Here is a 43955-nt window from a genome sequence, read left to right as displayed (position 1 = left end):
TACGCCACGCACAAGACCCCCGAAGTCAAGGCATGGCTTGCGGCCCATCCCCGCTTCACCGTCCACTTCACTCCTACCTCGGGATCCTGGCTGAATCTCGTCGAAGTCTGGTTCGGCATCATCGACCGGCAGGCCATCCGGCGCGGCGTCTTCACAAGCGTCAAAGACCTCAACCAGAAAATCCGCCAGTTCATCACCGGCTGGAACGACCGATGCCACCCGTTCGTCTGGACCAAAACCCCCGAACAAATCCTCGCAAAAGCCAACCGCTTAACTACTTCAGAAACGCGACACTAGGATCCGGAAACACCGCACTGATTGGCGGAAGTCCGAACCGTGTTCGGCCAATTTCGGCGCATTACCCTCAACCACTTTGAAACTTTGGGATTCCCTTATTCGGGTTATTTCCCAGCGTCCGTTTGACGACGAACCGGCGCACCTAAAGCTCCTGGCGGGAGCGTCCTCGCAACCAACGCTCCCGCCGGGAAACCGGCTCTCCAATAGAGAATTGCGGTGGCGCAAACGGCGCGATTGGACCCGCCGGCCGGCCGCGAGCCAGGCACTCGTTGCATACTCCGAACTGCTCCTTCACGCCTCTGCCGTGCGCAAAGCAGTTGTGCTTTAGTAAAGCCATGGCTGCTTCCATCGAGGACTACGCGCTGTTGTCGGATCTCCAATCCGGGCCGCTCATCTCCCGATCCGGGAGCATTGACTGGCTTTGTTTCCCGCGATTCGACTCGCCGTCGTTGTTCAGCTCTTTGGTAGGGCTTGAAAACCATGGGCGTTGGCTGCTGGCCCCGGGGCATCCGGAAGCCGTGGTGGAAGACTGGCGCTATATCGATTCGACCTTCGTGCTCGAAACAATCTGGCGGACACCAACCGGAGTCGTCCAGGTCACCGATTTCATGCCGGTAGGGCATACCGGGTCATCCGTGCTTCGCCGGGTTACCGGGCTCGAAGGAGAAGTCGGGATGTACCAGGAGCTCATCATCCGGCTCGGGTACGGCACGGTGGTGCCTTGGACAAGGCGGATCCAAGACGGAACATCCCCCCAGGGGATGGTTCTTCTCGCCATGGCCGGCCCGGACGCAATCGCCCTGAGGGGGCCATATCTTCCGGAGGCACATTCGCACGGTCATTCAGGTGAATTTACTGTGATGGCAGGTGACGTCGTCGATTTTGAATTTACGTGGTTCCCGTCCCATCGGCCGGTTCCTCCCGCCGTCGATATTGACGCTGCGTTGGAACAGTCAATCGACTACTGGTCGCGATGGGCCAGCCACTGCCGCTCCGATGGTCCCTATGGAGGCGCGGTGAAGCGTTCCCTTCTGGTACTGCGTGCGCTGACGAATTATGAGACGGGCGGCATTGTCGCCGCCCCCACAACCTCGTTGCCTGAAGAGTTCGGCGGGCCTCGGAACTGGGATTACCGGTACTGCTGGCTTCGCGACGCGGCATTGACCCTGGAATCCATGCTTACCCATGGCTACGAGACCGAGGCCCTGCAGTGGCGCAACTGGCTGCTCCGGGCACTTGCAGGTGATCCGGAGGATCTACAGATCATGTACGGAATCGCGGGTGAACGCGAGCTGCCGGAACGGACCCTTGACCATCTGCCGGGTTACCTGGACTCACGGCCGGTCCGGGTGGGAAACGCGGCGGTCGCGCAGTTCCAGGCCGACGTCGTGGGCGAGGTGATGGTGGCGCTCGAGAGGCTGCGCCTCGCGGGAGGAAAAGAAGACCATTTCTCCTGGACGCTTCAACAGATCCTCCTGGGATTTGTCGAGAAGCACATTGATGACAAGGACTTCGGCCTGTGGGAAATGAGGGGAGAACCGCAATATTTCACCCACTCCAGGGTGATGATGTGGGCCGCTTTCGATTGCGGCATCCGAGCCGTCCGGGACCATGGCTTGGCCGGACCCGCAGATCATTGGGAACGCCTGCGTGAGCGGCTGCGTGCGGAAATCCTGAGCGAGGGATTCGATCCGAAGATCGGGTCGTTCACCCAAACCTACGGTGGCGGGCAGACCGACGCCGCCTTGCTCGTGATACCCCAGGTGGGCTTCCTCCCGTACAGAGACGAACGGATGCTCGGAACTGTTGCCCGGCTGGAGGAGGAACTCCTCACGTCGGACGGGCTCCTTTTGCGCTACCGCACCGAGACCGGGGTGGACGGGCTCACCCCCGGCGAGCATCCCTTCCTTGCGTGCTCCTTCTGGCTGGTTGAGCAGTATGCCCGCACGGGACGAATGGCAGATGCCAAGGAGTTGATGGACAAACTAGTGGGATTTGCCAACGAGCTCGGCCTGCTCAGTGAAGAGTACGCCACCAAAGAGGAACTCATGGCCGGGAATTTCCCCCAGGCGTTTTCGCACCTGGCGCTTGTGCGGGCCGCCGACGCAATGCACGGGATCGATCTTTTGAGCCTTGCTGCCGAAGAGCCGTCCTGATTTCCAGGGGCATCGTCAGTCGGCGGTACTCCCGAGTGCACTCACCAGTTCCGCCAAGTGTCGCCTGACCTCTTCACCGGCCGCAGCCGCGCCGGCGTGGTCAGTCTTGTCGAGCGCCGCCTCCAGCCGGGCACAGTGCTGCTCCATCCGAAGCGCCCCGACCATCGCGGAGCTGATCTTCAAGCTCAACACGGCGTCCATGGCTTGGTGCCCGTCGCCGTGTTCCAACGCCCGGACGATCCGTTCCACGCGGGCGGGAAGCATCCTCGCGTAACTCGTGGCGAAGCGGCGGGCTGCCTCGGAGTCGTGCAATTCGTGTGCCAGCCTTTGGATTGCCCCGTGGTCGAGGGCCGGCGGCAGGGCGTGCCTTGACGCGATACGGCGGCGGTAACGGGCGAGCCTGCCGACCCGGAACGAACCCAGGAACAGCCCCGACAGGGCGGCCGCCGTCCGCCAACTAAGCGCGTACGCGCGCATCGCGGCACGCAGGGGCCGGATTGCGGGCGCCAGGACGGAGCCGAATGTCTTCGTGTGGTCGGTGCTCCGTGTTGTACGCAAGGTCGGCGGCTTTCTTTCAGGTCCTTTGGGCGGAATCGGATGTTGCTTGGTTAGGCCGAGTGGTTTGGTTCGGTGGGCGTGTTTTCAGGCTTTTTGCGCCAGATGGAGACCAGGAGCATGACCACGAGGGCGGCGGGCGCGCCGTACATCAGGACCTTCAACGCGATGGGGTCGCGGAGGGCGCGGATGGCGTTGCCGAGGTGGGGGATGGTGAAGATTTCCCGGTCGACGGTGGGGGTGGCGAGGGTGGCGGTCCAGGGGTCGGGGCCGTTGTTGGCGTCGCCCTTGGTCTGGACGGTCGCGGTGCCTTGGCTGTTGAGGTCCAGTTTCACGATGCGGTGGGTTTCGACGCGTTGGTCCTGCACGGGGATGTGGTAGGTGATGATGTCCCCGATTTTGAGGTCGGAGACCGGAACGGGAACGGTGACGACGACGTCGCCGGGGTTGATGAGCGGGGACATGGAGCCGGTGAGCATGGTGGAGGTCTGGTAGCCCAGGACGCGGGGCCCGACCGCGAGAAACAAGAACCCCGCCACCGCCGCGACCATCACCACGGTCGCGATGACATTGACCACCGCCCGGAGCACCTTGGCTACGGGTCCACGCTGACGGGAACTGCCCGCGCCGGATTCCGGGGCTGCCGCGTCGGTGGTGATTGCGGAGCGGAGCAGTGTTGCGGTCATGGCTGCGGTCCTTGTCCTGTGGTGGCGTCAGGTGGAGGAGGTGGGGCCGCCCTCCGCCGTGAGGGGCATCGACGGCGGAGGGCGAGTAGGGGTTGTTACTGGTTGGTGGCGGTGCCGACGAGGGCCAGGGAGGCGATGACTTTGCCGGTGGTGGTTTTCAGGTTCAGGCCCATGATCGTCGTCCGTTCCGTGGTAGCTCTGGTGGCTGTGTTGCTGTTGATTCCACAGTGATGCAGCAGTTTTAGGACGGTGCAGGGATCCGGTCAGGGTTGGATCAAGTTTGCTTAAAGATCCGCTTAAGGCTCTCCCAAGGCCCCGATACGCGGGGGCGTCCGGCCCAGGACGGCCAGCCGTGAGCGAGGCCCGGGGCCTACTTGAGTTGTTCGCGCCGCCGGGTCAGGTGGGCGGTTTCCGCGTCGTTGCCGGGCAGGCGGATGGCTTCGCCGTAGGCGTCCCGGGATTCCTCTTTGCGGCCCAACCGGCGAAGCAGCTCGGCACGGGTTGCGTGGAAAGCGCGATACCCGGCCAAGCTCCCTTCCAACCGACGGACCGTTGCGAGGGCCACGTCCGGGCCATCCAGCTCAGCAATTGCCACGGCACGGTTGAGGGCAACGATCGGCGAGGAATCCCGAAGGACGAGTTGGTCATAGAGGGCCACCACCTGCGACCAATCCGTATCCCGTTCATCGCGGGCTGAAGTGTGCACGGCATTGATCGCCGCGAGGATTTGGTAGCGTCCCGGAGCCTCCCCGGAGGCCAATCGTGCACGGACCAACTTGTGACCCTCAGCGATGAGGGTAGTGTTCCAAACTTGGCGGTCCTGCTGATCGAGGGGGATGAGCTCGCCGTCGGCCGAGACCCTGGCGGTGCGGCGCGCTTCGATGAGGAGCATGAGTGCCAGGAGGCCAGCAACCTCGCCGTCTGAGGGCATGAGCGCGTGGAGGAGCCGGGTAAGGCGGATTGACTCGTCGGTGAGGCGGGGACGGAGGGGATCGGTGCCTGGGCCCGTTGCCAAATACCCCTCATTGAAGACGAGGAAGAGGACTGTGAGCACTCCGTCGACGCGGACGGGGAGATCCTCGGCAGTAGGCACGCGATAGGGAATGCGGGCGGCTGCGATCTTGGCCTTTGCCCGGGTGATCCGGCGTCCGATCGCACTCTCTTGCGCCAGGAACGCCCGGGCGATTTCGGCCACGGTCAGCCCGCCGAGCATGCGCAGCGTCAAGGCTACGCGGGCTTCCATGCCCAGTGCCGGGTGGCAGCACGTGAAAATCAGCCGGAGCCGGTCGTCGTCGATCGTCCCGGGCGGCGCGGGGACGTCGTCGTACAACATCTGTGCTTCCTTATGTTTGCCCTCGCGCTTGGCTTCGCGTCGCAGCCGGTCGAGGGCTTTGTGATTCGCCGTAGTGGTGAGCCAGGCGCCCGGGTTGGGCGGCACGCCGCCGGCAGGCCAACGCTCGACGGCGGTGGCGAACGCCTCGGCGGCGGCCTCTTCGGCAATATCGAGGTCACCAAAGCGCCGGGCCAGCGAGGCGACCACCCGCGCCCATTCCTTGCGATGGGCTTGGGCGATCGCCTCCCGTGCGTCCGTCATGGCTGCAGGACGGGGCGCACCTCGACCTTTCGGTTGCACGCTTTTGAGCCCTCGGCGGCCAACTTGAGCGCGGCGTCCAAATCGGGTGCTTCCATGATCCAGAAGCCCACGATGAACTCTTTCGTCTCCACGAATGGTCCGTCCGTGAACACGGGTCCTTCGCGCCGGTTGTCGACGACGGTGGAAGATTCCGGCGCGGCGAGTCCGGCGGCAAAGACCCAGTTGCCGTCGGCGATGAGCTGGTCGTTGAACAGGTCGATTGCGGCTTGTTCGCTGCCGGTGGCGAAGTCGGTGTTGTCGTTGACTACTGAAACCAGGTACTGCATTCGAATCATCTCCTTTGGCGGGCCGCCCCGGTTGGACGGCTTCCCGACTATCCGACGAACAGCATTGCCCCAATCCGACACTACGTCCGGAAATTTTTCCACGTTTTTCGGTGCCCGGTTCTCTGGACGGTCGTGGTGCCTGCCGCCATGATGGATGGAAGCGGGAGCCCTCGGTGCTGTCTGCATCGGGCGATGTCACCCCGCGGTGGAGGTGCGGTGGCATGGCTGACATCCCCTTTTCAGCGGAACGCGGCAAGTCGGCTATGCCCGGAGTGAGCGAGGCCTTCCTGGCGGGCTACTTCGCACAGCTTTCGGAGGAGGACCTGCACGGCTACGGCGCCGAGGCGCTTGATGCGTGGGCGCGCCACCACCTCGAGTTGGCGTCAGCGCGCGAACCCGGCCAGGCCGCCGTCGGGATCTTCAATGAACTGGACGCGAGCATCGTGGCGATAGTGGCGGACGACCTTCCCTATCTGGTCCATTCCATCACGGCGGAGCTGGGCCGGGACGACTCGCCGATCCGATTGCTGGTTCACCCGACGTTCCGCGTTTCCCGGGATGAAGTGACCCACGCCTTGGTCGAAGTTGATCCTGTTTCGTCTCCCGGGAACGGCGTGGCCGGGAAATACATTGCCAACGAGGTCTGGCTCGCGGCGGAAATCGGCTTGCTCGCGGACAGTGCAGCGGTGGCGGAAATGACGGACCGGCTGCACCGCGTTCTGAACGGTGTCGCGATGGTGGCCGCCGACGCCGCCGCCATCCACGGACGGTTGGGAGAAGTCATCGCTTCCGCGCCAAAACTTCCCCGCGGCGCTGTGCCGCCCGCGGAACACATCGCGGGATTGCTTCGGTGGCTCGACGACGGCAACTTCGTGTTCCTCGGTTTTGAGGAGCTCACGACGGCGGATGGCCGGGGGCCGCTTTCGTCTCGGCCGGGTACCGGGTTGGGATTGTTGAGGAACCCGGACCGTGACACTTCAATCGGCGGGCTTTCGACCCGCGAAGCATTGAAGGTCGCCACGTCCGGGCAGCGGTCCACGGTCCTGAGGCAGGCGTACCTCGATGAGGTGCGCTTGACCGAGTTCGATCCGGACGGGGAAGCCGTGGGCGCGCTGCGGTTCTTGGGCTTGTTTACGGCCGGCGCCGCGCACCAATCCGTGCTGAGGATCCCAATCATTCGTGAAAAGGTCCTTTCCGCATGCGAAACCCTTGGCGTAGCAGTGCGGTCCCACCGCGGTGAGGAACTGCTCGCCATCCTGGAGGCGTTTCCGCGCGAAGAACTGTTCCACACAGGCGTGGACGAGCTCACGCGGCTGGCGGGCGACATGCTTCGTGCGAGGGTGCAGCAGAAGCCGCGCGTCTTCCTCCGGATCGACGAGTCCCGCCGGGTGGTATCTGCCACGGTGATGATTCCACGCCGCCAGTACAGCACCGCCGTCCGCCTCTTGATGGAACAAGAGCTGCGGCTCGTTTTCAAGGCAGGTTCGGTGGAGTTCGATGTCCGCCTGACCGGCCTGCCGGTTGTCCTGGTTTTCTTCCGTCTTCGTACCGCCGTCGAGGCGCAGGCCTCGCTCGCCGGGATCTCCGACGAACAGGCACGAGCGCTAGAGCGGCGCCTCGTCTCCGCCGCCCGACCGTGGCCGGATGGACTCGAAGAAGCCATCCGCGAGCGCTTTTCCGCCAGTGAGGCGAGCCGATTGTCGGGGTCGTGGCTGGACGCGTTTCCCGCGAACTATCGCGCGGACCATGAGCCGGAGTCCGCCGTCGGGGACATCATCAATTTCGAGAGGTTCGACGGCGGTGGCCCGGAAGGGAGTCCCGCTGCGGATCCGCTGTTGACGGTTTACCTCAGGCCGGAACCGGTGCTCGACTCAAGCGGGGGAGTGGAACGAGCGGCGCGGATCCGCTTGTATTTGACCAGGCCAAGGAGCCTCACCGAGATCCTTCCTTTTCTGCACGACCTTGGCTTGGAGGTCCTGGACCAGAGGCCATACGAGGTGCGTCGCGCAAGCGGGAGGCACATGTTCCTCTATGACCTTGGGGTGACGTATCCAAGCGGGGTGGATCCGGAGGCCACGAGCGGGCTGGTGGCCGACGCGTTCGCCGCGGCAATGCAAGGCAGGATCGAGTCTGATCGGCTTGATGTGCTGGTCATTCGGGAACGCCTGGATTGGCGCCGCGTGGCAGTGCTGCGCAGCTATGCGAAGTACCTCCAGCAATTGGGTCCAAGCAATTCGTATGGCTTCATCGTTGACACCCTGGTGGGGAATGCCCGGGCTACCCGTGCGCTCCTGGAGCTGTTCGAGGCCAGGTTCGCGCCGGGACTGGATCCGGGTGTCCGGGCTGAGCGAACAGAGACGGCCCGGCAAGAGTTGCTGGCAGCCATTGACGACATTCCGGTCCTGGACGCGGACCGTTTGTTGCGTACGTTCATGGAGTTGGTCGAAGCGACGCTACGCACGAACTATTTCCTCGACAAGGGCCACATGAGTTTCAAGATCGACGTAGGCTCGGTTGCCGCGGCACCGCTGCCGCGTCCCGAGTTCGAGATCTGGGTGTATTCGCCGCGCGTCGAAGGCGTCCACCTCCGTTTCGGCGCCCTGGCACGGGGCGGGCTTCGCTGGTCCGATCGCCGCGAGGATTTCCGCACGGAGGTGCTTGGGCTCGTCAAAGCCCAGAACGTGAAGAATTCGGTGATCGTTCCTACAGGCGCCAAAGGAGGATTCTTCCCGAAGCACCTCGCCGACCCCCTCGTGAACCGCGAAGCGTGGTTCGCGGAGGGCCTTGAATGCTACCGGATCTTCGTCAGTGGCCTCCTGGACGTGACAGACAACCTGGTGGTCACGGACGACGGGGAAATGGTGGTGCCGCCGGAAGGCGTGGAGCGTTACGACGGCGACGATTTCTACCTTGTGGTGGCCGCGGACAAGGGAACCGCGACGTTCTCGGACACGGCCAATGAGCTGGCGCTCTCTTATGGCTTCTGGCTGAACGATGCCTTCGCTTCTGGTGGATCCGTCGGGTATGACCACAAACAGATGGGAATCACCGCCCGCGGAGCATGGGAATCCGTGAAGCACCATTTCAAGGAACTCGGGATCGATCCGCAGGAGCAGGGAATCACCGTGGCCGGGGTCGGCGACATGAGCGGCGACGTGTTTGGAAACGGCATGCTCCTCTCGCCGCACATCCGCCTGGTCGCGGCCTTCGACCATCGCCACATTTTCCTCGACCCCGCGCCGGACCCGGCAGTTTCCTTCCGCGAACGGGAGCGGCTTTTCCGGCTTCCACGATCATCCTGGGCCGACTACGACCCCTTGCTGATCAGTGCCGGCGGCGGTGTGCATTCCCGCGGATTGAAGGCGATAGATATCAGCGATGAGGTCAGGGATTGCCTTGGGTTGGATCCTGCTGTCCGTTCGCTCGCGCCGCAGTCGCTCCTGCAGGCGATCCTCAAGGCGCCCGTGGACCTGCTCTACAACGGAGGGATCGGGACCTATATCAAGGCATCCACCGAGACCAATGCCCAAGTGGGGGACAAAGCCAACGACTCCATCCGCATTGACGGCTCGCAGGTGCGCGCACGGGTTGTGGCAGAGGGCGGAAACCTTGGAGTGACCCAGCGCGGCCGGATCGAGGCGGCGTCGGCCGGCGTCCTGCTTAACACGGACGCGATAGACAATTCGGCCGGGGTGGATTGCTCGGACCATGAGGTCAATATCAAGATTTTCCTTGACCGGATGATTGCGGCACGGAGGATGGGCGCCGAGGAGCGGACTGGCTTGTTGCAGTCCATGACAGATGAGGTGGCGCGCCTTGTCCTTGCAAACAACGCGGACCAGAACGTGCTCCTATTCAACGACCGGCACATGTCCCCGGAACTTACGCCCGGATTTGAGCGCTTCATGGAGTGGCTGGAGGCCGCGGGCGGATTGGACCGTGATTTGGAGGCCTTGCCGAGCGACGAAGAACTGCAGGAGCGGCTGGCTGCGGGCAAGGGACTGACTGCGCCTGAAATGTCGGTGCTTGCTGCCTACGCGAAGATCCAGCTCGCCAAGGAGCTCACCGCGAGCGATTTCGCTGACGACCCTTGGTTCGGACGGGTACTGCGCACTTACTTTCCGGAGCAGCTTTCCGAACGTTTCGACGTCGAACTCGACTCCCACCCGCTGCGTCGCCAGATCATCTGCACCATAGTGGCGAACGACATGATCAACCTGGGCGGAATTACGTTCGCGTTCCGCGCGATCGAGGAAACCACCGCCAGCGCCGCTGCCCTCGCCCGGGCTTTCGTGGTTGTCCGCGAGGCCTACGCCTTGCAACAGTTCGTGGACGGGCTGGCCGAACTACCGCCCGGGATACCCGGTAGACATGCGGTGGAGGCGACTCGGCCGCTCCGGCGGCTCCTTGACAGGGCTACCCGCTGGTACGTGACCCACGACCACCGGGACCAGCCCGTCGAGGTAGCCATGAAGCGGATCATGCCCACCTTGGACCTTCTGCGGAACCGGACAACGGAATTCCTGCGAGGCTCGGACCGTGAGCGCGCCAACGCGCGGCTGGCCCACTGGAACGACGCCGGGATGCCGCCCGAGTTGGGGCGCCGCGCGTCCGATCTGTTGGAAAGCTTCTCCCTCCTCGATATTTCGCTCGTGTCCGAGCAAGTGGATGAACCCCTCACCACGATCGCCGAGATGTACCATACGGTGATTCACGCTTTTGGCGTCGGCGTCCTCCTGCTGCGGATCACGGACCTGCCGCGCGGAACCAGGTGGGAGGCCCTTGCACGGGCGTCCCTGAGGGACGACGCCTATTCCGCCGTGGTGGAAATTACCACTTCTGTCCTGCGGTCCACACCGGGAAGCGACATCTCCGGGGCTTCCGCCATGGAACGCATCGAAGCGTGGGAGCGCGGACGCGAGGAACACCTCGGCCGGATCAAGAGCACCTTCGCCGAGGTCACGCAACCGGGCCGGGTGGACATTGCGTCCATTGCGGTAGCATTGAAGCTTTTGCGGACGTTGGCCCAGCGGTGACAGTGCCAATACGTCCACGGTAGCGTTGCAACCCATGGAAAATGTTGAGCGGTTCCGGCTGCTACTCGAGGAAGAACGGGACCACAAGCAGGACCTCCTCACTTCCCTTCGCCAGGACATCGTGTCAGTGAGCGTCGCCCGGCAGGATTCGAACGTCGACGATGAACACGATCCCGAAGGCAGCACGATAGCGTTCGAGCTTTCCCAGGCCTCGGCGTTGTTGGAGCGAAGCAGGTCCGGGCTTGAACAGATCGAGGCCGCCCTCCAGCGGATCGCCGATGGAAGCTACGGAACATGCGCCGTGTGCGGGTCCGCTATCGCGGAAGGGCGGCTTGAGGCCAGGCCGTGGACGCCTTTCTGCATCGACCACGCCTCCGGCAGGTCCTGACCACAAAAATTACCGGGACTATTTCGGTGACCCGGACGGTTATGCCGTCGGGGACGGAACAGCGTGCACGTAAGTGGACTAGAGGAAACGAGGTGCCATGGTGGCAGAGGCCGGCGGGGGAGTAGGTTTCCGTTCCGAGCGGGGTCCCATCCTGATTGCCCTGATGCTTTCGACAGGGCTGGTGGCCATCGATTCAACCATCGTGGCCACGGCGGTGCCGTCGATTGTGCACGACGTCGGCGGGTTCACTTCCTTCCCCTGGCTCTTTTCGGCGTATTTGCTGGCGCAGGCAGTTTGCGTTCCCGTCTACGCGAAACTGTCCGACGTGCTTGGCCGGAAGCCCATCATCCTGGGTGGCATCGCACTGTTCTTGCTCGGTTCCATCCTTTGTGGAGTGGCGTGGAGCATGCCGGCCCTCATCGCATTCCGGGTGCTGCAGGGCCTCGGGGCAGGCGCCGTCCAACCTGTGGCTATCACTATCGCCGGCGATATCTACACGTTGAGCGAGCGGGCGAAGGTGCAGGGCTACCTCGCCAGCGTGTGGGCTGTGTCCTCCGTCGTGGGCCCAACACTCGGTGGCGTCTTCTCGTCCCTCGGAATCTGGCGCGGGATATTCCTCGTCAACATCCCGCTATGCCTCTTGGCCGGATGGATGCTGGTCCGGACGTTCCACGAGAAGGTCGAGCGCACGAGTCACAGGGTCGACTATGGTGGCGCTGCCCTCCTGACCACGTCCCTCAGCCTGATCATCCTCGGGGCCCTTGAAGGCGGTCAGGCGTGGGCTTGGAACTCTTCCATCAGCGTGACGGTCTTTGTGGTCGGAGCGCTGCTGCTGGGCGCCTTCGTCTTCGTGGAGCGAAGGGCCGCTGAGCCGGTCCTCCCGCCGTGGGTCGTCTCGCGGCGCCTCCTGGCGACCACAGCCATGATCTCCTTCGGCGTCGGCGCGGTCATGCTCGGATTGACCTCCTATGTGCCCACCTTCCTCGAGGGAGCACTGTCCACCTCCCCGATCCTGGCTGGACTCGCGCTCGCGGCATTGACCATCGGCTGGCCGATCAGCGCGTCGCAGGCCGGCCGCTTCTATCTGCGGATCGGCTTTCGCCGGACTGCAATGATCGGCGTGACGCTCGCCGTCCTCGGCTCTGCCGTCCTTGCCCTGACCGCGCACACCCCCAACATCCTGCTGGTAGCGTCCGGGTGCTTCATCGTTGGACTCGGCCTCGGACTTGTTGCGACCCCAAGCCTCATCGCGGCCCAGTCCAGCGTGGAATGGAACGAACGCGGCGTTGTTACCGGGACCAACCTCTTCGCCCGCTCGATCGGAAGCTCCCTTGGCGTCGCAGTTTTCGGCGCAGTGGCCAACGCAATCTATGGTGCCAGCCCTGGCGGTGAAGCAGATCCGCAGGCCATCGTGGCAGCTTCCGCCGCAGTGTTCCTGGCCGTGTTGATCAGTGCCGTGCTGACCGTCGTCGCAGTCCTGGCAATGCCGGGAAGCATTGGAAACAGCCAGGCAAAGGAAACCGAGGCGGCGTCCAAAACGCGGTCCCCGCAAGACTAGGAGCGCCGGCAGCCGATACAGTCGCTTGGATGCCGAGTATCCATACTGTTTCCGAGCTGCCCATCGAGGCGTTGATTTCCGTGCCAAGCGACGTAGCCGCGGATGGCTTCGTCAGGGTGCGGGGTGCCCGCGAGAACAACCTTCGTAACGTGGATGTCTCCGTCCCGCGCGACGCGATAGTGGCCTTCACCGGCGTCTCGGGATCAGGGAAATCCTCACTGGCCTTCGGCACGATCTACGCCGAGGCCCAGCGCCGGTACTTCGAATCCGTAGCTCCATATGCCCGCCGCCTCATCCAGCAGGGGCACAATCCCAAGGTGGAGATGATCACGGGCCTGCCGCCCGCCGTCGCGCTCCAACAGCGCCGCGGCACTGCCAGCAGCCGCTCCACAGTGGGGACGGTGACAACGTTGTCCAACTCGCTCCGCATGCTTTTCTCGCGTGCGGGCAGCCATCCGGCCGGTGCCGGCCCGCTCGACTCGGATGCGTTCTCTCCCAACACCGCGGCCGGCGCGTGTCCAGGGTGCCACGGCATGGGTGTGGCACATACCGTGACCGAAGCCTCGATGGTGCCGGATCCATCATTGAGCATCCGGGACGGAGCCATTGCCGCCTGGCCTACCGCATGGCAGGGCAAGAACCTCCGCGACATCCTCATCCATCTCGATTACGACGTCGATACTCCTTGGAGCAAATTGCCGAGGGAGGACCGCGACTGGATCCTGTTCACCGAGGAGCAGCCGGTAGTGGAGGTCATTCCCGAACGCGACCGGGTGGAGAAACCGTACAAGGGCAGGTTCTGGAGCGCCCGGAGCCACGTGCTGCATACTTTGGCCAATTCCAAGAGCGACACCCAGCGCGAGCGGGCCCTCCGCTTCATGGAATCCGGTCCTTGCCGGCAATGTGGCGGCAGCGGTCTGACGCGCGAGGCTCTTGCCGTAACCTTTGCTGGCAAGACTATTGCCGAGCTCAACGCCGTACCGTTGGCGGAACTGGCCGAGGTGATCCGCCCCACGAGCGAACTAACGCACGCGGGCACGGCGTCCCGCAAGGCGGCCTCGGGTGAGGACAACGAGATAGCAGTCGCAATCACGCGCGACCTGCTCCAGCGGATTACGGTGTTGCTGGACCTGGGCCTGGGGTACCTCGCCCTCGGCCGGGCGACGCCCACATTGTCCCCTGGGGAAATGCAACGGCTCCGGATCGCCACGCAGCTTCGCTCCGGGCTGTTCGGGGTTGTCTACGTGCTGGATGAACCTTCCGCCGGCCTCCATCCTGCCGATGCCGAGCCCCTCCTGGCGGTGCTTCAGCAGCTCAAATCCTCCGGCAACTCGGTGTTTGTGGTGGAGCACAACATGGACATCGTCCGCCACGCCGACTGGCTTGTGGACGTGGGACCGAAAGCGGGAGAACAGGGCGGCAACGTGCTTTACAGCGGGCCGGTTGCGGGCCTCGCGGCCGTTGAGGCCTCCGTCACGCGTCCATTCCTAGCCGCTGAACCGTGGGCGGGTGGTTCCGTGGACCCCGACGGCGGCGAGGACCACGACGGCGGGCATCGCACCGGCGCTAGCAGGACGCCAAGTTCATGGCTGGAACTCAGCGACATCACCCGGCACAACCTGCGCGGCCTGGATGTGTCTGTGCCATTGCGGGTCCTGACCGCTGTGACCGGCGTGTCCGGTTCGGGAAAGTCGACACTCGTCAGCCACGTCCTGGCCGAAGTCGTGGGCGCAGGACTTCACGGGGACGGGTCACGCGAACCAGATCCCGCTGCCGCGCCCAGCGTCGGCGACGTCACGGGCTTGCACCACGTGGATCGCCTGGTGACCGTGGACCAAAAACCGATCGGGCGCACGCCGCGGTCAAACCTCGCCACCTACACCGGCCTGTTCGATGCCGTGCGCAAGGAATTCGCTGCGACAGACGAAGCCAAGGCCCGCGGCTACGGAGCGGGGCGATTCTCCTTCAACGTGGCCGGCGGGCGATGCGAGATATGCCAAGGTGAAGGTTTCGTCGCCGTCGAATTGCTGTTCCTGCCCGGCAGCTACGGACCGTGCCCGGAATGCGATGGTTCCCGTTACAACCCGGAAACCCTCGAAGTCAGGTATCACGGCAAGACCGTGGCCGAGGTGCTGGGCATGACGGTGGATTCGGCCAACGCGTTCTTTGCCGACGTTCCAGCCGTTGCCCGCAGCCTGCAGACCCTCCAGGAAGTAGGCCTTGGCTACCTCCGCCTCGGCCAGCCTGCCACCGAGTTGTCCGGCGGCGAGGCGCAGCGCATCAAACTTGCCACCGAACTGCAGCGGGCCCGTCGCGGGCACACGATGTACCTGCTCGACGAGCCCACCACGGGACTGCATCCGGCCGACGTCCGGCTGCTCATGAAGCAGCTCCAGCGGCTCGTGGATTCGGGAAACACCGTGGTTGTGGTGGAACACGAAATGGACGTGGTGGCCGCGGCCGACTGGGTCATCGATCTCGGACCCGCCGGCGGGGACAAGGGAGGTAAAGTGGTCGCCGCAGGAACGCCTGCGGTGGTCGCAAGCTCCAGCGGGAGCCGGACAGCACCGTACCTAGCGGCAGCAGCGCGCCGGTTCATCAATTAGGGGTCGCGAGCCACGGCTCGGCCCCCCAAGTTCATCGCTCCGCCGTCGCCTCGTCGTCAGGGCCTTCGTCTTCGGCAAGAATGTCGTCGGGACCTTCGTCGTCGAGGCCCGTGTCTTCGGGTTCCCGGCCACCCCTGCCCACGGCGTCCCGGACTTCGGCAGGATCAGTGTCATCGGGGAATGGTTCAGTCTCCCGCCATTCCTCGGCGTGCGCGGGCTGCCTGTTCCTCACCATGCCCAGGGTTTCCTGTTGCATTTTTTCGTCCAAGTGCGGGCTGTGCTTTGTATTGCCCCGTTCAGCCATGCTCTTTCCTTCCTCTTGGAGCCGGGGCCGGTAACCGGCCTCCACGTTTTCAGGCTTCCCCACGCTCCCCTTCGATATCGATGCCCGTCACCGGGGTTCCCGCGCGTTCGTAAACGAGCCAGATTGCGCCCTTGGGAAACGCTTGCGGCGGTTGCGCGAGCGAGAAAGCGGCCGGAACCGTGCCGTCCGGGAAGATCCTCTTGCCGGTGCCCAAAGTTACCGGGTACAGCCAAAGGTTGAGCCGGTCGACGAGTCCTTCCGCGAGGAGGGTCTGGAACAGGCCTCCACTTCCAATGACGTGGGTCTCGTCGTATTGCCCGCGGACTTCCCGGACCTCGGCGGCAACGTCCTGCAAAACCGTGGTGCCGGCCCACCCGGGATCCTTGAGCGTGCGCGACGCCACAAACTTGGGCACGGCGTTGAACTTGGCGGCAATGGGATCGTCGGCGGCGGCGTTGGGCCAGAATCCGGCGAAAATGTCATATGTTTTGCGGCCGAGGAGCAGGGCATCGAGGCGTTGGATTCCCGCCACAATGATGTCCCCGCCTTCTTTGTCGAAGTAGTGGCCTTGCCAGCCGCCGAACTCGAATCCGCCTTCGCGGTCTTCGTCCGGGCCGCCCGGTGCTTGATACACCCCGTCGAGAGTGCTGAACAGGTCGACGACGATGATTCCCATGGTGTGTGCTCCTGTGCTTGTAGGGGGTGATGGCTAAGGCAGGGCTAGAAGTTCATCGTGAAGCTGTTGCAGGTGCGAGGGTTGGGTCGCGATGATTCGTGGCGTCATGGGAGGCGGCGGAGCCTGGACGCCCTCAAGCGGGTCGTCGGTCCGAGGAGCCGAAAGCGTCAAGGCAGCTCCGACGTCGGGCGCGGCGGCATCGCGGTGCGTGAGGGGCGGCAGCCCCCAACGGTGCTCCACCGTCGCGAGAATACTGGTGTGGTCCAGCGGAACGGGACCTTCGGAGCGGAAAACCGTGCCGGGCGGGATGAGCGGGCTGATCAGGACTGTCGGGACGCGGGGTCCGAAGCGGGTGAAATCGAATCCGAATTCACCGGGTGAGTTGTCCGGTGGCGTGGCGCCCCACGGCGGGGCGACATGGTCGTAGCAGCCGCCGTGTTCGTCGTAGGTGATGACGAGGAGGGTAGAGTCCCAGGCCAGCCCATCGCGGACGGCACGGTACGTGTCGAGCAGGAGTTGTTCGCCGAGCGCCACGTTGTAGTTGGGGTGCTGGCTATTGCCCGCGGCGGACCAGGCGGGCTCGAGGAACGAATATGCGGGAAGGCGTCCCGCTTTGGCGTCGGCCTGGAAGTCCTTGAAGTAGCCAAAGTTCGACGCCGGAGCATGGCGCGTGTCGTCAAAGTCCAGTTTTGTCAGGGGAGACGCGGTTTCACCGTAGATTTTCCATGGGATTCCGTGGTTGGTGAGCTGCCCGAAGATGCTCGGCACGGTGAATCTCTTGGTCTTGTCGTCGAGGTTGCCTTGGCTCGTCCCGGCACACGTGAAGGCGCGGTTCGGCATCGTCATGGTGGGGGCCGAGCAGAACCAGGCGTCGCATACGGCGAATCCTTTCGCCATGGCTGAGAGTACGGGCAAAGTGTCCGGGGTGTAACAGCCCATGATCATGCTTTCGGCGGTTCCGGGCACGACGTGCCAGCCTTTGGCCAGGTTGTCCTTGATGGCCTTCGCGTAGCTGGTGACAAAGCCGGTCATGGGAGCAACGGCTCCGGAGGCAGGAGCCGCCGGGTTGCCGAAAAGCTGATCGTTGGTTGCTTGGTAACCCTCTCCGGGGTCGGCGCCGGGCATGAAATAGACATCAGGCGTCGAAGGCGTCAGGCGGTACACGGTGACGGGCTTGCCGTCGCTGCCAGGGCAGGACTCCGTACCGTCCAGGCCGTCAAAGGAGTGGCCTTGCGGTGAAACATTGCCGGATTCGGTATAGAGGAAGCCGAGCATGTGGTCGAATGAGCGGTTTTCCAACATGAGGACCACGATGTGTTCCACGGAGCCGAGACCTTGTGCCGCCATTGCGACCATCCCCTTGGAAGAGAGTTCCTGCCAGTGCTGAACAGTCTCCCACTCGCCGGCCCTCGTGGCTACGGCGACGTGCAGAGTCAGGTGGTTTCGAGGCGCTTGCGCAATTGCTCGGGGTAATCCTCGTAGGCGGCCGCGATGTCTTCGAGGTCGATCATGGGCGGGAAATCGAGGACGGGCTGGTGTTCAGCAAGGAAGCGGGCGGTTTCCTCCACGATGCGCTTTCCGTCTGCATCGGCAAGCCCAAGGCTCTCCAAGTAATCGGGGTCGGTTCGGAAGAGGGATTCCACGGTTGAGCCGTCCGCATCCGCGCGCACGGCATACTCGTTCTCATTCACCATTTCGATCTCGAAGATGTTGTCCATGGTTGCAGCGTACGCCGGGAGAGCGGGCAGTTCGACGTCGACTCGTCAGTAAAAGCGGCTGCTCCCGAGGGATGCGCGCCAAGACTGTGATCAAACTCACTACGCCAGCCATTCGAGTGCCGCGGCAGCGGTCCAGGACTGCGCGAGGCTTCCCAGGGGTTCGCCGGTGAACGGCTCGTAGTATTCGCCGAACGCGAGATCCGACAACTGGCACAGGGAGGCTTCCCTCAGCTCACCGCAGAGCTCCTCCTGGCCGTTTCGTCGACTCGCCCAGCCCAGGAGGAGATTGAGGAAAGGCCAGACGGGCCCGCGCCAATAGGTGCGGGGCTTGAATGCCGGACTGCCCGGTGAGGTTGAAGGCGGCAATGCGAAAGCCAGGCCTCGGTATCCCATCCATTCCGGACCCCGCAGCAAGTCCCGCTGGGCTTCAAGCAGGGCCTTTTCTCCGCCGGAAATCAGTGGAGCGAAGCCGGATACTGTCCGGGTGGAAATCCACTCGCCGGCCCGGACATCGTAATCCCGGGCCAGGCCGGTGACTGGATCTACGGTGGCAGCCACCCCGTTCTGAAAACGGGAGGCAATGCGGCGCAGCTCGGCCGCTTCCGTGGAGTGGCCGATCTCCTCGGCGAGTCCGGCCAACCCATCGCTGGACGCGGCGAGGATCGCGGAAAAGAACACGTCACGGACCCGGAAATCCACAAGGCCCGGAACGAGTTTGTCGTCATAGCCCACGGATTCCATTTGCTGGACCAGCCATAGGTATTTCGTATATTCGGCGTCGTCCGGTCTCTGGGCGGCGTCGGCAACATGGAGCGTGTCACGACGCGTGAACGGCTCGACACGTCCCGGGCGCACGCGGCCGTAGGCTGCATCCCAGCGCGGGGAGTTGTCGAAACCGGATTCCCAGCCATGGTGGATCTCGATCAGTCCTGTCCCGTCCGGATCCCGGGCGTCAACCAGCCAACGGTGCCAGGCCATCCACTGTTCAAAAGATTCTTCCAGGAAGGCCTCAGCGGCGGACTGGTCGCTGCCCCCGTTTTCCCGGCCCCGGTCCACGACATGGCGCAGTGCGATGGCATGGACAGGTGGCTGGCAGATCCCGCTCGTCCGCACACCCGCCGGGCGCGCGGCGACGGAATCGGTGCCCCAGCGTTCCGGCCCGGGAAAGTATCCGGTGGCATTGTCGCTGAAGACGATGTGGGGAATCATGCCGGTTGACCACTGGGCGCTGAGCAGGGTGCGCAATTCCTGGATCGCGCGGGGTACGCTCACGCGTGACAGGCCGATGGTGACGAAAGCGGCATCCCAACTCCACATGTGGGGATAGAGGTTCGGTGCGGCAGTGGTCATCGTCCCCAGATCGTTGAGCCGCAAAACCTTGACGGCGGCCTGGCGGATTTGTTCGTCACTCGCCTGTCGGGTGCACGTCATCCGTTGTTCCTTGCACGCAATTCGCGGCGGAGGATTTTCCCTGACGCCGATTTGGGAACGGCATCGACGAATTCGACGAAACGCACGCGCTTGAAGGGCGCCGCGTGCTCGGCCACAAACGCCATGACGTCCTCGTCGCCTAATTGGGCCCCTGCCTGCCGGACGACGAAAGCCTTCGGCACCTCATCGCCGTCGTCCGCTGGAACGCCGATCACCGCCGCGTCTGCTATCCCGGGATGGGAGAGCAAGAGGGCCTCAAGTTCGGCAGGGGCGATTTGGTAGCCCTTGTGTTTGATGAGCTCCTTGAGCCGGTCCACAATCCTCACGACGCCGTCCGCGGTCACGGTCGCGACGTCGCCGGTGCGGAGGAAGCCATCGGGGTCGATCGTGGCGGCGGTGGCGTCCGGCCGGTTGAGGTAGCCGAGCATGACCTGCGGGCCGCGCACCAGGAGCTGCCCACGCTCACTTTCCCCGTCGTCCGGGAGCGGGATTTCTGCCTCGCTTGTGATGTCGAGGAGTTTGCACTCCGTGTTTGGCACGGTGTAGCCGACCGAGTCGAGCGGGACGTGCTCGGCGCCGCTGCGCGGGATGGCATGGGAGACCGGGCTCAGCTCAGTCATGCCGTATCCCTGGCGCACGACGCATCCGAGCCGGCTCTCAACAGCGTGCCCCAGCTCACCGTCGAGCGGTGCGGCTCCCGAGAGTACGGTGCGGACGGAGGAGAGGTCGTAGTGGTCGACGATCGGATGCTTCGCGAGTGCGACGGCGATGGGCGGAGCGATGAAGAGGTACGTGCAGTGATGGTCCTGTGTGATGCGGAGAAATTCGGCGAGGTCGAACTTCGGCATGGTGACGAGTCGGGCCCGCTCGCCGAGGGCGATATTGAGCAGCACCGTCAGACCGTACATATGGAAGAAGGGCAGGACGGCGAGCACTACATCGTCGGGTGCCACACGGAAGAGGGCGCTGGACTGCGCGACGTTCGCCACCAGGTTGTACTGGCTTAGCATGACGCCCTTGGGCGTGCCGCTGGTGCCTGAGGAATAGGGGATGACCGCGGGGGCGTGCGGATCGATCTTTATGTCAGGTGCCGGGAGGCCCGCGCCGAGCGCATCGGCCAGGGAAGGATGCCCGACGGCGGCTCCTTCCGTGCCGCCGTCGAGCACCACGAGCCGCCCCGGCGGGATTCCTGCCGCGGAAGCCGCGGGCTCGGCCTTCCCCAGCAGCGGTGAGAGGGTGAAAATCCACGAGGCCCCGGCATCGGCGAGTTGCCCGCTGAGTTCTTCGGCGGTGTACAGGGTATTGACGGTGGTCACAACCGCGCCGGCGCGCAGGATCGCGTGGAACGCGACGGCGAATGCGGGGACATTGGGGCAATACAGGCCGATCGTGGTGCCTGGTCCGGCGTCGTGCGCCGCGAGCCATCCTGCGACGGCGTCGATGTGCGCGACGAGCTCTCCGTAGCTCGTTTCAGCTCCCGTGGTTCCGTCCACGAGGGCGACCCGGTCCTGTTCGGCGTTGCCGAGGCTGTCGAAAAGGTATTCGTACAGCGTGGCCTCAGGGATCATGACATCCGGGAACGGGCTGGCGAACATGGCGGCTCCTTCAGCGCACGACGGCGGATCTCGCCGTCGTGCGTCCATTACACCGGCTGCCCGGGGAAGGAACAAGGGTTCGCCGAAGCGGCGATTGCCCCTAGACGGTGGTCATGACCCGTTCGCCGTTGAAGTACTCGAGCTGCCAGCCCTCCGCCGAATCGTAGTGCGCGAGGTTGAAGGCGGCGTTCTCGATGCTTGGCAAGTCCAGGCCGACGGCGCGGTCGAGGCTCGCCCGCAAGAGGGTGCCGTGGGCGATCACCAGGATGCGCTGGCCGCTGAATTCGGACGCGAGGGCTTCCAAGGCAGCCAACCCGCGGAACCCGGCATCTTCTTCGCTTTCGGCGCCCCGGAAGCCGCCGGGAATGCGCAGGGCGTCCAGGTCGGGGCCGTCCTGCAAGCCTTCCGCTGGTCCAAAGGCCCGTTCGGTGAGTTCGGGGATCCGGCGGTCGACGGTTTGCCCGAGCCCGGTTGCAATGATGTCCGCGGTTTCCGCGGCCCGGCCGAGCGGCGAGGAGACGATCACGTCCCATTCGTACTTGGACAGGACTGCAATGACTTCGCGGGCCTGGCTCCGCCCGATGTCGTTCAAGGGAATATCGGTGCTGCCCTGCAGGCGGCGTTCCGCGTTCCAGTCGGTCTGGCCATGGCGAACGAGGGCAAACGTCGTAAGGGTCATGTCTTCCATTCTGCCTTGGCCGTGGTCGAACTCGTGAAACCGGTGGCCTTGGGCGGCGGGAATGCGCTTGCCAGCAGACGTAACCTGGTGCATCATTGATGCATTGGGAATGCGCTTTCCCACTCTATAAACCAACCATTGCTCACTCACCGTGGAGGACTCATGGGCTTCGAAACAAGGACGATTCGTATTGCGATGAACGGCATTACCGGGCGGATGGGTTACCGGCAGCATTTGCTGCGGTCGATCTTGCCGATCCGGGATGCCGGCGGATTCGTTCTGGAGGACGGGACCCGCGTTCAGGTGGAGCCTATTCTGGTCGGCCGGAACGAGGCGAAGATCCGGGAGCTGGCGGAACTGCACAAGGTTTCCGAATGGACCACGGACCTTGATGCTGTGATCAACGATCCCACTGTTGATGTCGTGTTTGATGCCTCCATGACGAGCTTGCGCGCGGCGACGTTGAAGAAGGCCATGCGTGCCGGGAAGCATGTGTTCACCGAAAAGCCCACGGCGGAGACGCTTGAGGAAGCGATCGAGTTGGCCCGGATTGGCAAGGAAGCCGGGGTTACCGCGGGCGTGGTGCATGACAAGTTGTACCTGCCGGGCCTGGTGAAACTTCGCCGTCTCGTGGACGAGGGGTTCTTTGGCCGGATCCTGTCGATCCGTGGCGAGTTCGGGTACTGGGTGTTCGAGGGTGATGTCCAGGCGGCGCAGCGTCCGTCGTGGAACTACCGCAAGGAAGACGGCGGCGGCATGACCACGGACATGTTCTGCCACTGGAATTACGTCCTGGAAGGCATCATCGGGAAGGTCAAGAGCGTCAACGCGAAGACCGCCACGCACATCCCGGTCCGCTGGGATGAGCAAGGCAAGGAATACGCGGCAACCGCGGATGATGCGTCCTACGGAATTTTCGAACTCGAGACTCCGGGCGGGGATGAGGTGGTTGGCCAGATCAACTCCTCGTGGGCGGTGCGGGTGTACCGCGACGAGCTTGTTGAGTTCCAGGTGGACGGCACGCACGGTTCGGCCGTGGCGGGATTGAACAAGTGTGTTGCGCAGCAGCGTGCGCATACCCCGAAACCGGTTTGGAACCCGGACCTTCCGGTTACGGAATCCTTCCGTGACCAATGGCAGGACGTTCCTGCGAACGCCGATCTGGACAACGGTTTCAAGCTGCAGTGGGAGGAGTTCCTGCGCGACGTTGTTGCCGGGCGCGAGCACCGTTTCGGACTGCTTTCGGCGGCCCGGGGCGTGCAGTTGGCCGAACTCGGCCTCCAATCCAATGACGAACGCCGCACCATCGACATCCCGGAGATCGTGCTCTGATGACCTCGCTGATACTCCCGAATCACGACGGCGGCACGCGCGTCTACACTCTCTCAGCGTCCCGCTCGTGGGCGAAGCCGACGGCACCGTTGACGTCCCGGCGCGCCTACGCGGCCGCCCACGTCATTCCGGAGACGACGGCGGACAACACTCCCGGCGCCCCGGCGCGTTTGGACTGGGACGCCACGCTGGGCTACCGGCATGAGCTGTGGTCCTACGGGCTTGGCGTCGCCGATGCCATGGACACTGCCCAGCGGGGCATGGGCCTGGACTGGGCAGCGACCCAGCAGCTCATCAAACGGACCGGGGCCGAGGCCGCGTCCGTCGTGGCCGCCGGGAACCCCTCCACTGCGGGCAAGACCGTCCAGGACCTTGTCTCCTGCGGTGCCGGCACGGACCAACTGGACCTCGCCACCCTTCCGGAAGGCACCGCCGGACTGAAAACCGTCCTGGAAGCGTACCGGGAGCAAATGGCCGTGGTCGCCGAAGCCGGGCCGAAGGTCATCCTCATGGCTTCGCGCGCCCTCGCGCGGGTCGCGAGGGGTCCCGAGGACTACCTGCACGTCTACTCCACGCTCCTTGCCGAAGCGGAACAGCCGGTCATCCTGCACTGGCTCGGCACCATGTTCGATCCCGCCCTGGCAGGGTACTGGGGATCCGACGACATCGCCGAAGCCACCGCGACGTTCCTTTCCCTCATCCGTGCACACGCCGGCAAGGTCGACGGCGTGAAAGTCTCGCTGCTGGACGCATCCCATGAAACCGCCCTGAGGGCTGCTCTCCCGGACGGCGTGCGACTCTATACCGGAGATGATTTCAACTACCCCGAGCTCATCGACGGCGACGGGACGCGCCACTCCGACGCGCTCCTGGGCATCTTCGCCGCGATCTACCCGGCAGCTTCGGTGGCCTTGCAGAAGTACGACGCCGGCGAACCCGCCCAGGCGCGTGCGATCCTCGATTCCACCCGGGAGCTCGGAAAGCACATCTTCAGCGCCCCGACGTTCTACTACAAAACCGGGATCGCGTTCCTGTCCTGGCTCAACGGCCAGCAACCCGGTTTCCAGATGGTCGGCGGACTGCACTCCGGCCGCTCCGTGGTGCACCTTGCCCGCACCTTCGAACTCGCCGACCAGGCAGGCCTCCTCCGGGATCCCGCCCTCGCCGCGTTCCGCATGTCCGATTACCTGCGTATCAACGGAGTGAACGCATGAACACGTTGCCGGACTTCTCGCGGCTCGCGCTGAATAGCGCCACCACGAAGAAATGGACACTCGCCGAGGCCGTCGACGGTTGTGTCCGCGCCGGTATCCCGGCCATCGGGCCGTGGCGGGACATCGTCGCCGACGCCGGCCTGGACAAGGCCGCAAGGCTGATCAAAGACGCGGGGCTGCGCGTTTCCTCGCTGTGCCGCGGAGGCTTCCTCACCGCAGCAGATCCGGAAGGACTGGCGGCCGCCTTGGCCGACAACCGTGCGGCCATCCTTGAAGCAGTCGCCCTCGGGACGCAGGAATTATTCCTGGTGGTCGGCGGGCTGGCGCCGGGGGAGAAGGACGTCGTCGCGGCGCGTCGGCGCGTTTCCGAGCGGCTGGAGGACCTGGTTCCTTTCGCAGTCGAGCACGGCGTCCGCCTGGTCCTCGAGCCGCTGCACCCCATGTACGCTGCGGACCGGGCGCTCATCTCAACCCTCGGCCAGGCGCTCGATCTCGCAGCCCCGTACGCCCCGTCCGCGGTGGGTGTCGCCGTCGACACCTTCCACGTCTGGTGGGATCCGGAACTCAAAGAGCAGATCGAGCGCGCCGGCCGTGAACGCAGGATCGCCTCCTACCAGGTCTGTGATTTCAACCTCCCCATCGCCGCCGACGCCCTCCTTTCCCGCGGAATGATGGGCGACGGCGTTATCGACTTCGCGACGATCGGTACCTGGGTCAGGGATGCCGGCTACACGGGCGACATCGAAGTGGAAATCTTCAACCAGGACATTTGGGACGCCGACGGCCATGCCGTGCTGGAAACCATGAAGCAACGCTACGCGGACCTCGTGCTGCCGTTCTCCTGAGACATCTGTATTCACGCGGTGCCTGCCTTCACGGGCGGGCACCGCTTTTTAGTTGCCTGAGCAGGTGTGCGTGCCACGCCACGCACCTTTTTGGCCCGTCACTGGCAGCTTGTCCCCGGATTTCCGGGCTTTCTGTCCACCCGAGCGGCCAAAAACCTGCACGGCGTGACGCCCAGGGCCCGGATTGCTCCAGGCTTTGCCGTGTGTCCGTTAGCCGGCTCGGTGACGGCCATGCGTGCCCGGAACATTTCCGGCCGGACCGCCGCATGGCGACGGCGGTACTCGGTATCTGCTCCGGCTGGATCGGGGAACGAACGCATATGCGCAGGGATGTGGATGGAACGGTTCTGACATGGCGGAAGGTCCGGGTCCGATGCGTGACCGGACCCGGACCTTCCGGGGATATGGATGTCGTGAAGCCTTATGGCTTAGCGGGCGCCGGCCCTGAGCCGCTCGTACTCCTCGCGGGGGACGGGCGTTGCGTCCGGCTTGCCCAGGTCATTGAGCGGGATGCGGTGGGTCTCACGGGCAGACCAGGCCGCGATTGCTCCGACGATGGTGATTCCGAAGCAGATGGATCCGATGACGAAAGGCACGTTCGCGGACCCGGGAGGAGCCACAGCAGCGAAGATGCTCGGCAGGAAGGCCGTGATCAGCAGGCCGATGTTTTGCGAGATCGCGAAGCCGGTGACGCGGGTACGGGAGGGGAAAAGTTCCTGGAAGAAGCTCGCGAACGTGGCGTTCCAGACCTGGTACAGCATGCCCCACATCAGGATGGCGAGGATGATGGTGAGCGCCACGTTGTTTTGGCTGACTTCATAGAGGTAGGCGTAAGCCAGGACGCCCGAGCCCAGGGAACCGACGATCATCAATGGCCGGCGGCCGAAGCGGTCCGACAGGTTGCCGAACCACGGGATGAGGGCGAGTGCGATCACGTTGGCGATGACCGGGATCCACAGGTAGACCGTGGTGCTCATGCCGACGTGGTAGCCGGGCTGGGTGGCGTATGCGGCCCCGAAGACCGATACGGTGACGCCCACAACGTTGACGAGTGTCATGCAGACGGCCCGTACAACATCGAGCCAGCTCTCGCGGAGAACCTGGAGGATAGGAGTCCGGGCGATCTCGTGGTGGGCCTTCTCTTGTTCGAACACCGGCGTTTCTTCGACGCGGCGCCGGATCAGGTAGCCGGCGAAGACCACAACTGCGCTCAGGATGAACGGTACGCGCCAACCCCAGGCCTTGAATGCTTCGTTCGACAGCGTGGCTGAAAGCGGGATGAAGACGGCGGCGGCAATGATTTGTCCGGCTTGGGTTCCCTGGAGGGCGAAACTGGCGTAGAAACCGCGGCGTCCAAACGGGGCATGTTCCACGATCATGGCGCTCGCTCCGCTCAACTCGCCCGCCACGGCGAATCCTTGGATGAGGCGAAGCACCAGCAGCAAGATCGGCGCCCATAGTCCCACCTGGTTGAAAGTGGGCAGAAGTGCCACTGCGAAGGTCGAGGCGCCCATCATCAACATGGCGAGGACCAGGACGTTCTTTCGCCCGTGTTTGTCGCCCCATTGCCCCAGGACGAAAGCTCCGATCGGGCGGGCGACGTAGCCGACCGCGTAGGTGCCGAGGGAAGCGATCAGTGCGACCGTCGGATTGCCTGCCGGGAAGAAGATTCCGGGGAAGACGAGGGCTGCGGCCTGGGCGTAGACGAACCAGTCGTAGTACTCGAGGGCGCTGCCGATCCAGCCGCTGGCGGCGGCTTTTTTGGTTGAGCTGGATTGGCGCGGTCCGGTTGAACTCGCCTGGTTTCGAGTTGCGCTTTTCATGTGGTCCTCCTTTGGACAAAAGCTGTGTGGGGCGGTCCCGTCGTTGGGTCGCCGGCCCGGGCGGAAGGCGAAGCGTCTCGCGCCGTAAAGGGTTGCGGGGGAAGGCTGTTCGCTAAGCCCCTGGTTTTGAATCCCTCAAGTCTTGTGGAATGCGCTTTCCAGCTCGTCGTTCTTCAACGGTAGGGTGTCGTCAGTCACATGTCAACAGCTGGTTGGAAAGCGCAGAATCCCGGGAATTTCAGTGCGTTCGGGAGCCGGGCAGCACGAATCGCCGCACGCGAAAACGCGGGCGAAACAGTGGTTCCGGCGTGGCGTTGCTGTTAGCTGCGGCCGGGTGGCGTTCCGGCCGGACCGTCCGCCCTGCCCTGTGCGGAAAACAGGCTGGCGGCTTCGCCAGGGGAGACCTTGCCGTCCACGATCCAGGCGCTGAAGGAGCGGACAACGGACTCGCCGGCCGCAAGCTCGATCGCCGTGTCCCATGCCATGGCCGAACCGACTCCCGGATAGTCCGAGAGGCGGACGAACCACGGATCCGCCGCTTCCGGCAGGGCTTGGAACACCACGCTGGCAGGCCCGTCCGGGAAGTCGGCCGTCCAGGCCAACCATTGCGCTGCCGAGCCGTGGACCTCGGCTTCCCCACGGCGTTCTGCCGTGAAAACGTCGGCATTTGTACAGGGCGGAAAGCGCCAAAAGAACCCGCCATAGCCACTGCCGACGGCGCCATTTGGCCCGGGTCCGCCAAGCGAGGCATCGACGACGGCGGCCAGTTCAGTCGTGAGGTCGAGCCGCCAAATGCGGCCGTCCACTGTGCGGGCATGTGTTCGACGGCGTTCCCTGAGGAGTTCGCGCCCGTCGGGCGCCTGCCACGACAGGTGCTGGTCGAGGACGCCGTCGCCCGCCTCGCTGGAAATCGACACCATCCGGCCATGGTCGGGACGTTCTTCGTAGCGGCCCGATTCGCGTTGGTAGGTCTTGCCGCCCCAGAAGTTGACGCCGTTGACGTCCTGCAGGGCAATGCCGACGCCGAGATGCCACGGGTGGTCGGTGGGCAGGTGGTCGGTGACTGCTACGCCCGCGAGCGTACGCACAGGATGCAGGTAGGGGCGGGGGGACAACCGCCCCGCGACGGCGGTTCCGTTGCGGACCATAACCAGTGCGTTGCTGTCGCGCGGGTCCCCGCCGGGTGTCCCGCCGTCGTGATTGCGGACGGGCAGGACGGTAGTGCCCGCGGCGGGACGCGCCCACGGCAGGGCGAGCTCGCTGAAGGTGGCATGGGCCGCCGTCGCGCGTTCCAATGCGTCCTCAATCCCCGTGATTACGGCGCGGGCCGCATCGCCTTCACCCACCCAAGTGAGGTATTTCCCGGGAATTTCGGCAGGCGGTTCGGCGGTCCGAATGGCTTCGACGACGCGCATGAAGGCGCCGCTGTCCTCGAGCCCGCTCAGCAGCGCAGTCCCTTTGTCCTGCGTGGATTCCCGGTTCTGCAAATACTCCAGGAGGTTCTCGGTGAGGTCGTCCCGGCCGAACGATTCGTGACGTACGCCAGCGCCTGAGCTGACCGTGAGGCGGTCCTCGGTGTAGTGGAACACCGCTGTGCCTTCTGTTCCCTGCAGGGTGATGTAGGGTTCCACGGACTCGGTGGCGCACAACGTGAGCGCGCAGGTTATGGGAAGGCCTGCGGACGTGCGGATGCGGATGACCGACGTGTCGTCCGACTCGATCCGGTTGGCCCTGTAGAGATCGGTTTCCACCGAGGCGACGTCGCCCACGGTCCGGGCTCCGGCGATGTGCAGTGCCGTGGCAATGGCGTGAGCAAGGGGATTCGTGGCTACTCCATCCACGACGTCGACGCCGTCAAGGCTCCGCTTGCCTGCCCAGCGGGAACGCTTGTAGTAGGCGCGGTCCCGCACCCAGCGCCCAGTGGCGGAAATGCCGATGACCGTGCCGATCTCTCCCGAGCTGCGAAGTTTGTCGATTGCCTTGAAGGCGTGCGAGCCCAGGCTCTGAAAGCCCACCTGGATGCTCCTGCCGGCAGCGTTGGCAGCTTCCAGGAGGCGGTCAAAGTCGGAGAGGGACGCGACCGGCGGCTTTTCCAGGTAGAGATCGGCGTGGGGGAGCGCAGCGAGTGCCAGCGGCGCGTGGGTCTGGATCGGCGTCGCGATGATCACGAGGTCAAGGCTTTCGGATTGCGCCAACAAATCGTCCGCGGTGCTGAAGACGGCGGTCTCTTCCGGCAGGGTTCCGGCGGCTGGAGGATTCGGATCGGCCACGGCAACGAGCCTTAGGGTTCCGGCGGACTGGAGCCTGGCGAGGTTGTCGAGGTGGTGTTGTCCGAATCCGTGCACTCCGATCAGGGCCACCCGGAAGGGGTCCCTGTCCGGTCCGGGGTGATGGTGAGGACTGGTTGAGGCGGTTGTACCCATGGCTCTCCTGTTGCGGGATGGCGGTTCGTGGATAACGGCTGGTAATCGTGGCGGGTAAGCGCATTCCAATGAAGTGGATCACACCATCCTAGCCCCTTGACGGCAACAATGGAACGATTCAAAAAGGCCGCTTGGTTCTTGCCCGTGGAGCGGTGTCCGACGGCGGAAATTGCCTTAGGTGGGAACGGTCTCCGTGCTGCGGCGAAGGGTGACGACGCCGGTAACCGGCATTGCGTTGTCGGTTTCGGACCAGCCGAGGCTGCCGAGGGTTGCGAGGCGTCCGATGTCTTCCAGCGGGAGGCTTACCGTGGTCAGGGCCGGGCGGAAATCGCGGAGTGTCTCGATGTCGTCGAAGCCGGCGATGGCCGCGTCCCGCGGGATGCTCAAGCCCTGTTCGCGAAGCGCGGCAACAGCACCGATGGCCATCACGTCATTCACCGCGAACAAGCAGGCCGCGGGTTGATTCGACGCCGGATCTTGGCTTGACTTGATCCGGCCTGCGATCTCGAGGCCGGCCTGGTACCCGCCCGCACGGTCAAACCCGGTGTGGATGACCTCGGCCTCGGGCAGGCCGGCGGCGAGCAAGCCGCGCTGGAAGCCCCGGATGCGGTCATCGGACGTCAGGAGCCCGTCGGGACCTGCGATGATGACGAATTTCGCTGTGTGCTCCGCGGCCAGGGCGCGGGCGAGCTCCGTTGCGAGCTCTTCATTGGGAACAGGAACCACGTGGTAGCCGTCGGCGGAAGCGCCCACCACAGGATGGCCGACGATGCCCACTTTCCCGCCGTTGCTGCAGTAGCGGTCGAGTTCCGCTGCAAGCTCTTGGTTGTCCTTGGCATCTTGCGGCCGGGTGGAACGCGATCCCACGATGACAATGGAATCGGCACGCCGGGCGGCGAAGGCTCCGACTGCCGCTTGCTCATCGGCGGGAGTGCCGCTTGTGGTCGCGAGCAGGACCATTTTTTGATGTTCCCGGGCCGCGCTTTGGACGCCCCGGGCTATGGTCGAAAAATAGGGGTCCGCGATGTCGTGGACAACAAGGCCAATGAGTCCCGAACTTGACCTCGCCAGCCCCTGGGCTTGGGCATTGGGAATGTAGCCGAGGGAACGCGCGGCCTCCTTGACCCGCTCGGCGATCTCAGGCCCGGGAGTCCTCGCCGAACCATTAAGGACACGCGACGCCGTTGCCGGCGACACCCCCGCCAAGCGTGCCACTTCGGCAAGCGTGCTTGCAGCCAACCCAAACTCCTTTGTCCGTTTGCCATTTCCGCCCGATAAACGCGAAGGCTCACTCAGACAACAGCATATCCGCCGGGGAAAACGCTTGCCAGAAATCCTGCGGTGAGCCTTTGCACCGGATCTTGCCCAGGCCGGGGACTCGGCGAAGAATCATGGCCATGAGCGGATTTGTGGATTCGAGGAGCGAAAGGCGGCGCGCAGGCATTGGCACGGCCGTGTTTGCAGCGGCGCCGTTGGCAGTGACGGTGCTTGGTCCGTGGCTTCTGACCCGGTGGGAGGTGCGGCGGCCGGTTCCCGGGGGAGTGCCTGCCCAAGTGGCCGGTGCGGTATTCCTGGTGGGGGGCGCTGGAGTCATCGCCAATTCGTTTGTCCATTTCGCCGTGGAAGGCGTTGGTACTCCTGCGCCGTTTGCCCCGCCGAAGCATCTGGTTGTGGGCGGGTTGTACCGCTTCGTCCGCAATCCGATCTACCTTGCGGTTGTTGCAGCGGTCGCGGGTCAGGGCTTGCTCCTGGGCCAAGCGAAGTTGCTCGGGGCGGCAGCGCTTGGCGTGGTTCCGGTGGCCGTCTTCGTGAGGTTCTACGAGGAGCCGGCTTTAACCCGGAAATTCGGCGCGGAATACACCGTGTACAAGGAAAACGTGCCCGGCTGGTTGCCGCGCCTCACACCGTGGCGGCAAGCCAAGCCGAAAGACAACCTGGCCTAGCGCGCCGGATAAGGAATGCGGTCAAGATCGTTGGCCGCGAGCACCACCGCATCGCGTGCGCGGTTGCGTGCCTGTTCGGCGAGTGGTCCGACGTCGGGGTAGCGCGAGGAAAAATGGGTGAGGACGAGGGTCCGGGCGTTCGCGGAGCCAGCTAGTTCCCCGGCTTGCCCGGCTGTGAGGTGGCGGAATCGCGAGGCGAGATCGGCGTCGTCGTCGCTGAAGGTGCATTCGGCCACGAGCAGGTCAGCGCCGTCGGCGAGTTCCTCGGCGCCTGTGCAAGGGGCGGTGTCCATGACGAACGCGAAGCTTGGACTGGGAGGCAGCCCTTTCGCATCCGGTCCCGCATGTGAATTCGGCCCCCCATTCCCATCCGGTTCCGTGCAGCGATATCCATAGGTTTCGATCCGATGTTCCAGCGCCCTGATATACAGGCCCGGAGCGATAGCCTCGGCCGCCCGGTGGCCAGGACCGTTGTGTTCGAGTCCCCCATAGGCAAAGCCCCCATGCGGATGCAGGCGGAGATCCACGCCCGGGGAGGCAATGGACACGAGGGCGCGCACGGTCTCTTCCCCCGAGGCGGGGTAGTGGAGGTGGATGGGATGCTCCACTTTGTCGAGGGCCATGCGGGACAGGACCCCGGGCAATCCGTAGCAGTGGTCGCCGTGGACATGCGTGAGGCAGATCCGGGTGATCCGTGAGGTGTCGACACCCGCCAACAGCATCTGGCGCTGCGTGCCTTCTCCAGGATCGAAGAGGAAGTCTCCGTCGTCGCGGCGCAGCAGGTATCCGTTGTGGTTGCGGGTCCGCGTGGGGACCTGGGAAGCGGTGCCGAGGATGAGCAACTCGCGCATGCAGTCCAGTCTGCCACTCGATCGCGACGACGGGAGACCCCATTGTGGGGGTCCGCAACCGGGCATAGGGTGGAATGGTGGGCGGGTACATCTGCCCCATTGAAGCAGGCTTAGGACAGGCGTTGCATGGACGTTGATCCGATCGTTGACACTTTCCGCCGGCCACTGCGGGATTTGAGGATTTCGGTTACCGACCGTTGCAATTTCCGCTGCGTGTACTGCATGCCGAAGGAGATCTTCGGCCGGGACTTCGCCTTCATGCCCAAGGACCAGCTCCTGACCTTCGAGGAAATCACCCGGCTCACCTCCATCGCTGTCGCGCACGGAGTGCGGAAGATCCGACTCACGGGCGGAGAACCGTTGCTGCGGAAGGACATTGAGGATCTTGTCCGGATGCTGGCAGCGCTGCGCACACCCGCGGGCGAAGCACCGGATATCGCCATGACCACCAACGGTTCCGTCCTCGCGCAGAAAGCGCAACTCCTCAAAGATGCGGGCCTGAATCGCGTGACAGTCTCGCTGGACTCCCTCCGGGAAGAGACCTTCCAAGCGATGAACGACGTCGGCTATCCCGTGGCCAGGGTCCTCCACGCCGCGGACGTCGCCCGGGACGCAGGGCTGGGACCCGTCAAGATCAACATGGTGGTCAAGCGGGGGAGGAACGACCAGGACATCCTCGACATGGCCAGCCACTTCCGAGGAACCGGATTCATCTTGCGGTTTATCGAATACATGGATGTTGGAGCCTCCAACGGCTGGAAAATGGACGAGGTAGTGCCGTCCGCGGAGGTCCTGTCACGCATCAACACGGTCTTCCCGCTGGAACAAGTGCCACCCAATTACCCGGGAGAAACGTCCGACCGCTGGCGCTACACTGACGGCAGCGGTGAAATCGGGGTCATCTCAAGCGTCACGCAAGCCTTCTGCCGCGGCTGCACCCGGGCTCGCCTGTCTGCGGACGGCAAGCTGTTCACGTGCCTCTTTGCAACGGCTGGCACCGACTTGCGGGCCTTATTGCGCGGCGGCGCGTCCGACGTCGAACTTTCCGCCGCGCTGTCCGCGCTCTGGGGTGGCCGCACAGACCGCTATTCCGAACTGCGCGGGGCCCGCACGTCCGGGGCGCCAAAAGCGCCCCGGAAGATCGAGATGTCCTATATCGGCGGGTAACGGGGCCGAACCTGCGCAACGACGGCGAATGAGCTACCGGTTCCGCCACTTTGTCCCGAGTCCGCTTGCCGGATGTCGCCGGTCGGCGCGAATGGCGGCTGCCGCTTCGGCCAGGGCGTCGTAGTTATGCCCGCTGACAAAAGCGTCACAATAGGGGAGCGCAGCAGCCATGCCGCCCACCAACGGCTGGTAGTCCATGCCGGCCTTCCGCGGATTCACCCAGACGATCCGGTAGGCCAAGCGCCGCAGTCGCGCCATCTGGGCGTCCACGAGCGCCGGCGCGTCCTGGGCCCAGCCGTCGGAGAGCACCACAATGACTGCGCCCCTGGCAAGCCCGCGCCGGCCTTGGCCGTCGATGAAGTGCCGCAGGCTCTCGGCCAGCCTTGTGCCGCCGGCCCAATCGGGGGCGGCGGCTGCTCCCAGAGCCAGGGCTTTGTCAACGTTCCGGTTCGAAAGCTGCCGTGTCAGCCGGGTCAGCCGGGTGGAAAACACGAATGCCTCGGCCTGGGCCCCAGCCACTGCGCCCTGCAGGAGGGACAGGAAGACCTGTGTGTAAGGTTCCATGGACCCGGATACGTCGCACAGGAACACCAAGCGGCGCGGGCGTGGGCGACGGTGGGCAAACACCAGCGAGCTTGTGTCGGCGCCCGTGCGCCGTGCCGCACGGATAGTGCGCCGGAGGTCCAGCTCGCCTCCGGCATGTGCCCATTGGCGTGTCCTTCGGCTTCGGCGTTCCGGAGTGGACAGCACGATGCGCCGGACCAGCTGCCGCACGTGGGCGGTTTCGTCCGGAGTGAGTTCGGCGAACGACTTCTCACGCAGGAGCTCGTCAGGGGAGGCCATGGCCAGGATTGCCTCCCGCTCCGGTGCGCCGGACTCGTCAGCGGTCCCGGCGCCTGGGGAGGCAACGGGTGCCCGTGGCGCCGGGTCGTGACTGGCTGTGCTGGCCGGGCCTTGCCCGGTTGCTGCCCGGGTCACCTCCGCTGAGCCAACCGCGGGCGGACTGTTGGTATCGCCGCGGGCGTCGGCCGGATCGAGCAGTCCGTCAAATGCGGACGAAAAGACCGCGTCGAATACCGGCAGCTGTTCCCGCGAGGAGACGAGTATCACCCGGCACGTCCAGTACAGCCGATCACGGGCTGTTGGAGGGATGATCCTGAGTGCCTGGGCGAGCCACGCTGTGCGGTCCGGCGAGCTCGGCAGCCCTGCCCGGCGCAGGGCAGTGCTGAAACCCACCGCGAAGGCGGCAGCTTCGATGTCCACCGGGCTGCCCTTGGGAGCCCCGCTAGTCATGCCCGCCAGCCACCCATGCGGGGCCGCGTGCCCACGCAAGGTCCAGATCGTCGCGATTCTTCACGACCGCGCCCCAGGTTTGCTTCACGGCAACCGGATCCAGGCGTTCCACGCCAAGCACGCTCAGCGCGGAGACCCAGTCGATGGCCTCTGCGATGCCCGGGGGTTTGGCCATGTCGAGGGACCGCAACCTGGTGATGGCGGATGCTGCATCAAGGGCCAGGGGCTCGGCGCTCCCAGGCACCCTCCGGCGAACAATCGCGGCGATCCGCTCGGGCTGGGGGTAGTCAATCCAGTGGTAGAGGCAGCGTCGGGTCAGCGCGTCGTGCAAGTCCCTGGTCCTATTCGATGTCAGGACGACGACAGGCGGGTGCGTGGCCCGGATAGTACCCAGCTCGGGAATCGAGACCGCTGCCTCGGCGAGAAGCTCGAAGGTGAAGGCTTCGAACTCTGCGTCGGCCCGGTCGATCTCATCCAGCAGCAGTACGGCCGGTCGCGGACCGGGGTGCTCGATCGCCTTCAGCAGCGGCCGACGCAGCAGGTATTTTTCGCCAAAAAGCTCGGCCTCCTCGACGTGGACATCCCGGACCTCCGCCAAACGGATGCTCAGGAGTTGGCGTGGATGATTCCACTCGTAGAGTGCCTCGCCCGCATCGATGCCCTCGTAGCACTGCAAGCGATACAAGGGAGTGTCGAGCACCTTGGCCAACGCCTTCGCCGCCTCGGTCTTCCCGACGCCGGCCTCGCCCTCCAACAGGATAGGTTGGGGCAACCGGACCGAGAGGAACAGCGCGGTAGCCAGTCCGACGTCGGCAAGGTAGTCGACGTCGTCCAGCGCGCTCATGAGCGCGGAAACGTCCGGAACCAGGCGCCGGACATCGTCTTCTGCACCTGCCCGCGCCGGCATGGTCACTGGGCACGTTCCAAGTGGGAGGCGGCCCGCGTGGGGCCGGACGCTCCGGGCGCCGGAATGAGTCGGTCCGCCCGGAACTCAGGACGCGGCGGCATAGCGCTCCGGTTCCGCGAGGAAGGCTCGCCTGCATCCAGGGGAACAAAAGTAGTATGTCGTTCCGGCGTATTCGGCATGCAGTGTAGCCTCCACCGCAGCGACGGTCATTCCGCAGACGGGGTCGACGGCGCTCGTCGGCGACGCCGGGGGCGCCGGTTCCGCCGTCGAAGGCTCCGGAGTGGCAGGCTCTGCCGGGGCCCGCTCTGCGGCCCGGCCAGTGGAACGTAAGGACACGAGTTCCGCAAGGATCGACAGCGCGATCTCGGCGGGTGTTCGGCCGCCCAACATCAGCCCGGCCGGGCTGTGCACCCGCGCACGCTGTTCGTCGTCGACGTCGAGTGACGCCAGGACGGCGGCTCCGCGCGTGCGGCTCGCGACAAGGGCGACGTATGGCACACCAAGGCGCAGTGCGGCTTCCAGCGAAGGCTCCTCGTCCCGGCCCTGTGACGCGACAATGAGGGCGGCGTCGTCTGCCCGTGGTTCAGCAGCATTTCCGTCGGTGAGTTCCATGTCCAAGTCAAGGATTGTCCCCAAGGCGCCCAAGGCTTGTGCCACGGGGGTCGCGCCGACCACGACTACCCGTGCAGGTGGCATTTGGGGCTCGAGGAAGATCTCCACGGCGCCGCCGCTAAGGCAGGGGTTTGCGACCTCCACGGCGCCCTCCTGGCTGATGCGGGACGGCTCGCCCGGAACGACGCGCAGCAGCAGCGGTTCGTGCTTCGACAGCGTCTGCAGGCCATATTCGCGCACGGAAGCCTCGACGCAGGTGCCGCCGAGGAATCCGTCGATTTCCCCGTTTGCGAGCACCAAGGCCGTGTCGCCCGCGTGGGCACTGGTCGGGTGCTGGGCGCGCACTACCGTGGCGCGCACAAAGGGCTCGCGGCGCCCTACGAGTTCCTGCGCCTTCGCCGCCAGGGCTTCTCCGTACGCGGGCACGTCACACCGGCGGCCTGGCTCGTCCTTGCATGGCTTCCCAGACCCGGGCCGGGGTGCATGGCATGTCCATGTGCGTCACGCCGAATGGAGCCAAAGCATCGACGATAGCGTTGACGATGGCAGGCGGGGACCCGACAGTGGCCGACTCGCCGATGCCTTTGGCGCCGATCGGGTGGTGCGGCGACGGCGTCACAGTAAAGCCGGTCTCCCAGTCCGGGACTTCCATCGCCGTGGGGATAAGGTAGTCCATGAACGAGCTGCTGAGGCAGTTGCCTGCCTCGTCGAATGCGATGATTTCCATCAGCGCCATCCCGACTCCGTCCGTGAGCCCGCCATGGACCTGGCCCTCGATGATCATCGGGTTGATCCGGGTCCCGCAGTCGTCCACAGCAATGAAGCGCCGGACCTTGACTTGGCCGGTTCCCGCGTCGACGTCCACCACGCAGATATATGCCCCGAACGGAAACGTCAGGTTCGGAGGGTCATACGTCACTTCCGCATCCAGATTGCCGTCGATGCCATCTGGCAAGGGCACTGTGCCATGGGCCGCGAAGGCGATCTCGGTGATGGTCTTGCCGACGCTGGGATCGCCCTTGACGAACCAGCGGCCCTTTTCCCACTCGAGGTCTTCGGGCCGGGCTTCAAGCATCGCCGCGGCAATGAACTTCGCCTTGTCCCGGACCTTGCGCGCCACCAGCGCGACTGCGCCGCCGCTGACCGGCGTCGACCTGCTGCCGTAGGTGCCGAGGCCGAAGGGCGTTTGGTCAGTGTCGCCGTGGACCACGTCAATGCTCTCGGGCGGGATGCCGAGCTCCTCTGCCACGATCTGGGCGAAGGTGGTTTCGTGGCCCTGGCCCTGGCTCTGCACGGAGATCCTCACGACGGCCTTGCCGGTCGGATGCACGCGGAGTTCAGCACCGTCGGCCATGCCGAGTCCAACGATGTCAAAGTGCTTGCGCGGCCCGGCGCCGACGGTCTCCGTGAAGAAGGACACTCCGATACCCATCAACTCGCCGCGCCCGCGCTTTTCGCGCTGTTCGCGTCGGAGGTCCTCGTACCCGGCCATTTGCATGGACAGCCGCATGGCTGGCTCGTAGTTGCCCGAGTCATATACCCAGCCTGTCTTGTTCGCATAGGGGAATTGTTCCGGCTTGATGAAATTCTTCAGCCGGAGCTCGGCCGGGTCCATGTCCAGTTTCCGGGCCAGGACATCCACCATGCGCTCCACCAGGTATACGGCTTCCGTGACGCGGAATGAGCAGGCGTATGCCACACCGCCCGGTGCCTTGTTGGTGTAAACGCCCGTGACTTTGCAATAGGCCGCCTTCAGGTCGTAACTGCCCGTGAAGATGGAGAAGAATCCGGCCGGGTTTTTCGTGGGCTGCGCAGTGGCATTGAAGGCGCCGTGGTCAGCCAGCACACTTGTCCGGACTGCGAGGATCTTGCCTTCCTTGGTGGCTGCGATCTCGCCCTGCATGATGTAATCGCGGGCAAACGACGTCGACATCAGGTTTTCCGAGCGGTCCTCCACCCACTTCACCGGCTTGCCGGTGACGATCGAGCCGACGACAGCCAGGACGTAACCGGGATAGATACCCACTTTGTTGCCAAAGCCTCCGCCGATATCGGGGGAGACGATCCTGATTTTGTGCTCTGGAATGCCGGCGACTATTGCGTACAACGTCCGGTGGGCATGCGGGGCCTGGGTGGTTTCGTAGAGGGTCAGCCTCCCGTCGACCGGATCGAAGTCCGCCACGGCACCGCACGTTTCCATGGGCGCAGGGTGCACGCGCGGGTACACAACCTCCTGGGCGACCACGACGTCGGCGGTGGCGAACACCGCTTCGGTTTCGGCCGCGTCGCCGACTTCCCAGTCGAAGATCCGGTTGTCCGTCCGCCCTTCGATATCGTCACGGATGACTGGCGCTCCGGGGTCCAGGGCGCGGCGGGCATCAACCAAGGGCGGCAGCACGTCGTATTCGACGTCGATCAGCTCCAGTGCGTCCCGCGCGGCGTAGCGGTCCTCAGCGACGACGAATGCGACCTCCTGGCCTTGGAACCGCACCTTGTCGGTCACGAGGACTGCCTGAACGTCGGCGGACAGGGTAGGTGCCCACGCCAGGTTGAGGCCTTGCAGGTCCTTGCCGGTGATGACGGCACGTACTTTGGGATGTGCCAACGCCTCGGTGGTGTCTATTGAAACCAACCGGGCATGCGCAACGGGTGCGCGCAGGATGGCGCCATGCAGCATGCCCGGCAGGACGATGTCGTCAATATAGTTGCCCTTGCCGCGGACGAACCGCGGGTCTTCCTTGCGCTGGATGCGGCCGAACCCGATCGGGCGGTTTGGGTCTCCGGCTGCCGGGTTGGGCGCATGCTCCTGTGTGGTGGTCATGCTGTCACCTCTTCAGAGTTGCTCTCGCCGGTACCGGCGCCATCCGCCGCGGTGTCCGTCACGGCGGGATGGGCGGCGGCCCACTGAACCGAACGGACGATGGTCGCATAACCGGTGCACCGGCAGATCTGGCCGGAAATCGCTTGGCGGATTTCGGAGTCGTCGGGATGCGGATTGCGGTCCAGCAAGGCCCTGGCGGTGAGCATCATGCCTGGCGTGCAGAATCCGCACTGCAGTCCGTGTTCTTCCATGAATCCTTGTTGAACAGGATCGAGAGCGCCGCCGACCACCAGTCCCTCGACGGTGCGGATGTCGTGTCCGTCGGCCATGGCCGCGAGCACGGTGCAGGATTTCACCGGTTGGCCATCCATCAGGACGACGCAGGTGCCGCAGTTGCTGGTGTCGCATCCCCAGTGGGTGCCCGTCAGTCCGAGGTTCTCGCGAATGAAGTGGACGAGCAACACGCGGGGTTCGATGTCCCGGGTCACTGCCTCCCCGTTGACTGTCATGCTGACCTGCATTGTCTTCAGCCTTCCTCTGCACCTGTGGCGCGGACACACGCACGCCGAAGGACCCGCCGGGTGAGTTCGTCGGCCAGATGCCGCTTATAGTCCACCGGTCCGCGCTGGTCGTCGACCGGGTGACAGGCGGCGGCTGCGATGCGCGCGGCCTCGACGAACAGATCCTCCTGTGGCTGCTGTCCTCGGAGCACGGCTTCGGCCTCTCCGACCGTACCGTCCAGTCCAACCGACGTGAGCCCTACAGCAGCCTCTTCGATCGTTCCGTCTGCGGAGAGCACGACGGCGGCCCCCGCCGCTACGACGGCCCAGTCACCGACCCTGCGTTCGACCTTCTCGTAGGCGCTTCCCGAACGCGGGCGGATCGTGAAGCGGATCTCGCAGAGCAACTCGTTCTGAGCTACGGCGGTTTCGTAGGGGCCGCGATGGAAGTCCGACATGGGGACGATCCGTTCGCCGCCAGGCCCGCGGATCACGGCCTTGGCCCGCAGGACATCGCAGACCGTGGACAGGTCCTCGGCCGGATCCGCTTGGCAGAGCGAACCGCCAATAGTGCCGCGGTTGCGGACTACAGGGTCCGCGATCACAAGCTCGGCGTCTCTCACTATAGGAAAGAGGCCTGCGACTTCGGTTGACTCGAGGAGCGCTGTGTGGCGGGTTAATGCACCCACGCACAGCTGGTCGCCTTCCCGGCGAATGAAGTCCAGTTCCGCGAGGTCGTTGATGTCGATCAGCCATTCCGGCCGGGCGAGCCTCAGTTTCATCATTGGCAGCAAACTGTGGCCGCCGGCAATGGCCCGGGACTCCGGACCGTGGCGTTCGAGGAGTGCCAGCGCGTTGGCGACATCGCTTGCGCGCTCATAATCGAATGGAGCCGGAATCTGCACTATCCACCCCTTAGGGCCAGACGTCCGCGGGATGCAGGACGGGATTGATGATCAGTCTTCCTCGCGTGGAAGTACCAAACGAAGGATCCCGCACGCTATCAAGGCGAACAGGAATCAAAGCGAACGGGAAATTCGCTGGCCCGGGGCCGGATAATTGCGGCGGCCGCCCTACGCCGACCACAAGAACGAGTTCTTCCCGGTGGTGTCCTATGTCATCCCGAAGACATCGATTCGTGAAATTCCGGCCCGTCCTGCCGCCACGGTCCACCTGAGGCTCCTTCCAAAATGGACCCCATGATGTGAAGTCTCCTCCGGCCTCCTGCCCGTGTCCATACTGCAGTGCCAAGCGAAATCCGGCACCGCCGCGCCATACGAAATCTTCCGGATTGCCCGGCGGGTAAGCGTTTCTTACGCTTCAGCCATCGCCGTGCACGGCGCCTCCACCAATGCCCCGGTATGCCACGGGCGGCCGGTACGTTCCCGTGGCGGAAGAGGATGGTGGCGCGGTTTCGGAACGGGTAGCGGCGGCAGCACCTCGGCGCTTGACGGCTGCCGCGTTGGCGCCGTCGCCGGTGTTGCGCGGACCGGGACTTCCGGGCACAAATCGGTGATCAGGCCCATTCCGGCATATTCCCGCACATCGCTGATGCCCACCACGGCGGCGGGCTTGTCGGGAAAAGACCTTGAGACGGCCACCACGGTTCCGTCCGGAGCTTTGAGCCTGAATCTGAAGCTCGTGTCCTCGTCGATAAAGAGTTCAAACATACCGGCCACGTAAATCCTCCTGAACTGCGGGCGCCTGGCGACGCCCGGTAGGTCTCGCCGGGTCCAGGGCGCATCGTCGCGCCCCAGTCGTCTTAGTCCGGCAGTTGGATCATTTGACTCACGGTGGGTGATGCCCGCCACAGTGTGATTAACCACCCTACGGGTAAGAGCGTGGGCTGGCTAGTGCACGTGGGGCACGGCTTTGAGCATTCTTTCCGTCTAGGCGAGCCGGTTCCGGACGATCTCGCTGACGGCCTTGCCGTCGAAGCGGCCGGCGACCTTGGCCGTGACGGGCTTCATTACTGCGCCCATCTGCCGGCTCGAGAGCTCTTGGCCATCGGCCTTGAGCGCCGCGACCACCTCATCGACGATCGCCTCGACTTCAGCCTGGGTCAACATCGCGGGGAGGTACGTCTCGATGACTTCGGCTTCGGCGATTTCCGCTTCGGCGCGCACCGTTTCTCCGGCTTCCGCGTAGATCCGGGCGGTGTCGTGGCGCTTGGCGGCCTCCTTCTGCAGCAGGGCAGTTACCTGCGTGTCGTCCAGCTCGATTGGTGTCTTGCCGGACTTCTCACGCGTCTCGATCTCGCCCAGGACGTTGCGCACCGTGGTGAGCGCGGTCTTGTTGCCGTCCCTCATATGGACAACGACGTCGGCGTGCAGGCGTTGTTTCAAGGTACCCATGGCAGTTTCCTCTCCTTTTACGACTGTGCACGGCCGCGGCGGGCGACGGCGTCGATCGTCACCGCAGCGACCAGAACCAGTGCCGTGACAACGTACTTGGCCGGCGCACTGTAGCCCTGCAGTCCCATCCCGTTGTCGATCGCCGCGATTACCAGCCCGCCGAGGACGCCGTGCAACACCTTGCCCCGGCCACCGAACAGGCTCGTGCCGCCGATTACGGCAGCCGCCACTGCGTAGAGGACCAGCGTGCCGCCGTCGTACGAAGTAGAGACCGAGCGGAGCCGGGACGCATAGACGACGCCGCCTATGCCTGCCGTGAAGGAGGCGAGCATGAACGCGAGCGTACGGATGCGCGCAAGGCTGACGCCGGCCCGTCGCGCGGCCTCGGCATTGCCGCCGATAGCGTAGACGTAGCGACCGAACCGCGTGCGGCCCAGCAGCAACGTCCAGGCGGCGAGGACTCCGAGGACAACAAGCAGCACCCACGGCACGCCGCTGATTTCCACCAGATTGCCGCGGTTGGTGTTGCACAACCAGACGACGGCGATCCCGGCGGCGAGCACGCCCGTGATTTTGAGGGCGCTCACACTTGCGGGCGGCGCGACCAGCCCGCTCCTTCGCCGGCGGGCGTCCCGCAGCCAGGTCCAGGCGCTGAACGCGCCGGCGACCACGAGCATCACGATCCAGCTGGTGACCGGACTCAGGTTTCCGCTGGCGATGTTGTTGATCACGGTGTCATTGATGGGCACCACACCGCCACTACCGAGGATGATCAGCATCACTCCGAGCCACCCGAGTTGGCCGCCGAGCGTCACGACGAAGGATGGCAGGTGGAGGCGGGTAATGATAGTGCCCTGCAGCACCCCAATCCCGGCGCAGGCGATCAGCCCGACAGCCATCGCGGCCCACCACGGCCAGCCGGTCGATTCCTGGACGAGTTCGGCCATGATGACACCGCCCACGCCACCGACGTATCCGATGGACAGGTCGATCTCGCCGAGCAGGAGTACGAAGATCTGCCCCATGGCGAGCAGCATGAAGACGGAACCTTGAATCAGCAGGTTCACCAAGTTGCCGGCAGTGAGGAAATTCGGATTGAGCGTCTGGAAAAGCACCGAGATCAGGAGCAGCCCGCCGAGCACCGGCAACACTCCGCTCTCGCCGCCCCGAACCCGAGCGAATGCCGCTCGGAAATAGTCGGGCAGCGACGTGGCCGTGATGACAGGGTTGAGGGCCAGAGCTGCGTCCCGCTTGGCAGCCGCGGTCGTCGGCTCGTCCGGGGCGATAGCTGTGGTCGTCGTCTCGTCAGGAGGAGGCTCGGGGGCGGGTACGATCGGGCGTTCGATCTGCGGTGACCCCGCGATTTCGTGCCTTGCCCGATCGGAGAAGCCGGACGTCATCAGATCGACCACGATCTGTCGGTCGAGTTCAGTGACGGGCCGAATCGCTACGAGCCGGCCAAGATGGAGCACGGCGATGCGGTCCGCAACGTGGAAAACATCGTTCATGTTGTGCGAGACCACGAGGACGGCCACTCCGCGGTCCGCGAGCTGGCGGATCAGGTGCAGGACCACCTCGGTCTGGGCGACGCCGAGGGCAGCCGTCGGTTCGTCCATGATGACGAGTTTCGAGTTCCACAGCACTGATTTCGCGATGGACACGGACTGGCGCTGCCCGCCGGACAACGACGCCACAGGCTGGCGGATCGACCGGACAGTGGTCACGGCCAGGCCCTTCAGCGTTTCGCGGGCGGTGATCTCCATGCTCTCCTCATCGAGGAGAAAATGGCGCACACGCTCGCGGCCCAGGAACAAGTTTTGGACGATGTCGAGGTTGTCGCACAGTGCCAGATCCTGGTAGACGGTCTCGATACCAAGCGCTGCGGCCTCGTGCGGCGAGTTCAAGCGAACTGGCCTGCCCTCCCAAAACAACTGGCCGTCGTCGGGTGCGTGGATGCCGGCAATGCATTTGATCAGGACCGATTTGCCCGCGCCGTTGTCGCCGGCGAGTGCGGTCACCTTCCCAGTCGGCACTTCAAGGGTCACATCCACCAAAGCCTGGACGGGTCCGAAATTCTTGTCGATATCGGCCAAGCGGAGCAGGGGACCGGCCTCGGTGCTGGCCGGACTCCCTGCCCGCGACGGCGTTTCAGGAATCACGCTGTTTCCTTTTGGCGAACTACTGGATACCCGCAGCGGTGCACGCGTCCTTGAGCTGCGTAATGCAGAGGGCGGGGACGCTCACGGCGCCATCCTTGACCACCGT

36 protein-coding genes (1 of these 36 running past the window's edge) are annotated in these 43955 nt (G+C 64.6%); 11 read left to right on the top strand and 25 right to left on the bottom strand.

Going from position 1 to position 43955, the window contains the following annotated elements:
* Both E1809_RS11210 and E1809_RS11205 read left to right on the top strand, forming a co-directional pair.
* On the top strand, positions 1-297 hold a 297-nt coding region (locus E1809_RS11210; protein WP_205754049.1), incomplete at its 5' end, for a transposase.
* A gap of 335 nt (positions 298-632) precedes the next feature.
* Positions 633-2453 carry a glycoside hydrolase family 15 protein gene (locus tag E1809_RS11205; RefSeq protein WP_133204309.1) on the top strand — a complete coding sequence of 607 codons (1821 nt, stop codon included), beginning with the start codon at positions 633-635 and terminating at the stop codon, positions 2451-2453.
* A 15-nt stretch (positions 2454-2468) separates the two neighbouring features.
* Here the strand turns inward: E1809_RS11205 and E1809_RS11200 are convergent, their stop codons facing one another.
* From E1809_RS11200 to E1809_RS11185, 4 genes are all read right to left on the bottom strand, one after another.
* Positions 2469-3011, bottom strand: a complete 543-nt coding sequence (locus E1809_RS11200; RefSeq protein ID WP_133204308.1) for an Hpt domain-containing protein — start codon at positions 3009-3011, stop codon at positions 2469-2471.
* A gap of 50 nt (positions 3012-3061) precedes the next feature.
* Positions 3062-3694 carry a signal peptidase I gene (locus E1809_RS11195; RefSeq protein ID WP_133204307.1) on the bottom strand — a complete coding sequence of 211 codons (633 nt, stop codon included), beginning with the start codon at positions 3692-3694 and terminating at the stop codon, positions 3062-3064.
* Between the two features lie 370 nt (positions 3695-4064).
* Entirely contained in the window at positions 4065-5288 is a 1224-nt protein-coding gene (locus E1809_RS11190; RefSeq protein WP_133204306.1) for an RNA polymerase sigma factor, read from the bottom strand.
* Complete coding sequence (locus E1809_RS11185) at positions 5285-5614, bottom strand: YciI family protein (RefSeq protein WP_133204305.1); 330 nt, start codon at positions 5612-5614, stop codon at positions 5285-5287. The genes E1809_RS11190 and E1809_RS11185 overlap by 4 nt, the downstream gene beginning before the upstream one ends.
* A gap of 221 nt (positions 5615-5835) precedes the next feature.
* Between E1809_RS11185 and E1809_RS11180 the strand changes: the two genes are divergently transcribed.
* The 4 genes from E1809_RS11180 to uvrA all read left to right on the top strand — a co-directional run bounded on the left by E1809_RS11180 (position 5836) and on the right by uvrA (position 15202).
* Positions 5836-10650 carry an NAD-glutamate dehydrogenase gene (locus tag E1809_RS11180; RefSeq protein WP_133204304.1) on the top strand — a complete coding sequence of 1605 codons (4815 nt, stop codon included), beginning with the start codon at positions 5836-5838 and terminating at the stop codon, positions 10648-10650.
* Between the two features lie 34 nt (positions 10651-10684).
* Positions 10685-11038 carry a TraR/DksA family transcriptional regulator gene (locus E1809_RS11175; protein ID WP_133204303.1) on the top strand — a complete coding sequence of 118 codons (354 nt, stop codon included), beginning with the start codon at positions 10685-10687 and terminating at the stop codon, positions 11036-11038.
* Between the two features lie 97 nt (positions 11039-11135).
* Complete coding sequence (locus tag E1809_RS11170; RefSeq protein ID WP_133204302.1) at positions 11136-12596, top strand: MFS transporter; 1461 nt, start codon at positions 11136-11138, stop codon at positions 12594-12596.
* Between the two features lie 29 nt (positions 12597-12625).
* Positions 12626-15202 carry an excinuclease ABC subunit UvrA gene (uvrA, locus tag E1809_RS11165; protein ID WP_133204301.1) on the top strand — a complete coding sequence of 859 codons (2577 nt, stop codon included), beginning with the start codon at positions 12626-12628 and terminating at the stop codon, positions 15200-15202.
* Positions 15203-15233: 31 nt separating this feature from the next.
* Here the strand turns inward: uvrA and E1809_RS11160 are convergent, their stop codons facing one another.
* The 7 genes from E1809_RS11160 to E1809_RS11130 form a co-directional block, all read right to left on the bottom strand.
* Positions 15234-15506 (bottom strand): hypothetical protein, encoded by a 273-nt coding sequence (locus E1809_RS11160; protein WP_133204300.1) that lies wholly within the window; start codon positions 15504-15506, stop codon positions 15234-15236.
* A gap of 49 nt (positions 15507-15555) precedes the next feature.
* Positions 15556-16182: a dihydrofolate reductase family protein gene (locus E1809_RS11155; protein ID WP_133204299.1), complete on the bottom strand. Its 627-nt coding sequence runs from the start codon at positions 16180-16182 to the stop codon at positions 15556-15558.
* Positions 16183-16215: 33 nt separating this feature from the next.
* The gene (locus E1809_RS11150; protein ID WP_133204298.1) at positions 16216-17529 is read right to left on the bottom strand and encodes an alkaline phosphatase family protein; all 1314 of its coding nucleotides are present in this window, start codon (positions 17527-17529) and stop codon (positions 16216-16218) included.
* A gap of 86 nt (positions 17530-17615) precedes the next feature.
* On the bottom strand, positions 17616-17900 hold the full coding sequence (locus E1809_RS11145; protein WP_133204297.1) for a hypothetical protein: 285 nt from the start codon (positions 17898-17900) through the stop codon (positions 17616-17618).
* Positions 17901-17999: 99 nt separating this feature from the next.
* Complete coding sequence (gene ggh, locus E1809_RS11140) at positions 18000-19331, bottom strand: glucosylglycerate hydrolase (RefSeq protein ID WP_133204296.1); 1332 nt, start codon at positions 19329-19331, stop codon at positions 18000-18002.
* Positions 19328-20926, bottom strand: coding sequence for an AMP-binding protein (locus E1809_RS11135; protein ID WP_133204295.1), 1599 nt, complete (start codon positions 20924-20926; stop codon positions 19328-19330). The genes ggh and E1809_RS11135 overlap by 4 nt, the downstream gene beginning before the upstream one ends.
* Before the next feature lie 100 nt (positions 20927-21026).
* On the bottom strand, positions 21027-21605 hold the full coding sequence (locus tag E1809_RS11130; protein WP_133204323.1) for a histidine phosphatase family protein: 579 nt from the start codon (positions 21603-21605) through the stop codon (positions 21027-21029).
* 162 nt (positions 21606-21767) lie between these two features.
* Here E1809_RS11130 and E1809_RS11125 point away from each other — a divergent pair, with 162 nt between their 5' ends.
* From E1809_RS11125 to E1809_RS11115, 3 genes are read left to right on the top strand one after another with little or no spacing between them, the layout of a single operon-like run.
* On the top strand, positions 21768-22937 hold the full coding sequence (locus E1809_RS11125; RefSeq protein WP_133204294.1) for a Gfo/Idh/MocA family protein: 1170 nt from the start codon (positions 21768-21770) through the stop codon (positions 22935-22937).
* Positions 22937-24151, top strand: a complete 1215-nt coding sequence (locus E1809_RS11120) for a dihydrodipicolinate synthase family protein (RefSeq protein WP_133204293.1) — start codon at positions 22937-22939, stop codon at positions 24149-24151. The genes E1809_RS11125 and E1809_RS11120 overlap by 1 nt, the downstream gene beginning before the upstream one ends.
* A gap of 5 nt (positions 24152-24156) precedes the next feature.
* Positions 24157-24996, top strand: a complete 840-nt coding sequence (locus E1809_RS11115) for a sugar phosphate isomerase/epimerase family protein (protein ID WP_133204322.1) — start codon at positions 24157-24159, stop codon at positions 24994-24996.
* A gap of 428 nt (positions 24997-25424) precedes the next feature.
* Here E1809_RS11115 and E1809_RS11110 read toward each other — a convergent pair whose 3' ends face one another.
* The 3 genes from E1809_RS11110 to E1809_RS11100 form a co-directional block, all read right to left on the bottom strand.
* Positions 25425-26819: an MFS transporter gene (locus E1809_RS11110; protein WP_133204292.1), complete on the bottom strand. Its 1395-nt coding sequence runs from the start codon at positions 26817-26819 to the stop codon at positions 25425-25427.
* Between the two features lie 320 nt (positions 26820-27139).
* Positions 27140-29242, bottom strand: coding sequence for a DUF6807 family protein (locus E1809_RS11105; RefSeq protein ID WP_133204291.1), 2103 nt, complete (start codon positions 29240-29242; stop codon positions 27140-27142).
* A 174-nt stretch (positions 29243-29416) separates the two neighbouring features.
* On the bottom strand, positions 29417-30481 hold the full coding sequence (locus tag E1809_RS11100) for a LacI family DNA-binding transcriptional regulator (RefSeq protein ID WP_133204290.1): 1065 nt from the start codon (positions 30479-30481) through the stop codon (positions 29417-29419).
* A 158-nt stretch (positions 30482-30639) separates the two neighbouring features.
* Here E1809_RS11100 and E1809_RS11095 point away from each other — a divergent pair, with 158 nt between their 5' ends.
* A complete protein-coding gene (locus E1809_RS11095) occupies positions 30640-31185 on the top strand; it encodes a methyltransferase family protein (protein WP_133204289.1) in 546 nt (181 codons plus the stop codon).
* Here E1809_RS11095 and E1809_RS11090 read toward each other — a convergent pair.
* Positions 31182-32036, bottom strand: a complete 855-nt coding sequence (locus E1809_RS11090) for a ribonuclease Z (RefSeq protein ID WP_133204288.1) — start codon at positions 32034-32036, stop codon at positions 31182-31184. The genes E1809_RS11095 and E1809_RS11090 overlap by 4 nt on opposite strands.
* Positions 32037-32162: 126 nt before the next feature.
* On the opposite strand from E1809_RS11090, the gene moaA reads away from it, so the two are divergent.
* Positions 32163-33203: a GTP 3',8-cyclase MoaA gene (moaA, locus tag E1809_RS11085; RefSeq protein ID WP_133204287.1), complete on the top strand. Its 1041-nt coding sequence runs from the start codon at positions 32163-32165 to the stop codon at positions 33201-33203.
* A gap of 33 nt (positions 33204-33236) precedes the next feature.
* Here the strand turns inward: moaA and E1809_RS11080 are convergent, their stop codons facing one another.
* The 10 genes from E1809_RS11080 to E1809_RS11035 form a co-directional block, all read right to left on the bottom strand.
* Positions 33237-34496 carry a vWA domain-containing protein gene (locus E1809_RS11080; RefSeq protein WP_133204286.1) on the bottom strand — a complete coding sequence of 420 codons (1260 nt, stop codon included), beginning with the start codon at positions 34494-34496 and terminating at the stop codon, positions 33237-33239.
* Entirely contained in the window at positions 34489-35403 is a 915-nt protein-coding gene (locus tag E1809_RS11075) for an AAA family ATPase (RefSeq protein ID WP_133204321.1), read from the bottom strand. The genes E1809_RS11080 and E1809_RS11075 overlap by 8 nt, the downstream gene beginning before the upstream one ends.
* An 84-nt stretch (positions 35404-35487) precedes the next feature.
* The gene (locus tag E1809_RS11070) at positions 35488-36441 is read right to left on the bottom strand and encodes an XdhC family protein (protein WP_133204285.1); all 954 of its coding nucleotides are present in this window, start codon (positions 36439-36441) and stop codon (positions 35488-35490) included.
* 1 nt (position 36442) lies between these two features.
* A complete protein-coding gene (locus E1809_RS11065; RefSeq protein WP_133204284.1) occupies positions 36443-38836 on the bottom strand; it encodes an aerobic carbon-monoxide dehydrogenase large subunit in 2394 nt (797 codons plus the stop codon).
* The gene (locus tag E1809_RS11060) at positions 38833-39345 is read right to left on the bottom strand and encodes a (2Fe-2S)-binding protein (RefSeq protein ID WP_374102692.1); all 513 of its coding nucleotides are present in this window, start codon (positions 39343-39345) and stop codon (positions 38833-38835) included. Before E1809_RS11060 ends, E1809_RS11065 begins: the two co-directional genes overlap by 4 nt.
* Positions 39346-39362: 17 nt before the next feature.
* The gene (locus tag E1809_RS11055; RefSeq protein ID WP_133204282.1) at positions 39363-40241 is read right to left on the bottom strand and encodes an FAD binding domain-containing protein; all 879 of its coding nucleotides are present in this window, start codon (positions 40239-40241) and stop codon (positions 39363-39365) included.
* A gap of 408 nt (positions 40242-40649) precedes the next feature.
* Positions 40650-41006: a YegP family protein gene (locus E1809_RS11050; RefSeq protein WP_251599791.1), complete on the bottom strand. Its 357-nt coding sequence runs from the start codon at positions 41004-41006 to the stop codon at positions 40650-40652.
* Positions 41007-41225: 219 nt separating this feature from the next.
* The gene (locus tag E1809_RS11045; protein ID WP_133204280.1) at positions 41226-41690 is read right to left on the bottom strand and encodes a GatB/YqeY domain-containing protein; all 465 of its coding nucleotides are present in this window, start codon (positions 41688-41690) and stop codon (positions 41226-41228) included.
* Between the two features lie 17 nt (positions 41691-41707).
* Positions 41708-43849: an ABC transporter permease subunit gene (locus tag E1809_RS26660; protein WP_165962275.1), complete on the bottom strand. Its 2142-nt coding sequence runs from the start codon at positions 43847-43849 to the stop codon at positions 41708-41710.
* Between the two features lie 19 nt (positions 43850-43868).
* Positions 43869-43955, bottom strand: partial view of a sugar ABC transporter substrate-binding protein gene (locus tag E1809_RS11035; protein ID WP_165962274.1) — the end only. 1137 nt of this gene lie beyond the right edge of the window; the window shows 87 of its 1224 coding nt (coding positions 1138-1224); the start codon falls outside the window, past its right edge — the gene reads right to left on this strand; it ends in the stop codon at positions 43869-43871.

The sequence above is a fragment of the Arthrobacter terricola genome (assembly GCF_004354015.1).
GTDB classification, from domain to species: domain Bacteria; phylum Actinomycetota; class Actinomycetes; order Actinomycetales; family Micrococcaceae; genus Arthrobacter; species Arthrobacter terricola.
Note: the sequence above shows the minus strand (reverse complement) of the source record. Positions and strands in the feature narration are given on the sequence as shown.

Bases quoted from the DNA above. Each gene is read 5' to 3' on its own strand.
- E1809_RS11205 (WP_133204309.1), top strand. From the start codon at position 633: ATGGCTGCTTCCATCGAGGACTACGCGCTGTTGTCGGATCTCCAATCC.
- E1809_RS11195 (WP_133204307.1), bottom strand. From the start codon at position 3,694: ATGACCGCAACACTGCTCCGCTCCGCAATCACCACCGACGCGGCAGCC.
- E1809_RS11190 (WP_133204306.1), bottom strand. From the start codon at position 5,288: ATGACGGACGCACGGGAGGCGATCGCCCAAGCCCATCGCAAGGAATGG.
- E1809_RS11185 (WP_133204305.1), bottom strand. From the start codon at position 5,614: ATGCAGTACCTGGTTTCAGTAGTCAACGACAACACCGACTTCGCCACC.
- E1809_RS11180 (WP_133204304.1), top strand. From the start codon at position 5,836: ATGGCTGACATCCCCTTTTCAGCGGAACGCGGCAAGTCGGCTATGCCC.
- E1809_RS11175 (WP_133204303.1), top strand. From the start codon at position 10,685: ATGGAAAATGTTGAGCGGTTCCGGCTGCTACTCGAGGAAGAACGGGAC.
- E1809_RS11170 (WP_133204302.1), top strand. From the start codon at position 11,136: ATGGTGGCAGAGGCCGGCGGGGGAGTAGGTTTCCGTTCCGAGCGGGGT.
- uvrA (WP_133204301.1), top strand. From the start codon at position 12,626: ATGCCGAGTATCCATACTGTTTCCGAGCTGCCCATCGAGGCGTTGATT.
- E1809_RS11160 (WP_133204300.1), bottom strand. From the start codon at position 15,506: ATGGCTGAACGGGGCAATACAAAGCACAGCCCGCACTTGGACGAAAAA.
- E1809_RS11155 (WP_133204299.1), bottom strand. From the start codon at position 16,182: ATGGGAATCATCGTCGTCGACCTGTTCAGCACTCTCGACGGGGTGTAT.
- E1809_RS11150 (WP_133204298.1), bottom strand. From the start codon at position 17,529: ATGGCGGCACAAGGTCTCGGCTCCGTGGAACACATCGTGGTCCTCATG.
- E1809_RS11145 (WP_133204297.1), bottom strand. From the start codon at position 17,900: ATGGACAACATCTTCGAGATCGAAATGGTGAATGAGAACGAGTATGCC.
- ggh (WP_133204296.1), bottom strand. From the start codon at position 19,331: ATGACGTGCACCCGACAGGCGAGTGACGAACAAATCCGCCAGGCCGCC.
- E1809_RS11135 (WP_133204295.1), bottom strand. From the start codon at position 20,926: ATGTTCGCCAGCCCGTTCCCGGATGTCATGATCCCTGAGGCCACGCTG.
- E1809_RS11130 (WP_133204323.1), bottom strand. From the start codon at position 21,605: ATGACCCTTACGACGTTTGCCCTCGTTCGCCATGGCCAGACCGACTGG.
- E1809_RS11125 (WP_133204294.1), top strand. From the start codon at position 21,768: ATGGGCTTCGAAACAAGGACGATTCGTATTGCGATGAACGGCATTACC.
- E1809_RS11120 (WP_133204293.1), top strand. From the start codon at position 22,937: ATGACCTCGCTGATACTCCCGAATCACGACGGCGGCACGCGCGTCTAC.
- E1809_RS11110 (WP_133204292.1), bottom strand. From the start codon at position 26,819: ATGAAAAGCGCAACTCGAAACCAGGCGAGTTCAACCGGACCGCGCCAA.
- E1809_RS11105 (WP_133204291.1), bottom strand. From the start codon at position 29,242: ATGGGTACAACCGCCTCAACCAGTCCTCACCATCACCCCGGACCGGAC.
- E1809_RS11095 (WP_133204289.1), top strand. From the start codon at position 30,640: ATGAGCGGATTTGTGGATTCGAGGAGCGAAAGGCGGCGCGCAGGCATT.
- E1809_RS11090 (WP_133204288.1), bottom strand. From the start codon at position 32,036: ATGCGCGAGTTGCTCATCCTCGGCACCGCTTCCCAGGTCCCCACGCGG.
- moaA (WP_133204287.1), top strand. From the start codon at position 32,163: ATGGACGTTGATCCGATCGTTGACACTTTCCGCCGGCCACTGCGGGAT.
- E1809_RS11080 (WP_133204286.1), bottom strand. From the start codon at position 34,496: ATGACTAGCGGGGCTCCCAAGGGCAGCCCGGTGGACATCGAAGCTGCC.
- E1809_RS11075 (WP_133204321.1), bottom strand. From the start codon at position 35,403: ATGCCGGCGCGGGCAGGTGCAGAAGACGATGTCCGGCGCCTGGTTCCG.
- E1809_RS11065 (WP_133204284.1), bottom strand. From the start codon at position 38,836: ATGACCACCACACAGGAGCATGCGCCCAACCCGGCAGCCGGAGACCCA.
- E1809_RS11060 (WP_374102692.1), bottom strand. From the start codon at position 39,345: ATGACAGTCAACGGGGAGGCAGTGACCCGGGACATCGAACCCCGCGTG.
- E1809_RS11050 (WP_251599791.1), bottom strand. From the start codon at position 41,006: ATGTTTGAACTCTTTATCGACGAGGACACGAGCTTCAGATTCAGGCTC.
- E1809_RS11045 (WP_133204280.1), bottom strand. From the start codon at position 41,690: ATGGGTACCTTGAAACAACGCCTGCACGCCGACGTCGTTGTCCATATG.